The organism is Pseudogracilibacillus amylolyticus (SeqCode), assembly GCF_051918545.1.
Taxonomy (GTDB): Bacteria; Bacillota; Bacilli; order Bacillales; family Amphibacillaceae; genus Pseudogracilibacillus.
On record NZ_JBPPZG010000004.1, the window covers coordinates 1 to 41,852 of the forward strand.

The 41,852-nt window shown below is 34.2% G+C and carries 42 protein-coding genes, 5 tRNA genes and 1 pseudogene; 39 read left to right on the forward strand and 9 right to left on the reverse strand.

The window, feature by feature from the left end; translation table 11 throughout:
* Nucleotides 1-305 precede the first annotated feature (305 nt).
* The 12 genes from glyQ (at nucleotide 306) to ACPYKA_RS00825 (ending at nucleotide 13,206) form a co-directional block, all read left to right on the forward strand.
* Complete coding sequence (gene glyQ, locus ACPYKA_RS00770) at nucleotides 306-1,193, forward strand: glycine--tRNA ligase subunit alpha (RefSeq protein ID WP_479540513.1); 888 nt, start codon at nucleotides 306-308, stop codon at nucleotides 1,191-1,193.
* Nucleotides 1,186-3,255, forward strand: coding sequence for a glycine--tRNA ligase subunit beta (gene glyS / locus ACPYKA_RS00775; protein WP_479540514.1), 2,070 nt, complete (start codon nucleotides 1,186-1,188; stop codon nucleotides 3,253-3,255). Before glyQ ends, glyS begins: the two co-directional genes overlap by 8 nt.
* A gap of 176 nt (nucleotides 3,256-3,431) precedes the next feature.
* Nucleotides 3,432-4,061: a transcriptional regulator CcpN gene (ccpN, locus tag ACPYKA_RS00780; RefSeq protein WP_479540515.1), complete on the forward strand. Its 630-nt coding sequence runs from the start codon at nucleotides 3,432-3,434 to the stop codon at nucleotides 4,059-4,061.
* A gap of 11 nt (nucleotides 4,062-4,072) precedes the next feature.
* Nucleotides 4,073-4,894 (forward strand): pyruvate, water dikinase regulatory protein, encoded by an 822-nt coding sequence (locus ACPYKA_RS00785; RefSeq protein WP_479540516.1) that lies wholly within the window; start codon nucleotides 4,073-4,075, stop codon nucleotides 4,892-4,894.
* 246 nt (nucleotides 4,895-5,140) lie between these two features.
* Nucleotides 5,141-6,940: a DNA primase gene (dnaG, locus tag ACPYKA_RS00790; RefSeq protein ID WP_479540517.1), complete on the forward strand. Its 1,800-nt coding sequence runs from the start codon at nucleotides 5,141-5,143 to the stop codon at nucleotides 6,938-6,940.
* A gap of 27 nt (nucleotides 6,941-6,967) precedes the next feature.
* Nucleotides 6,968-8,080 carry an RNA polymerase sigma factor RpoD gene (rpoD, locus tag ACPYKA_RS00795; protein ID WP_479540518.1) on the forward strand — a complete coding sequence of 371 codons (1,113 nt, stop codon included), beginning with the start codon at nucleotides 6,968-6,970 and terminating at the stop codon, nucleotides 8,078-8,080.
* A 172-nt stretch (nucleotides 8,081-8,252) separates the two neighbouring features.
* On the forward strand, nucleotides 8,253-8,621 hold the full coding sequence (gene cccA / locus ACPYKA_RS00800) for a cytochrome c550 (protein WP_479540519.1): 369 nt from the start codon (nucleotides 8,253-8,255) through the stop codon (nucleotides 8,619-8,621).
* Nucleotides 8,622-8,732: 111 nt separating this feature from the next.
* Nucleotides 8,733-9,446: a tRNA (adenine(22)-N(1))-methyltransferase gene (locus tag ACPYKA_RS00805; RefSeq protein WP_479540520.1), complete on the forward strand. Its 714-nt coding sequence runs from the start codon at nucleotides 8,733-8,735 to the stop codon at nucleotides 9,444-9,446.
* A complete protein-coding gene (locus ACPYKA_RS00810; RefSeq protein ID WP_479540521.1) occupies nucleotides 9,443-10,549 on the forward strand; it encodes a Nif3-like dinuclear metal center hexameric protein in 1,107 nt (368 codons plus the stop codon). The genes ACPYKA_RS00805 and ACPYKA_RS00810 overlap by 4 nt, the downstream gene beginning before the upstream one ends.
* A gap of 21 nt (nucleotides 10,550-10,570) precedes the next feature.
* Complete coding sequence (locus ACPYKA_RS00815) at nucleotides 10,571-11,887, forward strand: DEAD/DEAH box helicase (RefSeq protein ID WP_479540522.1); 1,317 nt, start codon at nucleotides 10,571-10,573, stop codon at nucleotides 11,885-11,887.
* 12 nt (nucleotides 11,888-11,899) lie between these two features.
* Nucleotides 11,900-12,790, forward strand: a complete 891-nt coding sequence (locus tag ACPYKA_RS00820; RefSeq protein WP_479540523.1) for a deoxyribonuclease IV — start codon at nucleotides 11,900-11,902, stop codon at nucleotides 12,788-12,790.
* Between the two features lie 77 nt (nucleotides 12,791-12,867).
* Nucleotides 12,868-13,206, forward strand: a complete 339-nt coding sequence (locus tag ACPYKA_RS00825; RefSeq protein ID WP_479540524.1) for a DUF4190 domain-containing protein — start codon at nucleotides 12,868-12,870, stop codon at nucleotides 13,204-13,206.
* 36 nt (nucleotides 13,207-13,242) lie between these two features.
* On the opposite strand, the gene ACPYKA_RS00830 is transcribed toward ACPYKA_RS00825, so the two are convergent.
* Nucleotides 13,243-13,572: a hypothetical protein gene (locus ACPYKA_RS00830; RefSeq protein ID WP_479540525.1), complete on the reverse strand. Its 330-nt coding sequence runs from the start codon at nucleotides 13,570-13,572 to the stop codon at nucleotides 13,243-13,245.
* A gap of 44 nt (nucleotides 13,573-13,616) precedes the next feature.
* On the opposite strand from ACPYKA_RS00830, the gene ACPYKA_RS00835 reads away from it, so the two are divergent.
* The 10 genes from ACPYKA_RS00835 to ACPYKA_RS00880 all read left to right on the forward strand — a co-directional run bounded on the left by ACPYKA_RS00835 (nucleotide 13,617) and on the right by ACPYKA_RS00880 (nucleotide 21,045).
* Nucleotides 13,617-14,249, forward strand: coding sequence for an NfeD family protein (locus ACPYKA_RS00835; RefSeq protein ID WP_479540526.1), 633 nt, complete (start codon nucleotides 13,617-13,619; stop codon nucleotides 14,247-14,249).
* A gap of 118 nt (nucleotides 14,250-14,367) precedes the next feature.
* The gene (locus ACPYKA_RS00840) at nucleotides 14,368-15,999 is read left to right on the forward strand and encodes a Na/Pi cotransporter family protein (protein WP_479540527.1); all 1,632 of its coding nucleotides are present in this window, start codon (nucleotides 14,368-14,370) and stop codon (nucleotides 15,997-15,999) included.
* 350 nt (nucleotides 16,000-16,349) lie between these two features.
* A tRNA-Asn gene (locus ACPYKA_RS00845) sits at nucleotides 16,350-16,424 on the forward strand.
* A 3-nt stretch (nucleotides 16,425-16,427) separates the two neighbouring features.
* Nucleotides 16,428-16,501, forward strand: a tRNA-Met gene (locus ACPYKA_RS00850).
* A 5-nt stretch (nucleotides 16,502-16,506) separates the two neighbouring features.
* A tRNA-Ile gene (locus ACPYKA_RS00855) sits at nucleotides 16,507-16,580 on the forward strand.
* A gap of 12 nt (nucleotides 16,581-16,592) precedes the next feature.
* Nucleotides 16,593-16,685 (forward strand) — tRNA-Ser (locus ACPYKA_RS00860).
* Nucleotides 16,686-16,710: 25 nt separating this feature from the next.
* Nucleotides 16,711-16,783 (forward strand) — tRNA-Phe (locus ACPYKA_RS00865).
* 138 nt (nucleotides 16,784-16,921) lie between these two features.
* Nucleotides 16,922-17,533 carry a superoxide dismutase gene (locus tag ACPYKA_RS00870; protein ID WP_479540528.1) on the forward strand — a complete coding sequence of 204 codons (612 nt, stop codon included), beginning with the start codon at nucleotides 16,922-16,924 and terminating at the stop codon, nucleotides 17,531-17,533.
* Nucleotides 17,534-17,644: 111 nt separating this feature from the next.
* Entirely contained in the window at nucleotides 17,645-18,868 is a 1,224-nt protein-coding gene (locus ACPYKA_RS00875; protein ID WP_479540529.1) for an MFS transporter, read from the forward strand.
* Between the two features lie 89 nt (nucleotides 18,869-18,957).
* A complete protein-coding gene (locus ACPYKA_RS00880; protein ID WP_479540530.1) occupies nucleotides 18,958-21,045 on the forward strand; it encodes a peptidoglycan D,D-transpeptidase FtsI family protein in 2,088 nt (695 codons plus the stop codon).
* Between the two features lie 379 nt (nucleotides 21,046-21,424).
* On the opposite strand, the gene ACPYKA_RS00885 is transcribed toward ACPYKA_RS00880, so the two are convergent.
* Both ACPYKA_RS00885 and ACPYKA_RS00890 read right to left on the reverse strand, forming a co-directional pair.
* A complete protein-coding gene (locus tag ACPYKA_RS00885; RefSeq protein ID WP_479540531.1) occupies nucleotides 21,425-22,027 on the reverse strand; it encodes a hypothetical protein in 603 nt (200 codons plus the stop codon).
* A gap of 24 nt (nucleotides 22,028-22,051) precedes the next feature.
* Entirely contained in the window at nucleotides 22,052-22,405 is a 354-nt protein-coding gene (locus tag ACPYKA_RS00890) for a hypothetical protein (RefSeq protein WP_479540532.1), read from the reverse strand.
* A gap of 170 nt (nucleotides 22,406-22,575) precedes the next feature.
* Between ACPYKA_RS00890 and rpmG the strand changes: the two genes are divergently transcribed.
* The 3 genes from rpmG (at nucleotide 22,576) to ACPYKA_RS00905 (ending at nucleotide 24,990) form a co-directional block, all read left to right on the forward strand.
* Nucleotides 22,576-22,725: a 50S ribosomal protein L33 gene (rpmG, locus tag ACPYKA_RS00895; RefSeq protein ID WP_336258753.1), complete on the forward strand. Its 150-nt coding sequence runs from the start codon at nucleotides 22,576-22,578 to the stop codon at nucleotides 22,723-22,725.
* Nucleotides 22,726-22,854: 129 nt separating this feature from the next.
* Nucleotides 22,855-23,433 carry a 5-formyltetrahydrofolate cyclo-ligase gene (locus ACPYKA_RS00900; RefSeq protein ID WP_479540533.1) on the forward strand — a complete coding sequence of 193 codons (579 nt, stop codon included), beginning with the start codon at nucleotides 22,855-22,857 and terminating at the stop codon, nucleotides 23,431-23,433.
* Nucleotides 23,434-23,805: 372 nt separating this feature from the next.
* On the forward strand, nucleotides 23,806-24,990 hold the full coding sequence (locus ACPYKA_RS00905; protein WP_479540534.1) for a rhomboid family intramembrane serine protease: 1,185 nt from the start codon (nucleotides 23,806-23,808) through the stop codon (nucleotides 24,988-24,990).
* A 164-nt stretch (nucleotides 24,991-25,154) separates the two neighbouring features.
* Here the strand turns inward: ACPYKA_RS00905 and ACPYKA_RS00910 are convergent, their stop codons facing one another.
* A complete protein-coding gene (locus tag ACPYKA_RS00910; RefSeq protein ID WP_479540535.1) occupies nucleotides 25,155-25,991 on the reverse strand; it encodes a hypothetical protein in 837 nt (278 codons plus the stop codon).
* 81 nt (nucleotides 25,992-26,072) lie between these two features.
* Here ACPYKA_RS00910 and ACPYKA_RS00915 point away from each other — a divergent pair, with 81 nt between their 5' ends.
* Together ACPYKA_RS00915 and ACPYKA_RS00920 are read left to right on the forward strand one after the other, a co-directional pair.
* Nucleotides 26,073-26,267, forward strand: a complete 195-nt coding sequence (locus ACPYKA_RS00915; RefSeq protein ID WP_479540536.1) for a YqgQ family protein — start codon at nucleotides 26,073-26,075, stop codon at nucleotides 26,265-26,267.
* 67 nt (nucleotides 26,268-26,334) lie between these two features.
* On the forward strand, nucleotides 26,335-28,227 hold the full coding sequence (locus ACPYKA_RS00920; protein ID WP_479540537.1) for an LTA synthase family protein: 1,893 nt from the start codon (nucleotides 26,335-26,337) through the stop codon (nucleotides 28,225-28,227).
* Between the two features lie 368 nt (nucleotides 28,228-28,595).
* On the opposite strand, the gene ACPYKA_RS00925 is transcribed toward ACPYKA_RS00920, so the two are convergent.
* A complete protein-coding gene (locus tag ACPYKA_RS00925; protein ID WP_336260864.1) occupies nucleotides 28,596-28,775 on the reverse strand; it encodes a DUF2759 family protein in 180 nt (59 codons plus the stop codon).
* A gap of 170 nt (nucleotides 28,776-28,945) precedes the next feature.
* Between ACPYKA_RS00925 and ACPYKA_RS00930 the strand changes: the two genes are divergently transcribed.
* On the forward strand, nucleotides 28,946-29,581 hold the full coding sequence (locus ACPYKA_RS00930) for an MBL fold metallo-hydrolase (RefSeq protein WP_479540538.1): 636 nt from the start codon (nucleotides 28,946-28,948) through the stop codon (nucleotides 29,579-29,581).
* Nucleotides 29,582-29,591: 10 nt separating this feature from the next.
* On the opposite strand, the gene ACPYKA_RS00935 is transcribed toward ACPYKA_RS00930, so the two are convergent.
* Nucleotides 29,592-29,759, reverse strand: a complete 168-nt coding sequence (locus tag ACPYKA_RS00935) for a YqzE family protein (RefSeq protein ID WP_479540539.1) — start codon at nucleotides 29,757-29,759, stop codon at nucleotides 29,592-29,594.
* Nucleotides 29,760-29,913: 154 nt separating this feature from the next.
* Here ACPYKA_RS00935 and comGA point away from each other — a divergent pair, with 154 nt between their 5' ends.
* The 8 genes from comGA to ACPYKA_RS00975 all read left to right on the forward strand — a co-directional run bounded on the left by comGA (nucleotide 29,914) and on the right by ACPYKA_RS00975 (nucleotide 34,131).
* A complete protein-coding gene (gene comGA / locus ACPYKA_RS00940) occupies nucleotides 29,914-30,942 on the forward strand; it encodes a competence type IV pilus ATPase ComGA (RefSeq protein WP_479540540.1) in 1,029 nt (342 codons plus the stop codon).
* Nucleotides 30,899-31,957: a competence type IV pilus assembly protein ComGB gene (comGB, locus tag ACPYKA_RS00945; RefSeq protein ID WP_479540541.1), complete on the forward strand. Its 1,059-nt coding sequence runs from the start codon at nucleotides 30,899-30,901 to the stop codon at nucleotides 31,955-31,957. The genes comGA and comGB overlap by 44 nt, the downstream gene beginning before the upstream one ends.
* A gap of 16 nt (nucleotides 31,958-31,973) precedes the next feature.
* Nucleotides 31,974-32,279, forward strand: a complete 306-nt coding sequence (gene comGC, locus ACPYKA_RS00950) for a competence type IV pilus major pilin ComGC (protein ID WP_479540542.1) — start codon at nucleotides 31,974-31,976, stop codon at nucleotides 32,277-32,279.
* On the forward strand, nucleotides 32,276-32,701 hold the full coding sequence (gene comGD, locus ACPYKA_RS00955; protein ID WP_479540543.1) for a competence type IV pilus minor pilin ComGD: 426 nt from the start codon (nucleotides 32,276-32,278) through the stop codon (nucleotides 32,699-32,701). Before comGC ends, comGD begins: the two co-directional genes overlap by 4 nt.
* The gene (locus ACPYKA_RS00960; protein ID WP_479540544.1) at nucleotides 32,688-33,023 is read left to right on the forward strand and encodes a prepilin-type N-terminal cleavage/methylation domain-containing protein; all 336 of its coding nucleotides are present in this window, start codon (nucleotides 32,688-32,690) and stop codon (nucleotides 33,021-33,023) included. Before comGD ends, ACPYKA_RS00960 begins: the two co-directional genes overlap by 14 nt.
* Nucleotides 32,971-33,423, forward strand: coding sequence for a competence type IV pilus minor pilin ComGF (locus tag ACPYKA_RS00965; RefSeq protein WP_479540545.1), 453 nt, complete (start codon nucleotides 32,971-32,973; stop codon nucleotides 33,421-33,423). Before ACPYKA_RS00960 ends, ACPYKA_RS00965 begins: the two co-directional genes overlap by 53 nt.
* Nucleotides 33,395-33,766: a hypothetical protein gene (locus tag ACPYKA_RS00970; protein WP_479540546.1), complete on the forward strand. Its 372-nt coding sequence runs from the start codon at nucleotides 33,395-33,397 to the stop codon at nucleotides 33,764-33,766. The genes ACPYKA_RS00965 and ACPYKA_RS00970 overlap by 29 nt, the downstream gene beginning before the upstream one ends.
* 122 nt (nucleotides 33,767-33,888) lie before the next feature.
* The gene (locus tag ACPYKA_RS00975) at nucleotides 33,889-34,131 is read left to right on the forward strand and encodes a DUF2626 domain-containing protein (RefSeq protein WP_479540547.1); all 243 of its coding nucleotides are present in this window, start codon (nucleotides 33,889-33,891) and stop codon (nucleotides 34,129-34,131) included.
* Nucleotides 34,132-34,174: 43 nt separating this feature from the next.
* Here ACPYKA_RS00975 and ACPYKA_RS00980 read toward each other — a convergent pair whose 3' ends face one another.
* On the reverse strand, nucleotides 34,175-34,975 hold the full coding sequence (locus ACPYKA_RS00980) for a YqhG family protein (RefSeq protein WP_479540548.1): 801 nt from the start codon (nucleotides 34,973-34,975) through the stop codon (nucleotides 34,175-34,177).
* The gene (locus tag ACPYKA_RS00985; RefSeq protein ID WP_479540549.1) at nucleotides 34,968-36,617 is read right to left on the reverse strand and encodes a DEAD/DEAH box helicase; all 1,650 of its coding nucleotides are present in this window, start codon (nucleotides 36,615-36,617) and stop codon (nucleotides 34,968-34,970) included. The genes ACPYKA_RS00980 and ACPYKA_RS00985 overlap by 8 nt, the downstream gene beginning before the upstream one ends.
* A gap of 389 nt (nucleotides 36,618-37,006) precedes the next feature.
* On the opposite strand from ACPYKA_RS00985, the gene gcvT reads away from it, so the two are divergent.
* The 3 genes from gcvT to gcvPB are packed head-to-tail and all read left to right on the forward strand — an operon-like array spanning nucleotide 37,007 to nucleotide 40,934.
* On the forward strand, nucleotides 37,007-38,131 hold the full coding sequence (gcvT, locus tag ACPYKA_RS00990; protein ID WP_479540550.1) for a glycine cleavage system aminomethyltransferase GcvT: 1,125 nt from the start codon (nucleotides 37,007-37,009) through the stop codon (nucleotides 38,129-38,131).
* Nucleotides 38,132-39,484, forward strand: a complete 1,353-nt coding sequence (gene gcvPA, locus ACPYKA_RS00995; protein WP_479540551.1) for an aminomethyl-transferring glycine dehydrogenase subunit GcvPA — start codon at nucleotides 38,132-38,134, stop codon at nucleotides 39,482-39,484.
* Nucleotides 39,474-40,934: an aminomethyl-transferring glycine dehydrogenase subunit GcvPB gene (gene gcvPB, locus ACPYKA_RS01000; RefSeq protein ID WP_479540552.1), complete on the forward strand. Its 1,461-nt coding sequence runs from the start codon at nucleotides 39,474-39,476 to the stop codon at nucleotides 40,932-40,934. Before gcvPA ends, gcvPB begins: the two co-directional genes overlap by 11 nt.
* 726 nt (nucleotides 40,935-41,660) lie before the next feature.
* On the opposite strand, the pseudogene ACPYKA_RS01005 reads toward gcvPB, so the two are convergent.
* Nucleotides 41,661-41,852 (reverse strand): annotated as a pseudogene (locus ACPYKA_RS01005) (RluA family pseudouridine synthase); the annotation flags it as partial.

The following is a 41,852-nucleotide window of genomic DNA, read 5'->3' on the forward strand; positions in this document are numbered from 1 at the left end:
GGCGGTCTTTCCGCGAGGAGGCTGAAGCCGTGCCCACGGAAAGCGAAGTATTCTGCCGAAGCGGTTTTCATCACAAATTTAAGTAAGAAGTGAGCAGGCACTAATTTTATTTACCGTGCGGTAGATTTCAACTACTCAACAGTTTACGGAAATTACGATATAAGTCTGTGATTTCATGAATGTACTTCGGAGGTTAGATATGTCTATGATTAATCTGAAGTCAACTCTTGCAGTTTAATCGTTACTTTCAATCTGCAAAAGTTAAATAATGAATAATAAATTAATTACGTATAAGGAGAGACGAAATGAATATTCAAGAAATGATTTTAACGTTACAGAAATATTGGTCTAAGCATAACTGTATTTTAGTACAAGCATACGATGTCGAAAAAGGAGCGGGAACTATGTCTCCAATGACTTTATTAAGAAGCTTGGGTCCCGAACCTTGGAATGTTGCATATGTAGAACCGTCACGCCGACCTGATGACGGTCGTTATGGAGAAAATCCCAATAGACTTTACCAACATCATCAATTTCAAGTAATTATGAAACCTTCTCCAGATAATATCCAAGATCTTTATTTAGAATCTTTATTTGAATTAGGAATAAATCCATTACACCATGATATTCGTTTTGTAGAGGATAACTGGGAAAATCCAACACTTGGTGCTTCAGGACTTGGTTGGGAAGTATGGTTAGATGGTATGGAAATTACGCAGTTTACTTACTTTCAACAAATTGGTGGTTTAGAGGCAAATCCGGTTGCGGTTGAACTAACGTATGGAATTGAAAGGTTAGCATCCTATATTCAAGATAAAGAAAAGGTGTTTGATTTAGAATGGGTAAATGGCGTATCATATAAAGATATTTTCTTGCAGCCAGAATATGAACATTCTACCTATGCATTTGAAACATCTAACACGGATACATTGTTTACGCTCTTTTCATTATATGAAGAAGAAGCGAAAGCAACAATGGAAAAAGGGTTAATATTCCCTGCATATGATTATGTTTTAAAATGTTCTCATACATTTAATTTACTTGATGCAAAAGGTGTCATATCGGTAACAGAACGTACAGGATATATTGCAAGAGTAAGAAATCTAGCTAGAAGTATTGCAAAAGCATACATCAAAGAAAGAGAAAGCTTAGGATTTCCAATGTTAAAAATGGAGGAAAAGAATAATGAGTAATCATGTGTTAGTTGAAATCGGTGTAGAAGAATTACCAGCAAGATTTATTGATCATGCTGAAGAACAACTTAAAGACAAAACAGAAAAATGGCTACAAGATAATCATCTTGAATATAAAAAAGTTAAAACATTTTCTACCCCAAGACGTTTAGCGATTCAAATTCATGCCCTTGCTTCAGAACAAACCACAATTACAGAAGAAGTAAGAGGTCCCCAAGAAAAAATTGCTAAAGATGAAAATGGGAACTGGACAAAAGCGGCGATTGGATTTACAAAAGGTCAAGGTAAACAACCAGAAGATATATATGTAAAAGAATTAAAAGGCATTTCCTATATATTCGTTGAAAAAACAACGGAGGCAAAAAGAGCGGAAGAAATATTACCGAATTTCTCAGACATAATTTCTGCGATTGTCTTCCCACAAACAATGAGATGGGGGAGTGACAGTTATCGTTTTGCAAGACCGATACGCTGGTTAGTTGCACTATTAAATGATAAGGTTATTCCTTTTGAAGTGGCTCATGTGAAGACTGATAACATTACATATGGGCATCGTTTTTTAGGTGATAAAACGATAATTACTGATCCACTGAAGTATGAATCCATTTTAGAAAATAATTATGTTATTCCAGATGCAAAAAAACGCGAATCGATGATTGTTGAGCAAATAAAGGAATTAGAAAACAAAGAAGGATTTCATATTGCCGTCCCTAATGAACTTTTACAAGAAGTTCGAAACTTGGTAGAATATCCAACTGTATTCTTTGGGAGATTTGCAGAAAATTATCTTGAACTTCCATCCGAAACATTAATTACATCAATGGCAGAACATCAAAGATATTTTCCAGTTTATTCACATGAAGGTGGAACATTGCTTGCTTATTTTGTTAGTGTTCGAAATGGTAATAAAGAACAAATTGAAAATGTGGTGAAAGGAAATGAAAAAGTATTACGTGCTCGTTTAAAAGACGCTGAATTTTTCTACAATGAAGATAGAAAGCGATCCATTGATTTTTATTTAGAAAAATTGAAAACTGTTGTCTTTCAGGATAAAATCGGAACAATTTATGAAAAGACGCAAAATGTAGTTTCCATAACTGAACAGATAAATCGGAAATTGCAGCAAACAGATGAAGTAATGGAACTATCAAAACGGGCGGCAGAAATTAGCAAGTTTGATTTAGTTACTGACATGGTAAATGAATTTCCAGAGTTGCAAGGGATTATGGGTGAAAAATATGCACTTCATTATGGGGAAAAAACAGCTGTTGCAACGGCTGTAAAAGAACATTATTTCCCAACACAAGCTAGTGGAGAATTACCAAAAACAGTAGTTGGTTCTGTTGTAAGTGTTTCAGATAAGCTAGATACGATTATAGGTTGTATCTCAGTTGGCCTTACTCCTACTGGTTCACAAGACCCGTACGGTTTAAGACGTCAAGCAATTGGTATTTTACGGATTCTTTCCGAGAAGAGATGGGAAATTTCCGTTGAAGAGTTAATAACAATTACAGAGCGTTTATATAATATTAACGACGCAGAGGTAAAGGAAAATATAAATAGCTTTATAAAAAAACGAGCAGCCTATATTCTAGGTGAACATGGTGTTGAACAAGATGTAGTACAGGCTGTATTAGCTAAGGAAATTGGTGTGTTTCATTATACGATAGAAAAGGCAAAAATTTTATCAAGAAAGCGCAATGACGATTCATTTAGAAAAATCCAAGAAGCATTAGTCCGAGTAATGAATATCGGCAAAAAACAGGCGCAAACAAATATTGATCAAACATTGTTCCAAACTGACTCAGAAAAAGCGTTATACAATAAGTATGTGCAAGTAAAGGATGCTGTGGAAGAAGCCATATTAAAACTAGACGCCGAAAAAGCTTTAGTTGAGTTAGGTAAATTAACAGAAGAGATCCATTCATTCTTTGAACATACAATGGTTATGGCTGAAGATGAAAACATTAAGAATAACCGTCTAGCCCTCGTACATGTCATATCTAATCTCATAGAACAATATGCAGATATGACACTAATTGAATGGAAGCAGCATAAATAATAGTAATAAAACTTATTTTATGTATGAAGGAGAGTTTTTAACGGTTCCTTTAAAACTCTCCGGTTATAACATGAAACAAGGAATCTGACCCTAGTTTAAACATTGTCCTTTTCAATTCTTTCATACTATAATATTTCATAAGGGAAGCATCACATGTACATGTGGGTGGTGATAAAGTGGAGTTATCAGAGCGCCAAGAAAAAATAATTGAAATTGTAAAAGAAAATGGCCCAATTACTGGGGAGCAAATTGCCGATAGGTTAAGTTTATCTCGGGCAACATTACGTCCAGATTTAGCAATTTTAACGATGGCAGGCTATTTAGACGCAAGACCCCGAGTCGGTTATTTTTTCACTGGGAAAACCGGATCGGAATTACTGACTGAAAAAGTAAAGAAATATAAAGTTAAAGATTTTCAGTCTGTACCAGTTGTAGTGAAAGAAGATGATTCTGTCTATGATGCTATTTCATCAATGTTTCTTGGAGATGTAGGTACATTATTTGTCGTAAATGAATCAGGCTGCTTAACTGGTGTTTTATCCCGTAAAGATTTATTACGTGCGAGTATAGGAAATCAAGATTTGAATTCGATTCCTGTACATATCATTATGACGAGAATGCCCAATATTACAGTAAGTAGATCAGAAGATTTGCTTATCGAAAGTGCTAAAAAATTAATCGACAAACAAATTGATGGTTTACCAGTTGTTAAAGATACGCCTGAAGGCTTACATGTTATTGGGCGAATTACAAAGACAAATATTACAAAAGCATTTGTAGAATTAATACTTGATGAACAAGTTTAGAAAGAGGGATAATGATGAATAGCCCATCCGTATATGTATTATCTGATTCAGTAGGTGAAACTGCAGAACTCGTTATTAAAGCTGGATTAAGTCAGTTTACAAATGGTAATTATAAAATCCAACGAATCCCATATGTTGAAGATAAAGTTACCATTGACGAAACGTTAGAAATTGTAAAAGATAAAACAGCAATAATCGGCTATACATTGGTTGATCCTGAGTTAAGAAATTATATGAATAGCCGAGCAAAAGAACTCAATATAGAAGTTGTAGATTTTATGGGGCCAATGATGGAAGCAATGGAGAGGACATTTAAAAACGCACCTCGACTAGAACCAGGCCTTGTTTATAAGCTTGATAAAGATTATTTTAAACGAATAGAAGCGATTGAGTTTGCGGTCAAATATGATGACGGTAGAGACCCAAGAGGAATTGCCAGGGCGGATATAGTCCTTATTGGCGTTTCTCGTACTTCTAAAACACCATTATCGCAATACTTGGCACACCAAAGACTTAAAGTTGCCAATGTACCTGTAGTTCCAGAAGTCGATCCTCCAGAAGAATTATTTCGAATCGATAAATCAAGATGTATCGGTTTAAAAATTAGTAGGGACAAATTAAATGAAATTCGCAAAGAGAGATTAAAAGCTTTAGGACTTGGCGACCATGCAACGTATGCGACATTAAAAAGAATTGATGAAGAATTAGATTTTTTTGAAAAAATTGTTAAGAAAATTGGTTGCGATGTTATTGATGTATCAAATAAAGCTGTTGAGGAAACTGCAAATATTATCTTACAAAAGTGCCGGAAAGAAAATCGCCTAACAGATTAGACATTTTAATATATTTATATTATAATAATATGTTGTACTGTAGATATACGTTTAGAAGTTGGGGAAAATGGGAATATAGTAAGATAAGCATAAATAGTATTAAACATTCCTTCTTTTACATAATGGAATATATAAAGAAGGAAATTTTTTTTCGATTCGTTAAAAAGTTTGTCGAAAGATGCAGGACTTTTTAACGAGAATCTAGAAACTATATATATCAAGTAAATATGAATCTTGGTGGTGGACATGTTTACAGAGATTCCTGAAAAATTTATAGAGAATATTCGTAATGCAAATGACATAGTTGAGGTAATTGAAGAGTATGTTCAATTAAAGAAACAAGGTAGAAATTACTTTGGATTGTGTCCTTTTCATAATGAGAATTCGCCATCATTTTCTGTAACAAAAGAAAAACAGATATTTCATTGTTTTGGTTGTGGTAAAGGTGGAAATGTCATCACATTCCTTATGGAAATCGAAACATTAACCTTTATGGAAGCTATTCAGCTGCTTGCAGACCGCTCTGGTATAACATTACCCGAAACCAATACAAAGCAAACATCTTTATCAGAAGAAGATCAACAATTATTATCCGCTTATGATTGGTTATCTAAGTTTTACCATCATCTGCTACGATATGCTGAGGATGGTAAAGAGGGATTAGATTATTTTAAGAACAGAAGGTTGAATGAAAATACGATTGAACAATTCCAACTTGGATATGCCCCAATAAATAGTGATTTTACAGTTAAATTTTTAGAGAATAAAGGCTTTCATCATCAATTACTCATTAAGGCAGGACTTTTGACGCCAAGAGATGATAATTTTATCGATCCATTTCGTGGCAGGGTAATTTTTCCTATCGCCAATCATTTAGGACGTACCGTTGGTTTTGGTGCACGTAATCTTCAAGAACAAGGTCCTAAATATTTAAATAGTCCTGAACACGCCTTATTTCAGAAAGGTAAGTTACTATATAATTTTCATTTAGCAAAAAATCATATCCGAAAACAAAATGAAGTTATTCTTTTTGAAGGCTACATGGATGTCATTGCAGCATATCAATCAGGGATAAAAAATGTTGTCGCTACATTAGGGACGGCTTTAACGGAGCACCAGGCTAAATTATTACACAGATATGTAGATACAGTCATTATTTGCTATGATGCTGATGCTGCAGGATTACATGCTAGTTATCAAGCAGCGAATTTATTAAGACGAATTGGCTGTGATGTCAAGATTGCTGAAGTAAAGAATGAAATGGATCCTGATGAGTATATAAATACTCATGGTGGTGCACAATTTACGAAACAGGTAATTGAGCCTAGTCACACTTATTTCAAATTTTTCATGAAATATAAAAGAAATGATTATAATTTGTCAGTTGATAGCGAACGAATAGCTTATATTGAAGAAATTGTTAAGCAATTAGCGACGATTGAAAGCCCAATTGAGCGAGAATATTATGTACATGATATAGCGAAAGAGTTTAATTTATCAAGCGAAATTATTCAATATGATATTGAGCAACATAAAAAGAAAAATAATTCTTTTTATAGGGATAACTCAAATAGTAATAGTAATACTAATACAAAACCATATAATTATAATAAAGTCAATATGCAACCAGCTTATGTAAATGCTGAAAGAAAATTGCTTGCTTTGATGATAAAGGATTCATCAATATTGGAAAAAGTACAACAAAAAATTGGAGTTGGGTTTAATTTAGATGAACATAAAGTGATTTTAACTCACTTATATGCGCATTATGAAGAGAAAAACGACGTGAATGTTAGTGAGTTAATTGATAAGCTAGATGATCACCTCAAACAAATAATCACTGAAATTATTTTTACACCTGTAAATGAAACAATTTCAGAACAAGTAGTAAATGATTATATAAATCAAATCCAATTGGAGGCTACTGACATCACGTACCTTCGTTCACTAAAAGAAAAGCAAAAGCAAGAGAAAGACCCTTTTTCAGCCGCGAAAATCGGATTGGAAATTATTGAAATTGAGAAACAGCTAAAGAATATGAAATAAGATTTTATTAAGGAGGGATGGGGACTCATGTCTGAAAACAAATCTTCTCAAACAATGGAAAATGACTTAACGTTAGAACAAGTGAAAGAAGAGCTACTAGAAATTGGGAAAAAAAATGGAGTTCTTGTATATGAGGAAGTAGCGGATCGCTTGTCCACCTTTGAAATTGAACCAGAACAAATTGATGAATTTTATGAGTACCTAGAGGAACAAGGTGTTGAAGTAATAGGGGATGCCGAAGATGAGGAAGCATTAAAAGAGGATCTAACAGATGAAGAAAATTTGCGAGATTTAAGTGTTCCACTCGGTATAAAAATTAATGACCCTGTTCGGATGTATTTGAAGGAAATTGGCAGAGTAGATCTTCTGACTGCTGAGGAAGAAGTTAATCTTGCAAAACGCATCAAAGAAGGGGATGAAGAAGCAAGTCGAGCACTTGCTGAAGCGAACCTTAGACTTGTTGTCAGTATTGCAAAACGATATGTGGGAAGAGGTATGCTATTTCTTGATTTAATTCAAGAAGGAAATATGGGCCTCATTAAAGCGGTCGAAAAATTTGACCATGAAAAAGGATTTAAATTTAGTACGTACGCAACTTGGTGGATCCGCCAAGCAATTACTCGTGCAATTGCTGATCAGGCAAGAACAATTAGAATTCCGGTTCATATGGTGGAAACGATCAATAAATTAATCCGAGTGCAACGACAGTTGTTACAAGATCTTGGACGGGAACCGACTCCTGAAGAAATTGGGAAAGAAATGGATTTATCACCAGCCAAAGTTCGAGATATCCAAAAAATCGCACAGGAACCAGTGTCATTGGAAACACCAATTGGAGAGGAAGACGATTCTCATCTAGGTGATTTCATAGAGGATCAAGAAGCGGTTTCACCTTCAGATCATGCGGCATACGAACTGTTAAAAGAACAATTAGAAGATGTTCTTGATACGTTAACTGATCGTGAAGAAAATGTGTTAAGATTGCGTTTTGGTTTAGACGATGGCAGAACTAGAACTCTGGAAGAGGTAGGAAAAGTTTTCGGAGTAACGAGAGAAAGAATCCGTCAAATCGAAGCAAAAGCATTACGTAAATTAAGACATCCGAGCAGAAGTAAACAACTAAAAGACTTTTTAGAATAATTTCATAATGATTTCATTATGAAATTGTTTACATATTTTTTATAATTTCTAATCCTTAAATACGTAAAGGATGTATTATTACTTTAAACTAAAAGGAATTTCGAGTAGAATAAGGATAGTCTTTATTTCTATTTGGAGTACATAACACAATTACATAAGGAGGAAGTACGTCATGAAAAGAAATATTCTCCCATTTGGAATTATAGCTATCGTAGGTATTTTTATATCGATTATCGTATTCTACGTTGGTGTACATCAACGTGATGATATTCGACTAGCTGAAGAAAATGGCGGAGAACCAGTTGAAGAACAGGGAGAAGTGGCAACAGATCCAGAAGAGATCTTTGCAAGTTCTTGTGCAAGCTGTCATGGACAAGACCTATCAGGTGGAGCTGGACCAGATTTAACATCCGTAGGTAGTAGTCTATCCGCAGAAGATATTCATAATATTATCATGAATGGTCAAGGAGCTATGCCTGGCGGTTTAGTAGGAAATGAAGAAGCCGATGTTTTAGCTGAATGGCTCAGTGAAATGAAATAAAATAGTTAGAGTATGGTAAGCTTTCTGTTTAAACAGAAAGCTTTTCTCGATTTATAGCCATATAAACTAATTTGGATACGTTTTTTCTAAATTTTAATATAGGTGAATGATATGAAGACAGAAATAAAATTATCTAACAGATTAAAAATGGTTGCCTCTTATTTACCTGAAGGAACTTTTTTTGCAGATATCGGTTCAGATCATGCGTACTTACCATGTTATATATGTTTAAAAGACGAAACCTCCCGTGCTATTGCAGGTGAGGTTAGAGAAGGACCATATAAAAGAGCGCTTGAAACTGTAGAAGCTTATCAATTAACAAATAAAGTGGAAGTGCGTCTGGGAAATGGCCTAGATATAATTAATCATGACGACGTCGTAAAAGAATTGGTAGTAGCCGGTATGGGCGGGAGTCTTATTTCGCAAATTATTGAATCTGGTAAAGAAAAATTAACAACGGTGAATCGTCTAATTTTACAGCCAAACAACGCTGCACATCTGATTCGAAAATTGCTACTAGAACTTGGTTATTCGTTAACGCATGAGGAGATTTTAGAAGAAAATAATCATATTTATGAGATTATTGTTGCAGATAAAATCAAAAATGAACAATCTCAATGGGATCCCACTGAAATGGAAAAACAGTTATTGTTCGGTCCTATTTTGATGAAAGAGAATTCACCTGTATTTTTCAAAAAGTGGAAAATGGAGAAACAAAAATTAATAAAGGTTATTCATCAGATGAAAAACGCTAAAAACATTGATTATGAAAAGCTTGCACAGTATGAAACCCAATTAAAGTGGATGGAGGAGATTTTATCATGAATAATGTTACTCATGGAAATGTCTTTAAGGCACTTGAAGAATGGGCACCTAAAAAGTTAGCATATGATTGGGATAATGTTGGTCTACAAGTCGGTTCTTACACGGATAAAACAAAAAAAATATTAGTTACACTTGATGTCCTAGAATCAGTTGTCGACGAAGCAATAGCAAATGAAACAAATTTGATTATTGCTCATCATCCGCTACTATTTAAAGCCTTAAAAAATATTGATTTTCAATCAGTGAAAGGAAAAATCATAAAAAAACTTATTAAACATGATATCACCGTCTATGCTGCACATACAAACCTTGATATAGCAAATGGCGGGGTAAATGATTTGTTATGTGAAGCGTTAGACCTTGTTTCAACCGAACCATTAGTTGATAAACAATCAGAAAATATCTTAAAACTAGTTGTGTTTGTACCTGTCACACATGCCGAAATAGTACGTGAGGCTCTCGGAAATGCAGGAGCTGGTCATATTGGTGCATATAGCCACTGTACGTTTCAATCGGAAGGCCAGGGTACTTTTAAGCCATTGGAAGGGACAAACCCTTATATTGGAAAGAAAAATGAATTAGAAAAGGTAGAAGAATTTAAAATTGAAACAGTAGTAAAAGAATCTAATTTGAATCAGGTTATAAACGCAATGAAAAAGGCACACCCTTATGAAGAAGTTGCTTATGATCTATATCCTTTAGAACTTGCTGGAGATTCATTTGGTCTTGGAAGAATCGGTTCATTTGAAGAGCCGATGTCTTTGCAGTCCCTATGTAACAAAGTAAAAAAAGCATATCAAGTAAATGATCTTCGTGTAACAGGTGATTTGGATCAACCAATTAAAAAAGTTGCTATAATTGGTGGTAGTGGTGAAAAATATATTTATCAAGCTAAAAGAATGGGTGCAGATGCGTTGATTACAGGAGATGTAACCTTTCACCTCGCACAAGAAGCTAAAGAGTTAGGTCTTGCTATCATTGATCCTGGGCATTATATTGAACAAATTATGAAAAAAGCGATGAAAAAATATTTGATGAATAAGTTCTCAAATATACAAGTTTTGGAATCAAAAATTGATACAGATCCATTTCAATTTGTGTAATTGAAAGGAGTCCAATAAATAATGAATGAAACTTTCGAACAATTAGGACTAAATAAAACAATGTTACAAGTAGTGGATAAATTATATTTTAAAAAGCCTACAAATATTCAAATTCAATCAATCCCTTCTATTTTACAAGGTAAAAGTATTATTGGTGAATCGCAAACAGGATCAGGGAAAACACATGCTTACTTATTACCGTTATTAAATCAAATTGATGAGTCTAAAGAAGAGGTTCAACTTGTTATCACTGCACCAACACGTGAATTATCGATGCAAATTTTTGAAGAAATAAAGACAATTACGAAATTAGCACAAAAAGAACAAAATTGGACCACTCGTCTAATCGTTGGAGGGGCAGACCGCCAACGAATGATAAAACAATTAGAAAAAAAACCTCATATTGTTGTTGGTACCCCGGGGCGAATTTTGGATATGGTTAATGAAGGAGTACTCTCCATTTATTCAGCAACTTCTTTTGTCATTGATGAAGCTGATTTAATGTTAGACTTTCGTTTTATTGATATAATAGATGAGTTGTTGGTACGTAGTAAAAAAGAGGTACAAATCCTTGTGTTTTCAGCAACTATCCCAAAACAGTTAAAACCGTTTTTAACTAAATATCTTGCACAACCTGTCCATATTAAAATTAAAAATGGACTAGCACCAGAACAAATGGAACATCGACTCATTGAAATAAAGCATCAAGATGTTGTTCAAAAAATAATGGATATAACAGAAATCATCCAACCGTATGTAGCCATTCTTTTTACAAATAGTAAAGAATCAGCCGATGACCTTGGGAATCAATTGGCGGAGAAAGGTTTAAACGTAGGTGTTTTACACGGAGGACTAACAAGTCGTGAACGAAAAAGAATGGTCAAAGCAATTTTAGACCTTCGTTATCAATATATAGTGGCCACAGATTTAGCTTCAAGAGGTATCGATATAAAAGGAGCTAGCCATGTCATTAATGTTGAACTTCCTAAAGAGATAGAGTTTTATATCCATCGTGTAGGAAGAACGGCTAGGGCTGGTCTAGCCGGTACAGCAATAAGTTTTTTCAGAGAAGAAGACACTGCTCTAATTGAGCAATTAGAGAAAAAAGGCATTCATTTTGTATTTACCGAAATTAAAAATGGGGAATGGGTAGATGCGAAAAGATTTAATAAACGGGAATTACGAAAAAATGTCGCGACTAAATTAGATCAAGAAGCATGGAAACGAGTTAAAAAACCAACTAAAGTAAAACCAGGTTATAAGAAAAAAATGAAGAAACAGCAGGAAAGAATTAAAAGTCGCCTAAAGAGAGAAAATCGTAACAATAATAGAAAATAATGGGGTGGAATAATGGTTAAGTTAGGGTCACATGTATCTATGAGTGGGAAAAAAATGTTATTAGGTTCAAGTGAAGAAGCAACTTCTTATGGAGCAAACACTTTAATGATTTATACTGGTGCACCACAAAATACGAGAAGAAAACCAATTGAAGAATTAAATATCGATGCCGGGATTGAACATATGAAAGAAAATGGAATAAGTGATATTGTTGTACATGCCCCGTATATTATAAATATTGCTAATACAATTAAGCCAGCAACTTTTGAATTAGGGGTCTCTTTTTTACAAAGCGAGATTGAACGTACAGAAGCCATTGGAGCAAAACAAATTGTATTACATCCTGGTGCGCATGTCGGAGCAGGTGCTGATGAAGGGATTAAAAAAATAATTGAAGGTTTAAATGAGGTCATTACGAAAGACCAAACCGTACAAATTGCACTTGAGACGATGGCGGGTAAGGGAACTGAAATTGGAAGAAGTTTTGATGAACTAGCGAAAATAATTGATGGCGTAACACATAATGAAAAATTAAGTGTCTGCTTTGATACTTGTCACGTACATGATGCAGGGTATCATGTCGCTGATGGGTTTGATGATGTCTTAAAAGATTTTGATAAAATCGTTGGTATAGATAGAATTAAAGTTGTCCATGTGAACGATAGCAAAAATGAGCGTGGTGCTGGGAAAGATCGCCATGAAAATATCGGTTTTGGACATATTGGGTTTAAAGCACTTCACTATGTTATTTTTCACGAAGAATTCGAAAAAATACCTAAAATTTTAGAAACGCCTTATGTCGGTGAAGATAAGAAAAACAAACGACCTCCATATAAATTTGAAATTGAAATGATCAAGGATGGATCCTTTGATGAAACCTTGCTTCAAAAAATCATGGGCTAATTTGCAATAAATAACATAAATGAAATAGTCTATAATCCATAAACTATACCTACCTTAAGAAAAAGGGGGTAAGCCTTGTGGAAAATCAAAACTTAAACGAACCATCAAAGGAACAAGATCCAGTGGACGAGCATATTTTTAAAGAAGAAACGTCTGCTGAATTTACCGAAGATACAATTGGAGATGATCGTGACCAAGATAGAGATGAAGACAGAGAAGTATACAATGTGTATGGTTGGATCGCGATTGCTTTAAGTGCAATATCCTTCTTTTTTATTCCGATACTTTTTGCAGGTGCAGGAATAATATTAGGATTTATTGCGAGAAACCGGGAAGCACAAATTTTAGGTAATACAGCGATAGTTATCGGTATTTTATCAATTATTACACGTTTATTTATTATGCCACTCATATAGTAAATTAAAGGCTGAAGCTAAGTTCTTCAGCCTTTTTTAATGAGGATAAGTCGGGAAATAATAATACATACCAGGAGTTAATTCAATTGTTGTAACATTCGGATTTACTGAATTGAAATCATCTAATATATCTTCAATTTTGATTTGATTTAAATTTTCACCATTAAGCTCTTCGGAGACGGACAATATAGTATCTCCTGCTTCGACTTTGATTTTCACAACAGGCATATCTTTATTAATATTTTGTTCATCCATCGTAGGAGATTTACTCGTTTTATTGTTAGTCCCTTTTTGAATATCATTATACAAACTGAGAATTAACAGTATAATACAAGTATAAAGGCAAATTTTTTTAAAGGTAAACATAGAATATACCACCTTAAAAATTTTTGAGCAGGGAGGAGTTTATAATGGAAGCAATTATGTCTTCTGATTGGATTGGTTTGATTTTTATTGGATTGGGAACATTATTTTTACTAGGTGAAATTCTCGTAAATATGCGAGGTATTTTTGCCGTACTAGGAATAATCTTTACTGTATATTATTTTTATACGTTCCTGACAGAACCGTCTACCATTGTTATTATGCTTATTATTTATTTTGTTGGACTATTACTAATTTTTATTGATGGAAAATTAATTAATGACGGCACGTTAGCGACACTTGGACTTGCAGGAATGATATTATCTGTTGCTCTCACAGCTCCGAATTTCTTTGCGGGTCTGTATGCCGTAATAGGTGTAATTCTTGGAGGCGCGTTGTCGTTCACATTTTTGAAAGTATTTAAAAGAAGAAATATGTGGAGTAAAATTGCTTTAAAAGATCGGTTGACAAAAGAAGCAGGCTATACTTCACTAAACGAGGAATATGTGCAATTAGTGGGCAAAAAAGGAACTACATTAACTGATTTAAGACCAGTGGGAACGATTGATATTGATGGTAAAGATTACAGTGCCATTTCCAACGCCCAATGGATAAAAAAGGGGACAGAGGTGCAAGTTACTGAAGTAGATGGAACTCGAATTTTAGTGAAGGAAATTTAAAAAAATCTCAAATGTAAATTTAATGTTAAATAACCGAAATATCCTTTACATCTTTTAAATATTTCATAATAATAGGACTGTATGCAAAATTAATATGCCTCTCGGAGATGATTAACAATTGACAGATTCAATCGACTTACAATCCATCATTTTTGAATTTATCGGTGGTTTAGGGATTTTTTTACTAGGAATTAAATTCATGGGGGATGGTCTCCAAAAATTTGCCGGTGACAGACTACGTGATATTTTGGATCGGTTTACAAGTAATCCATTTCTCGGTGTACTTGCTGGAATGCTTGTTACCATGCTTATCCAAAGTAGTTCAGGAACAACGGTATTAACGGTTGCATTAGTAAATGCCGGTTTTATGACATTACGCCAAGCAATCGGTGTCATTATGGGAGCTAATATCGGTACTACCGTTACTGCTTTCATTATTGGTTTAGATATTGGAGAATATGCATTACCAATTATTGCAATTGGTTGTTTTATGATATTTTTCTTTAAAAGTCAAAAAGTAAATGTAATTGGACAAGCTATTTTTGGGTTTGGTGCATTGTTTTTCGGTTTGGAATTAATGAGTAATGGAATGAAGCCTTTACGGTCTTTAGAAGCGTTTCATGAATTAACGGTCAATATGAGTGATAATCCGATCTTAGGAGTAGTAATTGGGACAGTCTTTACACTTATTGTTCAAAGTTCCAGTGCGACAGTCGGAATTTTGCAAGGATTATTTTCTGAAGGTGCAATTACTTTACATGCAGCAATACCAGTTCTTTTTGGTGACAATATTGGGACTACAATAACGGCAGTATTAGCATCTATAGGTACTTCCGTTGCTGCAAGAAGAGCTGCTTTTACCCATGTTACGTTTAATATTATCGGAGCAGTAATATTTATGATATTTTTAGGATTCTTTGTAAGTTATGTAACGTTCTTACAAAATACATTTAACCTAAATCCAGAAATGACGATAGCCTTTGCTCACGGAAGTTTTAACATTGCAAACACGATGATCCAATTCCCTTTTATTGGTGCTTTAGCATGGATTGTTACAAAGCTAATCCCGGGGGAAGATGTGACGATAGAATACAAACCAAAGCACTTAGATCCAATTTTTGTCGAACAATCTCCTACTGTGGCACTAGATCAGGCTAAATCTGAGATCATTCGTATGGGTGAATACAGTGTGAAAGGTCTAGAAGAAACAAGCTTATATGTCATGACACAACAAGAAAAACATTCTGAGATGGCAATGCAAATTGAAGGTGCTTTGAATAATCTTGACAGGGAAATAACGAATTATTTAGTTAATATTTCAAGCAGGACGTTATCAGAGGCAGACAGTGCCAAACATACTGCATTAATGGATACTGTTCGTGATATTGAACGAATTGGAGATCACTTTGAGAATATTCTAGAACTGATCCAATATAAAATAACAAATAAAATAAACTTAACTGAACATGCACATGAAGATCTTCATGAAATGTTTGATTTAACAATTTCCACGGTAAATCAAGCTGTAAAATCTCTTGAATTAATGGATAGAGAAGAAGCATTAGCAGTTGTTCAAAAAGAAGATCAAATTGATAAAATGGAAAGAAGTTTTCGTAAAAGACATATAATTCGAATGAATGAAGGACAATGTACTGGTTCTGCCGGTATCGTATTTGTCGATATTATAAGTAATTTAGAAAGAATAGGGGATCATGCTGTAAATATTGCAGAAGAAGTTTTAAATGGTTAGAAAAACTTTTTCAAAAAAAGTGTTGACAAGATATAATGTGCATGGTATATTATATCTTGTCGTTTGTTTTTGGCACTTCTTTTCAGACAGTAAAAAGATTTTATTGTTTTATTGGACAAACTGATAATTTATCTATTATAATAGCCAATGGACGCATAAAAATGCACGAACAGCATTAAACAATTATCGTATTTTAATTCCACAGTAGCTAAAGTGGTAGAGTAAGCCGGATCCAACTAATCATATTTTTTTGAATTAACATGGATATAGGCCTGCGAGGAGTGCGACAGCACGACGAGACCACTAAGCTTATCAATTAAAATAAATATTAACCTTTATATTAATCTTATTCCACAGTAGCTCAGTGGTAGAGCAATCGGCTGTTAACCGATCGGTCGTAGGTTCGAATCCTACCTGTGGAGCCATATGGCGGCGTAGCTCAGCTGGCGAGAGCGTACGGTTCATACCCGTGAGGTCGTGGGTTCGATCCCCTCCGCCGCTACTTAAGGACCCTTAGCTCAGTTGGTTAGAGCTATCGGCTCATAACCGATCGGTCGCAGGTTCGAGTCCTGCAGGGTCCACTTAAATCACTCGGAGGAATACCCAAGTCTGGCTGAAGGGATCGGTCTTGAAAACCGACAGGGGTGTTAAAGCCCGCGGGGGTTCGAATCCCTCTTCCTCCTCCATTATATATTTAAATACATATTATAAGGCTCGATAGCTCAGTCGGTAGAGCAAAGGACTGAAAATCCTTGTGTCGGCGGTTCGATTCCGTCTCGAGCCATATAAGAAACAAGCATACGATTATAGCTTGTTTTTTTATTTCATTTTTATTTATGACAAAGCTAAAGATTTGCACCTTTTACAAAGCTTTGATACCCTTTACATATAAAGAATATAAAATTAAAGGAGAGGATTACATATGTCAAAATTTGAATTACCAGAACTTCCTTATGCTTATGATGCACTAGAACCTACGATTGATAAAGAGACGATGAATATTCACCACACGAAGCATCATAACACTTACGTAACAAACCTAAATAACGCTTTAGAAGGAAACAGTGATTTACAAAGTAAATCAGTTGAAGACCTTATTAGTGATTTAAATGCGGTGCCAGAAAATATCCGTACTGCTGTACGAAATAATGGTGGGGGTCATGCGAACCACAGCCTATTCTGGAAAATTCTATCTCCTTCGGGTGGCGGTGAGCCAAGTGGCGAGCTAGCGGATAAAATAAATGATAAATTTGGTAGCTTTGATAACTTTAAAGAAGAATTTGAAAAAGCTGCTGCTACACGTTTTGGTTCAGGCTGGGCTTGGTTAGTTGTTAATAATAGCGAGCTTGAAGTAACAAGCACACCTAACCAAGACTCACCATTAATGGAAGGTAAAACACCAATTTTAGGTCTGGATGTTTGGGAGCATGCATATTACTTAAAATATCAAAACAGACGTCCAGAATATGCAAAAGCATTCTGGGACAAAGTGAACTGGGATGAAGTAACAAAAAATTATAACGACGCAAAATAAATTTAACAGAAGGCCAAAGGAAATTTTCCTTTGGTCTTTTTTATTTAAATTTATTACATATCTCGCTCTTTAGTTGTTCACACTATAATTACTAAAGGAGCGCTTTGATATATGTGGAAGCTAACTACGCATTTTTTAGATAAGGATGAAATGAACAGAGATCTCATTTTGTTATTAGTAATTGGCGGCTTATATTCATTAGGAATATTTTTATCTAATACTTTTGTAAATGTTTTTTTATGGAGACAAACGAATGATTTTCTTACGATTGCTAATTACAATTTAGCTATTTTTATCTTTCAGCCAATTACTTTTATAATTGCAGGTAAATTAGCGAAGAAAATTGACCGTATTATAGTTCTTCGCTTAGGAGTAACATTTTTATCTATATTTTTTCTTACTGTATTAATCATTGGTGATCATGCATCTACCTATAACTTTTTACTTGGCTGTCTCTTAGGGGTAGGATATGGATTTTACTGGCTAGCATTTAATGTTTTAACCTTTGAAATAACCGAACCTGAAACAAGGGATTTTTTTAATGGATTTATGGGAGGTCTTGAATCGTTAGGTGGCATGATAGGACCAGTAGTAGCCGGATTTATCATTTCAAAATTAAAGACGAATATTGGGTACATGACGATTTTTTCAATTTCATTTGGTTTATTTATCCTTGCTGTTATTTGCAGCTTCTTTATAAAAAGAAGAAAAGCGGAAGGGAAATATGGACTTTTAACGGTTATTAAAGAAATGCGGGAAAATAAGAACTGGAATAATGTTATTAAATCCAATATATTTCAAGGTATGCGGGAAGGTCTTTTCGTTTTTGTTGTTACGATTTGGGTATTTCTAGTAACAAAAAGTGAATTTGCATTGGGTATGTTTAATCTAGTTTTAAGTGCCTTGTCGTTTATCTTTTATTTGCTCGTTACAAAAATGGTAAATCCCAGTATGCGAAAAAAAGCCATTTTCATTGGCAGTTTAATCATCAGTTTTTCAGTATATATTATTTTATTTGATTTAACATATGTACATTTAATCATTTACGCAATTATTATCGGGATTGGATATCCGATTATTAATGTCCCATTTAATTCCATGGCATACGATGTAATTGGTACAAGCAAGTACGCGAAAGAGTTGAGAATTGAATATGTTGTTGCACTTGAAATATTTGTCAATATGGGACGTGTTTTTTCAATTCTTATTTTTATAATTTCAATGTCTATTTATAATAACCCGAATATCATACCGATTCTTTTAGGGATATTTAGTAATAGCTACTTATTAATATTTTTCTTTATGAATAAAGTTCATTTAACTTATCAGAAATAAGCAAAATAATTTCCTCGTAATGATTAAATATTCGCCAAGATATGCTATAATTATTTGGGTGAGATTAAAATTACAAGGGGGAATTGCTAATGGTAAATAAGAAAAAGAATGTGTCACGAATTCCCTTACGTATAAATATAATATTTTTTGTCGTATTTATCCTATTCTCTGTACTTGTTGTGCAGCTTGGGGTAGTACAAATTTTACAAGGGGAAAGTTTTCAAGAAGAAATCGATCGGACAATTAAGGATATATCGAGATCTCCTGTTCCAAGAGGGAAAATTTTTGACCGTAATGGAAAAATAATAGTGGATAACAAGCCGCTTTATTCAATTACGTATACCCCTCCGAAAAGAGTGCAGGCTGAAGATAAACTTGAATTAGCAGAAGAACTAACAAATTTTCTTGTTGTTGATGACAAAGTTCTTAAAAAAATTACTGAACGTAATAAAAAAGAGTATTGGTATTTAAAGAATACAGATAAAGCAGTTGAACGATTAACTGATAAGGAAATAGAAGAATTGGATGATATTGAACAGTATGACCTTATGCTCGAAAGAATTACTGATGAGGAAATCGCTAATTTTACGGATGAACAATTACAAGTGATTGCAATTAAACGTGAATTAGATAAGGCGTACGCCCTTACTCCAGAAGTAATCAAAAATAAGGATATATCCGTTCAGGAATATGCGGAAATTGCAGAAAATTTAAGTGAGCTTCCAGGAATTAACGCATCTACAGATTGGGAACGAAAATATGTTTATGGTGACACCCTAAAGTCAATTATTGGCTCAATAACTTCACAAGAACAGGGAATACCTGCTGAAAAAGAGGATTATTATTTAACGAGGGGTTACAACCGAAATGACAGAGTAGGTAAAAGTGGTCTTGAAGAACAATATGAAGATGTCCTTCGAGGTAGAAAAGAACAAGTTCAATATACAACAACAAAAAATGGAGACATAATTGGTTCTGATATTGTTGTCCCTGGAGAAAGAGGAAAAGACTTAGTTCTTTCACTTGATATGGAATATCAAGAGTTAGTAGATGAGATTGTTTTAAAAGAATTAAAGGCTGCCAAAAGTAGGGGAAATTACTGGTTAGAAGATGCATTAGCTGTCGTAATGAACCCGAAAACGGGAGAAATTTTAGCTTTAAGTGGTCAGCACTATGACCGTGAAACAGGAGAATATAAAAGTACACCACATAAAGTATTATATGATGCACATCGTCCTGGTTCTACTGTAAAAGGTGCAACCGTACTTGCAGGTTTACAATCAGGGGTAATTAACCCGGGTGATGTATTTATCGATAGTCCAATTCAGATTTCTGGAACACCAAGAAAAGCTTCATATGCACGACTAGGTGCAGTAGATGATCTAAGTGCACTCAAACGATCTTCAAACGTATATATGTTCTATATTGCACTTCGTTTGGGAGGAGATTTCAGACATCCATACCCAAATAATACTAGTACAAATGCAAGTGCTACGGAAGGGTTACAGAAATTGAGAAATTACTTTAACCAGTTCGGTTTGGGTATTAGCACAGGAATAGACTTCCCTTTTGAATCAACTGGTTTCGTAGGAACTGATCCTAGGGCTGGTAATCTAATGGATAATGGAATTGGCCAATATGATACGTATACAACATTGCAACTTGGACAGTATGTTTCGACCATTGCAAATGACGGCAACCGAGTTCAACCCCATTTTGTCAAGGAAATAAGAAATCCTTCCAATGAAAATGAGTTAGGCTCCGTTGATCAAGTAATTCATCCGAAAGTATTAAATAAAATAGACATAAACCCAAGTTATATTGAACGAGTACAAACTGGTTTTTGGAAAGCATTTAATGAATCCGGTGGAACTGGATATTCTAATTGGGCAGGTACGAGTTACCGTGCCGCAGGAAAAACGGGAACTGCGGAAAATGAAGTGTACCTAAAACGGGATGATGGAACTAGCTATAAAGCGGCGGACGTGGAAAACTTATCGTTGGTTGGTTATGCTCCTTATGATGATCCCGAGGTTGCGTTTGCAGTTATCGTTCCTCAATTAGGTAAAAATACTGGAAATCAAATTAACCACAAAATTGGAAGAGGACTATTAGATACTTATTTTGAATTAAAAGAGAAACGTGCTTCAGAAAAAGATGAAGCTGACGAAGAATAAATAACAATTTTATGGTCTAAACAGGGATAAACCAGTTTAGACCTTTTTATTTTATTTATTAGAAAACTTGGCTTATCGTTAAAGAAAACATACCCTTATCACCAGGGGTATGCCGACGGTTAGGCAGAGAGCCTGTTCTTAGTCGGCCTTCTTGGCGAGAGTATGAGTTGCACTTACGAGTGATTGACGTGCTAGTACTGGCGTCTGAGACAAATCTTTACGGTGGGACGAACAAAAGAGCAAATGTCCTTCGATGGGACGAGTAAGCGCAGTCCCAGTCCCAGGACGCCCGAGCTTTTGGCCAGTGAGCAGAAAGAAAGTTTTATACTTTCTTACCTGCTAAAAAAAGAACAGGCAAGAGAATAATCTCCTGCCTGTTTTAATCCCCCGGATAAGTAGTAACTGTTTCCGCAAGTTCTTTTATACTCATTTCACTTGTTACTTCAAATGTTCCAAGTTGAATATATGGACTATAATCATTATCTTCTAGATATTTAATAAATTTGTCACGCTCACCCTTACTAAGGATTTTTTTATCTACTAACGTATCGGCAATATCTTGTGTTACATCACCTTTTTTAATAGTAAATTTAGTTTTTGTCACTTTATCAGTTTTATCTTCTTTTTTCTCTTTCTTCTTTGTATCCTTTTCTTTTTCCTTGTCGTCTTTCTTTTTCGTGTCTTTTTCTTCTTCTTTTGACTTTTGTTCTTCTTTCTCTTTCTCTTTCTCTTTCTCTTTATCCGTTTTAGCTGAAGCAGTTTGGGCTTCCTCTTCCTTCATAGTATCAACGTACATGGAAAATGAAATAAATTCGTCTTCCGTAATGACTCGATATCCATTTTCTTCCACTTGCGCTATCATATCTTCAACTGCAACATTTTCAATCGATTCTTTTGAACTGTCAGTCAAAAAATAAAAACCTAAAGATAGAATACCTGCAGTAAATAACCCAATTGAAAAAAAGCGTATTGGTAATCTCATTATGATTATTATTCTCCTTACTATCTAAATATTGGACCTAAGAATAGTTTGAACGTCATGACTTGTTAAATCTGTTTGTTCTGAAATATCTTCTGGAGAATAGCCTTGTTGGTGAAGGTGATATATTTTTTGTATCAACAAAGGCTTATCTTGTAACGACTCGGGAATTTCATTAGTTGTTGATTGATAATTATTCCCAGTCAATAATTCCTCTTCAAGAACTTTAAGTTTCTTCTTCATTTGATATGTATCCTGCATCGTAGTAATTGAAAATTGTTCAAGTTGATCTTCTAGCTCCTTAAATTTATCAGACATGAAAAAAGAACTTGCGAATAATACTAATGCTATTACGACGACTGATACAAGTAAATAAACCATTTTTTATACCTCCTTGCAATCTACTTTAACATTATACTATGAAAATTACTATTTTGGCTAAGAAAAAATAAATAGATTAAAAATTTGCGTGAAAAAAATGTATCTGTTATCATTATTAAGGGTAAATTATATTATTGACTTTTTGACTTATTGAATTTGGAGGGATAGAAATGCGTGTAAATATAACACTTGCTTGTACAGAAACAGGAGATAGAAACTATATTACTACAAAAAATAATCGTAATAATACAGAGCGTATCGAATTAATGAAATACTGCCCACGTTTAAGAAAACATACATTGCATCGTGAAACGAAATAATTTAAAGTTTAGAAACTCTTACCATATTAATGGATAGGAGTTTTTTATTTATATATGTCTTCCTTATAGTCCCTTCAAGCGATTTCCAAAGACAGATGAGGTACAATAAGATAAGAGGTGTTTGTACAAGTGAATAAAAAACGAATCCGCAACGATATGATGGAACAATTAGCTCACTTAGATCAGGATGAAAAATTAGCAATAGAACTCAAACTATATAACCATTTATATACATCTAAACTATGGAAAGAAGCAAATATTATTGGAATTACTTGGTCAACAGCTTTTGAATGGAACACTGAACCTATCATTAGGCAGGCGTGGAAAGAGAATAAAATCATTTGTATTCCGAAAAGTTTTCACAATACGAAAGAAATGGAATTTTACTATATCAAGCAGAAAAAGGACGTAGAAATTGGATATGGAGGCATTTTGGAGCCTCGTGTTGATAAAACGAAACAGATATCCAAACATAGTATTGATTTATTAGTTGTCCCAGGCATCGTATTTAATCGTTCAGGTTATCGAATAGGGTTTGGCGGAGGGTTTTACGATCGTTTCCTAGTTGATTTCACACAGAATACTTTATCACTAGTTAGTAATATCCAATTAACATCTTTTGAATTTTCTGAGCCACATGATATTCCAATTAAGTTTATGGTTACGGAAAATGGAATTTTAAAAATGCGTGTTCAAAATGGAGGATAAAAAGGACCAAGTCGGCTAAAGTCGCCACGTCCTGTGGCAACGCCGACACTAGCACGTCCTGTGCGTCGAAAGTTCAAGGCGGCGTAGTTTCGAGCAGCGGAATGTATGCATTTAGATACATGAGCAAACGCGCTAGCACGCAGAAAAAGTGCTTTCCTTTTTCAAGGAGCGGAGAAGCAAGCCAACGAGCTTCCACAGGATGTGGTGACTTCGACGTTCGACACAGGACGTGTCGGTATTTAGTCGAAGTTCCCCTAACGCAGCGTCATTTTTACCGGAGTTTTTGAACATCCTCTAAAATCAGAAAATAAATGAATGTGTTTTTGCATATAACGATGCGAATTTTGATATGATGGGTACAGGAGGTGTCTTATGTATATCACAGAGCAATATAATATGTACCGTTTAGCATATGATCTCATTACGACAGATAAATATGAAATATTGCATATGAATCCTCAAACAGATGAACTTTGGCTCGAAAAGTATGAACGCAATGTATCTAAAGTAATTCGTTTTATACATAAAGGATTTGATTGGAAAAACCATTTAAAAACAGACATTGCATCCGTTTTTCAACGCGTCAAAGCGATGAAGCGTTTTTTTGTTGGAAAAAATATTGAAATTTATAATGTTTATATAACTTCCCATGAACCCGTCGATGATTGGGAGTTATTAAAAAAACCGATGCAGTTAAAAGAGAAAAAGCCATTAAAAATGAAGGTTTTCTATTTAACAGAAGATAATTTTATAAAAGAAAAAACTCGTCTTTTAAATCAAATTAATTCACAAGCTCAAAATGAACCTGAACTTCCTTCTTTAAACGACCAAGAGAAAGAAGTGGCATTATACAAAATTAAAATGAGCAATTTGTTACACGAAAAGAAACAGCAATATGAGAACGTGTTCACATTTGGTAAGCCACATTTTACTTATATTTTTATAGCATTGAACATATTTATGTTTTTAATGCTTGAATTAAATGGAGGCAGTTTAAACATCGATACGTTAATTCAGAGTGGAGCAAAGTATAATCCTGCCATTGTCGAAGGAGAATGGTGGAGGATAGTTTCTTCAATGTTTTTGCATATTGGTGCACTACATCTGTTTATGAATATGCTTGCTTTATATTATTTAGGAACAGCAGTCGAAAGAATTTTCGGTACGGCACGATTTGTTATCATTTATTTTTTAGCCGGTATCGGTGGTGGATTGACTAGTTTTGCTTTTAATGTCCATGTAGCTGCCGGAGCTTCTGGTGCGTTATTTGGTTTGTTCGGTGCATTATTATTTTTTGGTATCATTTACAAACAATTATTCTTTCAAACAATGGGGAAAAATTTAATTCTCATTTTAGCCATTAATCTTGTATTTGGGTTTTTAGTTCCGCAAATAGATATGGGCGCACACGTTGGTGGATTAATTATGGGCTTTCTTGCCGCATCCATAACCTATGTCCCTAATAAAAAGAACATTTTTGTGCAACTTGTTTCCGTCGTGCTTTATTCCCTTATCGCAATTTATTTAGCCTTCTACGGTTTACAAGTGCATATATAACATTTAAGTGCGTGTTCAAAAAGGAGGATAAAAAGGACCAAGAAGTTCGAGGCGGCGCAGTTTCGAGCAGCGGAATGTATGCATTTAGATACATGAGTAGCGGAGAAACAAGCCAACGAAGAAATTCGCAGTGTCATTTTTACCGGACTTTTTAAACATCCTCTTTAAGCAATCTTTTGAATAAGTTTTTGGTTTTTATTATTCAATTCAAATATAACCAATAGGTGATCGTTATTCTTTGCCAATAAAATTAATGGCATATAATGTTTATCTTGTAGATTTTCTTCTTCCTTTAATAATAGGATATAATTTTTATATAACCCTTCCCAAAGTTGTCCGATAATTTTTTTAGTTTCGGCCTCTGTACGTCCAGGTAAGGGCTTATTTTCATATTGTGCGAGTTCTGTTAACGGAATACGGTCATAGTCATTTATTGCAATATCTAATTGATTAATTAGTTTGTTCCAGTGACTTTCTAATTGTTGATTCGTCATTTTGTTGAGATCTCTTTCCCATTTTTTTTCATTAGCATTACTTGGTTCGTGAAATGAATAAATAGTATTACTATCATTAATAAAATACAATTGATTACTTGTCATTTTTTGAATACTGGAAATCTGATCGTTTGGATCATGAATTTCTCCATGGTGAAATGATATTGCTTTTAGGAGGCTGCTGTTTGCCTGATAAAAGCGTTTACTTAAATCAAGGTGATCAACATTTTGGCGCCATTTATTTAAAACACCTTTAAATTTTCCATTTTCATAGAGCAATGAAACATCTTGCCGTAAATAGGCGACATCGCTACTTGTTGATTCGACAGACCATTCAATTTCATCCGTATTTTTTACCAAATTAATGTTTGTTTCGGCATTGTCGAAAAATACATTGTCATCCGGTGGGAAATATTTCATTGTTGTTACCGTTAAATTACTTTTTAGTATAAAAAACAGACAAATAGATGATATGATAAAACAAGAATAAATAATATATTTATGCATGTCCAACATCCTTTAAAAATTCTTTTGTACCATTATATGATGAAGAATTTGACTTATTCTTTACAAAAGCGTGGTGAAGATATGAAGACAGTTTTAGACGTTCGAAATTTATTAAAGAAATTTGGGGTATTTATTTATACAGGAGACAGAATTGGTGATCTCGAATTAATGCAGGCAGAACTAAAGGATTTATATGAAGTAAAGTTAATTGATGTAATGACTTATCAAAACGCAATAGTCATTTTAAAAAAGGAAATTTCAGATTTACGTACATAATAAGGTTTAAATTTTTAAAAAAAGGGTAAGAAAAATACTACTATTTAGTTACTTAGGAGGCTTAGTCATGGATACTAGGCGGAGGAAATTACCACTTTTTCTCCTTGCAAGTTTTATATTTGGGTTAAAGACATATATTGTATACCGTTTTTTATTCCAAATTGAAATAGATAATTCATTGCAAGAGTTTATTATTTTTATTAACCCATTTATTGCAACTATCATTTTCTTTGGGTTAAGTATTTGGATTGAACGTCCAGAGAGGCGTCTGGCTTTTATTAAATACAGTGCTTTAATCGGTACAATTATCATTTACGTCAATCTCTTATTTTACAGATCATTTACTGATTTCCTAACTATTCCCCAACTATTTCAAACAAGTAACTTCTTGGATTTAACAACCAGTATTATAACACTAATTAAAATATACGATATATTACTGTTCTTCGATGTTTTCATCATTTGGTTTTTATGTAAGAAAGTTGATGTTAATGATATTAAAGCAAATAGCAAACGAACAAAATCTTTCGCTCTAGTAATATTCTTGTTACTGTTATCAGGCAACTTTTTTCTTGCTGAACTGGAGCGTCCACAATTATTATCAAGGGGATTTGATCGAGAATATTTAGTTAAAAACATCGGGATATTTTATTTTCATATTTATGATGTTTTCGTCCAATCTAAAATGAGATCTCAGCGAGTACTAGCAGATGATAATGATCTTTTAACGATAAGAAAATATATTAATGATGAAGTTAGAAGTGATAAAAAATCTGAACTTTTCGGTGTTGGTAAAGGGAGAAATGTCATTTTCATCTCAGCTGAATCTGTTCAGACATTTGTGATTAATAATCAATTACATGGTGAAGAAATTACACCATTTTTAAATAGCTTGATCAATCATGAAGACACGTTTTATTTTGAGAATTTTTATCATCAGACATCCCAAGGAAAAACTTCCGATTCCGAGTTTATAACCGAAAACTCTTTATATCCATTATCAGGCGGTGCGGTATTTTTTACTCATGCCCAAAACGATTATCATGCGATGCCAGAAATTCTAAAAAGTGAAGACTATGAATCGTTTGTTTTTCATGCTAATACAAACACTTTTTGGAATCGTAATCAAATGTATGATAGTTTCCTTATCGAACAATTTTATGATAAAGATTTTTATGAAGTAACAGAAGACAACGAAATTGGTTGGGGTTTAAATGACAAAGAGTTTTTCGTCCAGACGATTCCTTATTTAAGGGAGTTGAATCAGCCATTTTATGCAAAGTTGATTACCATTACAAATCATTTTCCATTTGAGTTGGATGAGGGAGATCGTTCACTTGAACCGTATGATTCCAATTCAAATACGTTAAATAATTATTTTCCAACAGTAAGATATACAGATGAGGCAATCGAACAATTTTTCATACAATTAAAGGCTGCGGGATTATACGACAATTCGATAATTGTCATTATGGGTGATCATGATGGTATTAGTGCCAATCATAATAAGGCGATGGCAAGTTATCTCGATAAAGAAGAAATAACGCCTTATGATTATTTACAATTACAACGTGTTCCTTTGTATATTCATATCCCGGGGTATGGAAAAGGAGAGGTTATGTCAAAAATAGCTGGCCAAATTGATCTTAAACCTACAATTCTTCATCTGCTAGGAATGGATACATCTCATGACATTTATTTTGGGAATGATCTTTTTCACGATGATCGTAAAGGGTTTATTGTCCAGCGAAATGGCAATTTTATTAGTGAGGACTATATATACACGAACAACACTTGTTATGATAGGGAGACTGGCGATATTATTGCGGTTGAAGGGGAAGGAAGGGAAAAGGAAACTCCATGTAGTCCTATAAAAGAAAAGGTTAATCAAGAGTTGGAGTATTCAGACCAAATAATATATGGCGATTTATTTCGGTTTATACAATTTGATGAAAATTAATCGTATTAAAGCACAAAGGCGTAAAGCCCGTTTAGCGGCGGTGTGCTGGACTAAAACCGTAGGAGATAAAGGAAGCACGATCTTCATAGGAGTGTGCCGACGTTAGGCGCAAAGCCTTTTAGTCGACCTTCCTTAAGGCGGGAAGTCGATGTTGACTTTCGCCCAAGGGCATAAGGGCGACTAAGCCTCTGTCTAAAGCCAATCGGCAAGTCTTCTTTATCGTGTCGTGTGGTGAGGGAAGCACACTAACACTTTAGCGCTGGAGCCGGACGTGGCTATTCCCACAACGAAACCTATTCCACAGCTATACAATTTTCTAAGAAATAAAAAAGACTGTCATCTGAATGGAGACAGTCTTTTGGCCATTATTATGGGCATATACCAGCATCGGTAAGGGTACATACAATCGTCATAATTGAAAAAAATCCAAAGCTTAATGCGGCTACCGCTGAGAAAGCTAATGCAAAATAGTTTTTAAATTTAACTTGTCTTAGAACGGATACGACACATAGTAAAGCAACGATTAGTAGAATGATTGCTAAAATCATTTTGGTTACATCCTCCTTATGTACATGTTAAAATGAAAAAAGGTTGCTCATATGTATATAATATTACTTCTTAACTATAATTCATTTTATAGTATCCCCAGTAATTTGTCGAGTTATATTCCTTTTTAGAAATCGAACAATTTATTAACAAAATCGTATGGAGGTATAAAATGATAATTGAAACATTTTCTTTAGGGCCTTTAGGAACAAATTGCTACATTATAAGTAAAGAACATAACTGTTTAATCGTCGATCCGGGGGGTGATCCTGAGATTATTGAACAATATATAAAGGATCATGATCTTAAGCCACAAGCAATTTTACTTACTCATGCACATTTTGATCATATTGGTGCTGTAGATGAAATAAGAAAAAAATATGAAATTGACGTTTACTTACACGAGAACGAACAACATTGGCTAGAAGATGCAACCTTAAATCGTTCGGCATTATTTTTAGATGGGGGATTCACCACAACGAAACCAGAAAAAATATTAACACCTGGAAAACTAACGATTGGTTCTTTTACTTGTGATGTTGTACACACACCGGGACATTCTCCAGGGAGTGTGTCATTTATATTCAATGATCAAAAATTTATAGTTAGTGGTGATGTTTTATTTAACCGTGGTATCGGGCGAACCGATTTGCCTGAAGGTAGTATCGATCAGCTTGCAAACAGCATTGTTACACACTTATATACACTCCCAGATGATATGATTGTTTATCCTGGTCATGGCCCATCAACGGTAATTGGAGACGAAAAAAGAAATAACCCATTCACATTACAATTTTACCGGGAATAACCTCCCGTAATTATTTTTTCATCAGCAATTTAATGGTAAAGGGGAAAAGACCGAACCATTTGTTTCCAACAACATAAGACGTCTTTTCTCTTTTGTTTTTCTTTCTTTCATCTTTTGTTTGATTCATATACGTAACGAGTTGTTCCGTCATAAATTTCACATAATCATTATGAGACAATTGAAATCATTCCTTTTAATAGTTTGACTATATTGTTTGAGTATTTAAATATATTTATACATCATTTTAGCACAAAAAGGTTTGAAATTTTCTTACTATTGGTGTAGAATAATGGAGAATAAAGAAAATAGGGTTGTAACAAGGAGGATATATATTGTCAAATCCTGCAGCAACCTTTGTAACACAACTTTTAGAACAAGCTTGTTCTAACGACGCCTCAGATATTCATTTTTATCCACTTCCAAATAAAGATAAAATTCACATCTATTTCCGTGTTTTAGGTAAACGCCAGCAAATAAAATCAATCAATTATTCCGTATATCAAAAGATTCTGACGTATTTCAAATTTACTTCAGGTATGGATATCGGTGAAAATCGTTTACCTCAAAATGGAACGCTTGCTTTTCAAAACAAAAATAAACAAAACTTTTCCTTACGACTTTCGACACTCCCACTTATAAATACAGAGAGTATGACAATCCGAATATTACCACAAGAAAAAGAATTACTTTTAGAACAGCTTTTTCTCTTTCCCTCACAAAGTAGGAGAATGAAAAGTTGGCTTTCTCATCCTTCAGGGATCATTTTGTTTACTGGTCCAACCGGTTGTGGAAAAACGACAACGATGTATGCATTATTGGAGTCAGTGTTAAAAGACCATTCATTCCAAGCGATTACTTTAGAGGATCCTGTAGAAAAAAAGCTAGATGATGTTTTACAAGTTGAAGTAAATGAAATGGCAGGGGTCTCTTATCAAACTGGACTTAAAGCTGCGTTGCGACATGATCCTGATATATTAATGATCGGGGAAATTAGAGATCAAGAAACAGCTGAATTTGCTTTTCAGGCTTCTTTAACTGGACATTTAGTATTAAGTACTTTACATGCAAAAGATGCTCAAGGAACAATTGAACGGCTTATTGATTTGGGAATCCAACGAACAGATTTAAAGCAAACGTTAATTGCGGTCGCTGCAATTCAATTGTTGCCGATAGAAAAGCAAGGAAAAAGTAATCGCCGTGCTGCAATTGTTGAATTATTAGACGGTAAACTTTTAGGAGAGACAATAAAAGGGAATCGACAAACACAGATGAATAACTTTCATACATTTAATTATTTAAAGGAGAAGGCTTATTTGTATGGATTCATATCGAAAGAAGTTTATGACGGGAACAATTATTAAGCGTAAGTTAAAGGAACAGACACAACTTCATTTTTTAAAACGCCTCCATCGCCTCTTAAAAAATGGTTATTCACTTCTAGATGCATTAGAAGTAATGCAATGGGATAAAGAAATTAGTAATTTATCGGAAATGTTAGCTGAAAAGATAAAAAAAGGGCTACCATTGGATGAGGCGATGGAAAAACTTGATTTCCATAAAATAATTGTCAGCTATTTATACTTTGTCAGGGTGAATGGTAACTTAATATCCAGCCTCGAAAAATGCATCCATTTGTTCGAACATCGGATAACATATATACAAAATTTTTCACAGGTTATTCGATATCCAATAATTCTCAGTACTTTTTTTATAGTTCTGCTTTTTTTCCTAAAACATTCCGTATTACCTTCCTTTTTAGAACTGTTTAAGTCAAATGCCTCTTCATCAAAGACAGTTCATTATTCCATCATCTTAATTGATTTTGTTAGTTCCATATTCATCATCTTCGTTCTGCTCTTATTAGTATGCAGTATCATTTGGTATTTCTATAAAGGAAAAGTTCCCATTGAACAGCAAATTAATTTTTATAAACGGATTCCAGTAGTGAATTCATTTTTGAAAATGCAAACATCTTATTATTTCTCAGCCCATTTAGCGATGTTTCTTCAAGCGGGTTTTCCAATTAAGGATACGTTAAAAAATTTGAGTAAACAAGAACGAATCCCAATTATAGCTTTCTATGCGTCACTATTGACAGAACAGTTAACGAACGGGTCATACATCGATTCTTTGCTTAAAGAATTACCATTTATTGATTATCAACTAGCTAATCTTTTCAATAAGCATACAAATGCAACATCTTTGGCAACTGATCTTACAATTTATGCAGAATTTTCGGCTGAAGACATGGAGCGGAAAATTATGCGGATTATTATATTAATACAACCTATTTTCTTTGTTCTATTAGCTTGTTTTATTATCTTAGTTTACGTAACCATTATGTGGCCTATGTTTCAATTAATTCAAACAGTATAGGAGAGAAGAAAAGTACATGACAAAAAATGAAAAAGGTTTTACATTAATCGAAATGTTGATCGTGCTCACAATTATTACAGTGTTAATCATACTCATTGTTCCAAATTTGACGGATAGAAGTGAAGCGGTTCATGAAGAAGGCTGTGAGGCTCTTAAGGAAACCGTACAAGCTCAAGTAAGTGCATATCAGTTAGAAAATGGGAAATTACCATCAAGTTTATCAACACTAGAGAGAAGCGGTTTTATTACTGAAGATCAACAAAAATGTAAAAATGGTAAAAGCCTCACATTATCGGGTGGCAAAGTTCAAATAGCAAAATGAAACAAGTGAATGGATTTACAATGGTCGAAATGCTATTTGCTTTGATGATTTTATCAATACTTACTTTACTGGTAGTTCCAAGTATTATTAAAACTGTTGAAAGGCAGGAGACGAAACATTTTTTTGCTGTATTAGAGTCGGACATTTTATATATTCAAAATCAGGCATTAGGAACAAGGGATAATGTTCGAATCGTTTTCGATGAGGAATTTTATGTTGTAATAAGTGAATGGAAGACAGAGGAAATAAAACGACATTATCCAGAACATTTAAAATATACTAATAAAATTAATAATCTGGTTGCATTCAATAATAATGGAACAATTATTAATCCAACAACGTTTAAATTTAAAGATAAGAAAATTACTTATCAACTTGTATTTCCTTTAGGTAAAGGCAGGCATTATATTGAAGAACAATAAGGGTTTTACTTTAATAGAAGTATTGGTCGCTATGAGCATTATTTTAATGCTTGTAGCGACGATAATTCCCATTAAAACTTTAGTTCAAATTGAAAAGAAAATACTATTTGATCGCAGAGTTATCTTATTAGCTTTACATGATGAATTACAAGCCACAATTTGGGAAGATGAAAGGACTCAAAATAAACAATTAATTATTAATCATCAAACTGTCGAAATCATCTATACAGTTAATAATCAATTAATAAAGGGATGTGCGTCATGGGAAAATGAAAAGCAGAAAAAAGAAACGGTATGTCTTTACGGATATCAGGAAAAGTGAAAGTGGAGCCACTTTTTTATCGATTTTAATAACGTTCGTTATTATTATGATCACATTGCCACTACTAGTTTATTTACTTACTTATGGACAACCAGTTAAACATCATGATGAATTGTCCGTAAACCAATTTTTTGTTTTTTTGAGAAACGATGTTTTAACTTCGGAACAGGTTTACACCGACGATGACAATAAAATGTATTTTCTCTTGCCTACAAATGAAGTTGCTCATATTGAACAATACCAAAATGTTATTAGGCGGCAAGTAAATGGCAGAGGACATGAAATATATATTCGAGATATTGATTCTTTTACTTTACAACCAATTTCATTCGGAACACAAGTAACTATTGTGACGAAGGAAGGTAGGGAATATGAGAAAAAAATCGCTCATTATGAGTGAATCTGGTTTTTATTTACCACTTACTATGATGGTAAGCATGATTGTTTTATCAGCTGTCATTACGTCAGTATTAATATATAAAAATGAAATGGAAGTATCTCATACGCTTAAAGAACAAATAGAAGTTGAAACCCTTATTCAAATGGCAAGAGCAAAGTTTAAAGAAGAAGAAGTGTATAAGAATAAAAACAGCGGGCAAATTACGTATGAGTTTCCAAATGGAACTGCTGTAATCCAATATGATAAGATTGATACACATCAATACTCTTTACAATTTGATGTTACAACAAAGGAACAGTTTTACTTTACAATTCAGAGCAACCTAACTTTGCTGCTAGAATAATTTTGTCAAAATTAAAGTAAATTATTACATTTTGAGTAATTCAACATACGTTTAATTTACTTTATTTGCATCGTAGTTTATAATGAATTTGTATTAGGTTACATAAAAGGAGGGGAAAAAGCATGGATCGTATGTTTCGTGTGCTTGCCTTTTGGACAGGTATATTTACTATTATGTTTTATGTTGGTGAAATGTATAATACTTCTGTTTTATTCCTAGTTCAAACGGCTTTTTTCCTAACGCTTAGTTATCTGAAGCTATCAGAACGAATGTATATGTATTTGTTCGGTGCGTATTTAACAGTGTTTATGATTGGGTTTACATGGTATACAGAATTTATTCTCGTACCTGGATTCGGTCACTAAACGAAAATCCTCTACAGGGCTAATGCCCAAAGTAGAGGATTTTTCATTTTTTTATCCTATTTGCAAAGCTATCTCTTAAATAAATGATACCACCGTTAACAATTTCATAAGTGATTTTTGGTTCCAATCTTGCAGTGATATCTTCTAGTTCTTTTTCCATTTCGTCTTTATTTTCTTCATCCCTTTCATAAAAGTGGTGGATCATTGCTATTTCTTCTTCTAGCAGTTTTAATGATTCAACTGCCCAGTCATGTTTTTGTTTCATCACATAATCATGGATGTACTTTTCTATCCGTAAAAATCCACTATTCACTTTAATCAATGGTGAAATTGTATAACAGTGATCGGAAATTGTAGGTGCAAGTTCAACATTTTCGAGTTGTTCCATCATGTCAAGTATGAAAGTACCATTAATCAAATTTAATCCGATTGAAAAAAGCTCTTCCTTTTTTTGTTTTCCTTCATACATAATACAATAATTAAGCAGGAGCCAAGGATGGAGCATCGTATTGTTACGTACATTTACTTCTTCAAATAGATGAATAAACTTAGCTGTTTTCCGTAAATAATGATATATTTGCTCTAGCCTTGGACTTCCAAAGTGGATCCATTCTCCTTCTTTTTCCATTTTATTAGGATCTAAAATAAATGTCAGTTTTTTAGGCTGACCAACGTTTCCGGTAGCCTCCATATACTGCCAATAGAAGGGGCGATTCATCAATGCCTTATCCATTTCAATTGTTAGTTGAACAGCTATTTTACCTTGCTCTATTTGGTTTACTTCACAGTGATTAGCAGTAAAGAAGTTTATTAAAAATTTTTCTATATCTACTTGTTTATCCATAGTTTTCCTCATCCCGTTTATCATCACCCAAATCATGTATGACCGAAACGAAATTATCCAACTTAATCTTCATTTCACCAACGGAAGTTGACTGATCCATAATCTGCATGAATTCACTTTCCATACTATCAATTTGTAATGTTGCTAATATCTTGTCTAATTTTCCTATGACACGTTCAAATACATCAATTTTTTCGTACAACAATTTCATAATATGTTCTTCAATTGTGTTTTCAATGGCAAAATTATAAATATGAATATCATGATCTTGTCCATAACGGTGAATTCGTCCTATTCGCTGTTCTAACCGCATTGGATTCCAAGGCAGATCATAATTAATGATATATTTACAGAACTGAAGGTTTATTCCTTCCCCACCAGCTTCTGTTGCTAGGAAAACTTGGGCGTTATTTTTGAATAATTGCCTTATCCAATCTTTTCTTCCGCGTTTTAATCCGCCCCTAAAAGCAACGGATGTAATATTATGCTGTTGTAGATACCATTGTAAATAATATTGAGAAGCACGATATTCAGTAAATACAATAACCTTTTCATCGCCAATTTCTTGAATTAATTCTACTAATTTTTTTGCTTTCGTATGGTGAGGAAGCATAGCAATTTCATTCATAATTTCTTCACTCGCCGCTTTAATTTGTTCATTTTTACTATTTTGTAAAGACAAATAACAAGCCTCTCTAGAGGAACATAATTCACGTAAAAACGTAATTTTGGATAGACTTGTAAATGAATCGAACAATTCATGCAGTTGATCGTAAACTCTTTGTTCCTCTTTTGAAAATGTTAACCAGACAGAATGAACATTTCTTTCAACATCTTTTAACAACGTGTCTTTTCTAAGGTTTCGAACCATCACTTTTTGAATAAGTTTATTTAAATAAGTATCTTCTAGATTGTCGACAGTTTTCTTACCAAATCGTTCAATAAAAGCTTCATAACTGCCTAAATAACCAGGCTTTAATATTGAAACTAAATTAAACACTTCAATAATTTTATTTTGAACAGGTGTTGCTGTTAATAGTAGACAGTATTTTTTCTTTAATGATCTTGCGAAAGTGTAGTTTAATGTTTTATGGTTTTTTAATTTATGTGCTTCGTCAATAATGACCATATCAAAATTTAACTTCAATATATTCTCACGGTGTGGATCACGTTTTGCCATATCTATAGAAGTGACAAAAATTGGATGGTCATCCCAATGATAATTCTTTCGATAACTGGCCGCTGGGATATAAAATTTTTCATGTAATTCAGTGACCCACTGATTCACTAAAGACGCAGGGACTAATAATAAAGCATTTTTTACTAATCCTCTAATCATATATTCTTTTAAGATTAATCCCGCTTCGATCGTTTTACCAAGACCAACCTCATCTGCTAAAATGGCTCGACCATTCATCTCCTGGATAACTGTTTTTGCAGTATCCACTTGGTGGTCTAAGAAATTAACATGCGGCAGATAGGAAAGAACTTTCAATTCATTAAAATCTTTCGCTATCGTAGCTTTCTTCATTTGGTAATTAAGTTTAAAAAGCTCCCAATCTGTTAAATTTTTATTTTTTTCTATTGCTTTATTCATTTGATCTAGAAATACTTCATCTTTATTAATAATGATATTTGCCATACGAATCCCCTTTTTTTGGCAGATAAGTTTACGTATAAAACTTTCCTACTGCTCACTGGCTAAAAGCTAGGGCGTCCTGGGACTGTAGCTACGCTTTCGTCCCACCCGTAAAGCATTTGTCTCAGGCGCCAGTACTAGCACGTCAATCACTCGTAAGTGTAACTTTAGTTCTCGCTAAGGCTTGTCGATAAGCTAAGTTTTCTAAAAAATCAGGTTTATGTAAAATATGATGCTAAAAAAATAAATAAAGGGTAATACATATAGTATGAACAAGTTTGTCCGATTTATAAGCTTCTTATTTTAATAAAATCTTCAATAATAGTAAGGAATATTTCATAGATATGCTAATAAGGTCAAAAATTTTATAATCCTCAAAAGGAGGGATTTTAATGGAGCAGTTAAAACGTACTCCTTTGTATAGAGAATATAAGGAGAATGCTAAGCTGATTAACTTTTTCGGATGGGAACTACCTGTTCAATTTACTGGAGTTATTCACGAACATGAGGTAACACGCACGAAAGCAAGTTTATTTGATGTTTCACATATGGGGCAAATAGTTATTAAAGGGGCAGAAAGTAAGAATTTCCTTCAATATATGGTCACGAATGATGTAGCAAAATTAGTACCAAATAAAATACAATATACAGTCATGTGTAATGAAAAAGGGGGTACCATTGATGACTTTTTAGTTTATATGATGGCTGACGATGAATATCTACTTGTCGTTAATGCTAGTAATATCGAAAAAGATGTCACTTGGTTACAAAAGCACGCAGTACATTATAATGATGTCTCTATCATTGATAAGTCAGATACTTACGCATTACTAGCTTTACAAGGTCCATTTGCTGAGAAAATTTTACAGAAGCTGACAGATGAGTCACTTAATGCATTGAAATTTTTTTCTTTTTCCGCTAATACACAATTAAAAGAACTTCCGGAGCACGTGATTATCTCTCGTACCGGATATACAGGAGAAGATGGTTTTGAAATTTATGTAAAAAAACAAGTAAGTCGTAAGCTTTGGAATCTATTATTAGAAGCAGGGAAGGAATTTGGTCTGGAACCAGCTGGACTTGGGGCAAGAGATACACTTCGTTTTGAAGCTGGTTTACCGTTATACGGACAAGAATTATCTGAATCGATTACACCTATAGAGGCTGGACTCGCTTTTGCTGTCAAATTGAATAAAAATAGTGATTTTATAGGAAAACAAGTTTTAGAAAAGCAGATGGAGAGTGGAGTTAATAAACAAATTGTCGGTATAGAAATGATTGAAAAAGGTATTCCAAGAACAGGCTATTCTGTTTTTAATGAAAGGGAGAAAGAGATAGGGACTATCACTTCCGGTACGTTTTCGCCAACATTAAAGAAAAACTTAGGGTTAGCTCTTATTGATGTGAAAGAAAGTAGCATAGGTAATACAGTATGGGTGCAAATTCGTAAACGAAAAGTGAAAGCGATGATTGTGAAAATACCATTTTACAAACGTGATCGAAGGAGGAAGAAATAGATGGGGTTTAGGTATTTGCCGATGACAGAGGAAGATAAACAAGCAATGCTCAAGACGATTGGGGTATCTTCAACAGATGTTTTCTTTGCTGATATACCGAAGGAGGTTCGGTTCAAAGGAGAGTATCAGTTACAAGAAGCTTTAAGTGAGTATGAACTAAAAAAGGAAATGACCCGATTAGCCAATAAAAACATAAGCTTAAATGAATATAGTTCATTTTTAGGTGCTGGAGTGTATCAACATTTTATTCCGTCGGTAGTTAATCATATTATTTCACGTTCTGAATTTTATACAGCTTACACACCTTATCAACCGGAAATTTCTCAAGGAGAACTGCAAGCAATCTTTGAATTTCAAACGATGATAGCTGAACTTACGGGTATGGAGGTCGCTAATTCATCTTTATATGATGGAGGAACGGCGCTTGGGGAAGCAGTCAATTTAAGTTATGGGCATACCAAGCGGACAAAAGTGCTTGTTTCAAAGACAGTGCATCCAGAATATATCGAGGTTATTCATACGTACGGAAAAGGATTTAATCTAGAAATAATAGAAATCGATCATAAGGATGGAATGACGGATGTAGATCAGTTAGAGCAATTATTGGATGATAATACAGCTAGTGTCATTATTCAATACCCTAACTTTTTCGGGTTAATTGAACCTTTACAGCAAATAAATGAACGGATTAAAAAGAATGAGGGCACTTTGTTTATTACATCAAGTAATCCGCTTGCATTAGGTTATTTAGCTCCCCCTGGTGAATTTGACGCAGATATAGTAGTAGGAGATACACAGGTATTTGGTATACCTTCCCAATTCGGAGGTCCACACTGTGGTTATTTTGCTACTAAAAAGAAATATATGAGAAAAATACCCGGACGTCTAGTCGGCCAAACGACAGATGAAAATGGCATCCGTGGATTTGTATTAACATTGCAAGCAAGAGAACAACATATTCGACGTGATAAAGCCACTTCCAATATTTGTTCTAATCAAGCATTGTATGCATTAGCAAGTTCAGTAGCAATGAGTGCCCTAGGCAAACAAGGTGTCCCAGAAGTGGCGTATAGAAATATGCAAAAAGCACGCTATTTAAAACAAGAAATCGAAAAAAGATCTATTCCTATTCCATTTAAAGGGCCTTTTTTCAATGAATTTGTCATTAATGTAAAAAAGCCTATTAAAGATGTAAATAATACATTACTAGAAAAACAAATCATTGGTGGATATGACTTAGGTTTACTTTCTCCTGAATTAAAAGGACATATGTTAATTTCCGCAACGGAGATAAAAACGAAAGATGAGCTAGATCATTTTGTAAAAGAATTGGGGGATATCTATGAACAGTAAAACATTTCCACTTATTTTTGAACGTTCAAATCCAGGGAGAAAAAGCTATAGTCTTCCGTCAATAGATACGGAACAGGAAGTAAACGATATTGATCCTATTTATATTCGAAAGAAACCTGCTAGACTTCCCGAAGTTAGTGAGCTAGATCTGATTCGGCATTACACGGCATTATCAAAACGAAATTTCGGTATTGATTCAGGGTTTTATCCATTGGGATCTTGTACGATGAAATATAATCCGAAAATTAATGAAGATGTCGCACGTCTTGACGGATTTGCTAACATCCATCCCAACCAGCCTGTAAAAACTGTACAAGGAGCACTTGAAGTAATGTTTTATCTCCAAAAATCGTTAGAAGAAATAACCGGTATGCACGAAGTTTCTTTACAGCCAGCCGCGGGGGCTCACGGAGAATGGACTGCATTAATGATGATTCGTGCGTTTCACGAAGAAAACGGGGATTTAAACCGTACAAAAGTACTAATACCCGATTCAGCTCATGGAACCAACCCAGCATCTGCAATCGTTGCTGGTTTTGAATCTGTTACGGTAAAATCGAATGAAAATGGTTTGGTTGATCTTGACGATTTAAAACGTGTTGTTGATGAAAATACTGCTGCGCTAATGTTGACAAATCCAAATACATTAGGTTTATTTGAAACGGAAATAATTGAAATAGCAAATATTGTCCACGATGTCGGTGGAAAATTATATTATGACGGAGCAAACTTAAATGCGATAATGGGGTATGTTCGCCCTGGAGACATGGGGTTTGATGCCGTTCATTTAAATTTGCATAAAACATTCACTGGTCCACATGGCGGTGGGGGACCTGGGTCAGGCCCAATTGGAGTAACAAAAGAATTGGCGCCATTTCTACCGAAGCCTACCATAGTAAAACGAAATGGGGCGTACGATTTTGATTATAATCGGCCAAGAGCCATTGGACGGGTAAAACCTTATTACGGGAATTTTGGAATTAATTTAAGAGCTTATACGTATATTCGATCAATGGGGGCTGAGGGACTAAAAAAAGTCAGTGAATATGCTGTATTAAATGCTAATTATTTGATGCGTAGGTTAGAAGAGGAATTTGAACTTCCATATCCTGTACATTGTAAACATGAATTCGTTTTATCTGGCCGTAAGCAAAAGCAATTAGGTGTTCGAACATTAGACATGGCAAAACGAATACTTGATTATGGGTTCCATCCGCCGACAATTTATTTTCCGCTTAACGTAGAGGAGGCACTTATGATGGAACCTACCGAAACAGAATCAAAAGATACATTGGATGAATTTATTGAAATCATGTTAGAAATAGCAAAAGATGTGAGAGAGAATCCAGAAATTGTTCAAGATGCTCCTCATCGTACAGTAGTAAAACGAATGGATGAAACAACAGCGGCGAGGAAGCCAGTGCTAAAATATGATGGATTTAATGAATGATCTGCCGCACTAGGCACAACTAAAACTTACCACAAAAGATAACAGGAAAGTATTCTGAATGTAACTGTTTTAATATGTAGTTGAAGGATACTGTGAAGTAATAAAAATTTGTAAACCTAGTTGGTAAACCGTTGATTTCCGCCTCCGGGCAGTACACTTTCCGCGGGCACGGCTTCAGCCCTCCTCGCGGAAGAACACCGCTGCGGGGTCTTCAGACACGTGCTTTTCCCGCAGGAGTCGACTGCCCTCCGGCTCCAATCAACTATTGTGATAGTAGTTAAAAAATTGTGCAGAGTTGCTTACCAAACACACTTAGCGGAGGAAATACACGGAGACTCCTACGGGAGGACAGGCCTAGGTGAGACAACGCAGTGCGTAGCACAAGGAAGGCTCAACAGCCGCCCGTGGAAAGCGCAGTGTATTTCCGTAGCGGTATTTACGTCGTAACTTCGGTTAGATATTTACAAAGCGCGAATCAACCTAAGTTACTGCGCAGTTTATGGATTTTATCAAGTAACACTTAATGAATTTCGATGTACGAGTGGTTTACAGTCCTAAACCTTTAGGTAACAATCTTATTACATTAAAAAATCCTTATACCAGTAAGAAGGCATAAGGGTTTGGACATACGTATTCCTATGTTCCGTTTCCTTGTTAGCCTCTCTGGACTATATTAAAGGATCTCTTATTTAACTATATTTATTATTTCAAACCTGACCTCCAAAGTCAAGACATATTTTCTAATCTTTGTAACAGATTATTGAAATCTTCCGGTTGTTCGACAGTAAATGTTTTCTTTTCACCTGTTTTTGGATGGATAAAACCTAGCTCTTTTGCGTAAAGTGCTTGGCCTTTTATTAGAGAAGATTTTTTACGGCAGTATACCTCATCCCCGACAATAGGATGATTCATATATTT

Excerpts from the sequence above, each read along its gene's own strand:
- cccA (WP_479540519.1), top strand. The coding sequence starts at position 8,253 with ATGAAAAGAAATATTCTCCCATTTGGAATTATAGCTATCGTAGGTATT.
- glyS (WP_479540514.1), top strand. The coding sequence starts at position 1,186 with ATGAGTAATCATGTGTTAGTTGAAATCGGTGTAGAAGAATTACCAGCA.
- ACPYKA_RS00980 (WP_479540548.1), bottom strand. The coding sequence starts at position 34,975 with ATGGATAAACAAGTAGATATAGAAAAATTTTTAATAAACTTCTTTACT.
- comGD (WP_479540543.1), top strand. The coding sequence starts at position 32,276 with ATGAAACAAGTGAATGGATTTACAATGGTCGAAATGCTATTTGCTTTG.
- ACPYKA_RS00815 (WP_479540522.1), top strand. The coding sequence starts at position 10,571 with ATGAATGAAACTTTCGAACAATTAGGACTAAATAAAACAATGTTACAA.
- ACPYKA_RS00925 (WP_336260864.1), bottom strand. The coding sequence starts at position 28,775 with ATGATTTTAGCAATCATTCTACTAATCGTTGCTTTACTATGTGTCGTA.
- ACPYKA_RS00890 (WP_479540532.1), bottom strand. The coding sequence starts at position 22,405 with ATGGTTTATTTACTTGTATCAGTCGTCGTAATAGCATTAGTATTATTC.
- ACPYKA_RS00910 (WP_479540535.1), bottom strand. The coding sequence starts at position 25,991 with ATGCATAAATATATTATTTATTCTTGTTTTATCATATCATCTATTTGT.
- ACPYKA_RS00915 (WP_479540536.1), top strand. The coding sequence starts at position 26,073 with ATGAAGACAGTTTTAGACGTTCGAAATTTATTAAAGAAATTTGGGGTA.
- gcvPB (WP_479540552.1), top strand. The coding sequence starts at position 39,474 with ATGAACAGTAAAACATTTCCACTTATTTTTGAACGTTCAAATCCAGGG.
- ACPYKA_RS00985 (WP_479540549.1), bottom strand. The coding sequence starts at position 36,617 with ATGGCAAATATCATTATTAATAAAGATGAAGTATTTCTAGATCAAATG.
- ACPYKA_RS00810 (WP_479540521.1), top strand. The coding sequence starts at position 9,443 with ATGAATAATGTTACTCATGGAAATGTCTTTAAGGCACTTGAAGAATGG.
- ACPYKA_RS00920 (WP_479540537.1), top strand. The coding sequence starts at position 26,335 with ATGGATACTAGGCGGAGGAAATTACCACTTTTTCTCCTTGCAAGTTTT.
- ACPYKA_RS00785 (WP_479540516.1), top strand. The coding sequence starts at position 4,073 with ATGATGAATAGCCCATCCGTATATGTATTATCTGATTCAGTAGGTGAA.
- gcvT (WP_479540550.1), top strand. The coding sequence starts at position 37,007 with ATGGAGCAGTTAAAACGTACTCCTTTGTATAGAGAATATAAGGAGAAT.
- ACPYKA_RS00805 (WP_479540520.1), top strand. The coding sequence starts at position 8,733 with ATGAAGACAGAAATAAAATTATCTAACAGATTAAAAATGGTTGCCTCT.
- comGB (WP_479540541.1), top strand. The coding sequence starts at position 30,899 with ATGGATTCATATCGAAAGAAGTTTATGACGGGAACAATTATTAAGCGT.
- ACPYKA_RS00835 (WP_479540526.1), top strand. The coding sequence starts at position 13,617 with ATGGAAGCAATTATGTCTTCTGATTGGATTGGTTTGATTTTTATTGGA.
- ACPYKA_RS00905 (WP_479540534.1), top strand. The coding sequence starts at position 23,806 with ATGTATATCACAGAGCAATATAATATGTACCGTTTAGCATATGATCTC.
- ACPYKA_RS00820 (WP_479540523.1), top strand. The coding sequence starts at position 11,900 with ATGGTTAAGTTAGGGTCACATGTATCTATGAGTGGGAAAAAAATGTTA.
- gcvPA (WP_479540551.1), top strand. The coding sequence starts at position 38,132 with ATGGGGTTTAGGTATTTGCCGATGACAGAGGAAGATAAACAAGCAATG.
- ACPYKA_RS00830 (WP_479540525.1), bottom strand. The coding sequence starts at position 13,572 with ATGTTTACCTTTAAAAAAATTTGCCTTTATACTTGTATTATACTGTTA.
- ACPYKA_RS00930 (WP_479540538.1), top strand. The coding sequence starts at position 28,946 with ATGATAATTGAAACATTTTCTTTAGGGCCTTTAGGAACAAATTGCTAC.
- ACPYKA_RS00875 (WP_479540529.1), top strand. The coding sequence starts at position 17,645 with ATGTGGAAGCTAACTACGCATTTTTTAGATAAGGATGAAATGAACAGA.
- rpoD (WP_479540518.1), top strand. The coding sequence starts at position 6,968 with ATGTCTGAAAACAAATCTTCTCAAACAATGGAAAATGACTTAACGTTA.
- ACPYKA_RS00885 (WP_479540531.1), bottom strand. The coding sequence starts at position 22,027 with ATGAGATTACCAATACGCTTTTTTTCAATTGGGTTATTTACTGCAGGT.
- ACPYKA_RS00970 (WP_479540546.1), top strand. The coding sequence starts at position 33,395 with ATGAGAAAAAAATCGCTCATTATGAGTGAATCTGGTTTTTATTTACCA.
- ACPYKA_RS00870 (WP_479540528.1), top strand. The coding sequence starts at position 16,922 with ATGTCAAAATTTGAATTACCAGAACTTCCTTATGCTTATGATGCACTA.
- ACPYKA_RS00965 (WP_479540545.1), top strand. The coding sequence starts at position 32,971 with ATGAAAAGCAGAAAAAAGAAACGGTATGTCTTTACGGATATCAGGAAA.
- dnaG (WP_479540517.1), top strand. The coding sequence starts at position 5,141 with ATGTTTACAGAGATTCCTGAAAAATTTATAGAGAATATTCGTAATGCA.
- ACPYKA_RS00975 (WP_479540547.1), top strand. The coding sequence starts at position 33,889 with ATGGATCGTATGTTTCGTGTGCTTGCCTTTTGGACAGGTATATTTACT.
- ACPYKA_RS00880 (WP_479540530.1), top strand. The coding sequence starts at position 18,958 with ATGGTAAATAAGAAAAAGAATGTGTCACGAATTCCCTTACGTATAAAT.
- rpmG (WP_336258753.1), top strand. The coding sequence starts at position 22,576 with ATGCGTGTAAATATAACACTTGCTTGTACAGAAACAGGAGATAGAAAC.
- comGC (WP_479540542.1), top strand. The coding sequence starts at position 31,974 with ATGACAAAAAATGAAAAAGGTTTTACATTAATCGAAATGTTGATCGTG.
- glyQ (WP_479540513.1), top strand. The coding sequence starts at position 306 with ATGAATATTCAAGAAATGATTTTAACGTTACAGAAATATTGGTCTAAG.